The organism is Streptomyces sp. NBC_00448, assembly GCF_036014115.1.
GTDB lineage: Bacteria > Actinomycetota > Actinomycetes > Streptomycetales > Streptomycetaceae > Actinacidiphila.
The window spans coordinates 9,226,201-9,282,397 of the sequence record NZ_CP107913.1 but is presented as its reverse complement, the minus strand read 5'-3'; the positions used below and the strand labels follow the sequence as shown (position 1 = coordinate 9,282,397).

At 72.7% G+C, this 56,197-nt stretch carries 52 protein-coding genes, 2 pseudogenes and 1 riboswitch (2 of these 55 running past the window's edge); of the genes and pseudogenes, 21 read left to right on the top strand and 33 right to left on the bottom strand.

Annotation, left to right across the window (positions count from 1 at the left end):
- From OG370_RS39825 to OG370_RS39800, 6 genes are all read left to right on the top strand, one after another.
- Positions 1-620 carry the 3' portion of an endo alpha-1,4 polygalactosaminidase gene (locus OG370_RS39825; protein WP_443060932.1) on the top strand. The gene continues 199 nt to the left of window position 1, outside the view, so 620 of the gene's 819 nt are visible here — the last part of the coding sequence; its start codon lies off the left edge, out of view; it ends in the stop codon at positions 618-620.
- A 341-nt stretch (positions 621-961) separates the two neighbouring features.
- On the top strand, positions 962-2,299 hold the full coding sequence (locus tag OG370_RS39820; protein ID WP_328473160.1) for an ABC transporter substrate-binding protein: 1,338 nt from the start codon (positions 962-964) through the stop codon (positions 2,297-2,299).
- Between the two features lie 9 nt (positions 2,300-2,308).
- Entirely contained in the window at positions 2,309-3,271 is a 963-nt protein-coding gene (locus OG370_RS39815) for a carbohydrate ABC transporter permease (RefSeq protein ID WP_328473158.1), read from the top strand.
- Positions 3,268-4,164 (top strand): carbohydrate ABC transporter permease, encoded by an 897-nt coding sequence (locus tag OG370_RS39810; protein ID WP_328473156.1) that lies wholly within the window; start codon positions 3,268-3,270, stop codon positions 4,162-4,164. The genes OG370_RS39815 and OG370_RS39810 overlap by 4 nt, the downstream gene beginning before the upstream one ends.
- Positions 4,165-4,168: 4 nt before the next feature.
- Positions 4,169-5,161: a carbohydrate kinase family protein gene (locus OG370_RS39805; protein ID WP_328473154.1), complete on the top strand. Its 993-nt coding sequence runs from the start codon at positions 4,169-4,171 to the stop codon at positions 5,159-5,161.
- Positions 5,158-6,474 (top strand): alpha-glucosidase/alpha-galactosidase, encoded by a 1,317-nt coding sequence (locus OG370_RS39800; RefSeq protein WP_328473152.1) that lies wholly within the window; start codon positions 5,158-5,160, stop codon positions 6,472-6,474. The genes OG370_RS39805 and OG370_RS39800 overlap by 4 nt, the downstream gene beginning before the upstream one ends.
- Before the next feature lie 146 nt (positions 6,475-6,620).
- On the opposite strand, the gene OG370_RS39795 is transcribed toward OG370_RS39800, so the two are convergent.
- From OG370_RS39795 to OG370_RS39775, 5 genes are all read right to left on the bottom strand, one after another.
- Positions 6,621-7,553: a spherulation-specific family 4 protein gene (locus tag OG370_RS39795; RefSeq protein ID WP_328473150.1), complete on the bottom strand. Its 933-nt coding sequence runs from the start codon at positions 7,551-7,553 to the stop codon at positions 6,621-6,623.
- Between the two features lie 45 nt (positions 7,554-7,598).
- A complete protein-coding gene (locus OG370_RS39790; RefSeq protein WP_328473148.1) occupies positions 7,599-8,432 on the bottom strand; it encodes a carbohydrate ABC transporter permease in 834 nt (277 codons plus the stop codon).
- Positions 8,425-9,408, bottom strand: coding sequence for a carbohydrate ABC transporter permease (locus tag OG370_RS39785; protein ID WP_328473146.1), 984 nt, complete (start codon positions 9,406-9,408; stop codon positions 8,425-8,427). The genes OG370_RS39790 and OG370_RS39785 overlap by 8 nt, the downstream gene beginning before the upstream one ends.
- Before the next feature lies 1 nt (position 9,409).
- A complete protein-coding gene (locus OG370_RS39780) occupies positions 9,410-10,645 on the bottom strand; it encodes an ABC transporter substrate-binding protein (protein ID WP_328473144.1) in 1,236 nt (411 codons plus the stop codon).
- Between the two features lie 270 nt (positions 10,646-10,915).
- Positions 10,916-12,130, bottom strand: a complete 1,215-nt coding sequence (locus tag OG370_RS39775) for an ROK family transcriptional regulator (RefSeq protein ID WP_328473142.1) — start codon at positions 12,128-12,130, stop codon at positions 10,916-10,918.
- A 72-nt stretch (positions 12,131-12,202) separates the two neighbouring features.
- On the opposite strand from OG370_RS39775, the gene OG370_RS39770 reads away from it, so the two are divergent.
- Positions 12,203-13,456, top strand: coding sequence for a Gfo/Idh/MocA family protein (locus OG370_RS39770; protein WP_328473139.1), 1,254 nt, complete (start codon positions 12,203-12,205; stop codon positions 13,454-13,456).
- A 40-nt stretch (positions 13,457-13,496) separates the two neighbouring features.
- Here the strand turns inward: OG370_RS39770 and OG370_RS39765 are convergent.
- Both OG370_RS39765 and OG370_RS39760 read right to left on the bottom strand, forming a co-directional pair.
- Positions 13,497-14,244 (bottom strand): annotated as a pseudogene (locus tag OG370_RS39765) (carbohydrate ABC transporter permease); the annotation flags it as partial.
- 164 nt (positions 14,245-14,408) lie between these two features.
- Positions 14,409-15,257 carry a FadR/GntR family transcriptional regulator gene (locus OG370_RS39760; RefSeq protein ID WP_328473137.1) on the bottom strand — a complete coding sequence of 283 codons (849 nt, stop codon included), beginning with the start codon at positions 15,255-15,257 and terminating at the stop codon, positions 14,409-14,411.
- Positions 15,258-15,519: 262 nt separating this feature from the next.
- On the opposite strand from OG370_RS39760, the gene OG370_RS39755 reads away from it, so the two are divergent.
- Positions 15,520-15,843 (top strand): L-rhamnose mutarotase, encoded by a 324-nt coding sequence (locus OG370_RS39755; protein ID WP_328473135.1) that lies wholly within the window; start codon positions 15,520-15,522, stop codon positions 15,841-15,843.
- A gap of 95 nt (positions 15,844-15,938) precedes the next feature.
- Here OG370_RS39755 and ppk2 read toward each other — a convergent pair whose 3' ends face one another.
- The 14 genes and pseudogenes from ppk2 to OG370_RS39685 form a co-directional block, all read right to left on the bottom strand.
- Positions 15,939-16,817: a polyphosphate kinase 2 gene (gene ppk2, locus OG370_RS39750; protein ID WP_328474848.1), complete on the bottom strand. Its 879-nt coding sequence runs from the start codon at positions 16,815-16,817 to the stop codon at positions 15,939-15,941.
- A 172-nt stretch (positions 16,818-16,989) separates the two neighbouring features.
- The gene (locus OG370_RS39745) at positions 16,990-17,220 is read right to left on the bottom strand and encodes a hypothetical protein (protein WP_328473133.1); all 231 of its coding nucleotides are present in this window, start codon (positions 17,218-17,220) and stop codon (positions 16,990-16,992) included.
- A gap of 130 nt (positions 17,221-17,350) precedes the next feature.
- A complete protein-coding gene (locus OG370_RS39740; RefSeq protein ID WP_328473131.1) occupies positions 17,351-18,499 on the bottom strand; it encodes an inorganic phosphate transporter in 1,149 nt (382 codons plus the stop codon).
- A gap of 171 nt (positions 18,500-18,670) precedes the next feature.
- On the bottom strand, positions 18,671-19,684 hold the full coding sequence (locus OG370_RS39735) for a sugar kinase (protein WP_328473129.1): 1,014 nt from the start codon (positions 19,682-19,684) through the stop codon (positions 18,671-18,673).
- Positions 19,681-20,304: a bifunctional 4-hydroxy-2-oxoglutarate aldolase/2-dehydro-3-deoxy-phosphogluconate aldolase gene (locus tag OG370_RS39730; RefSeq protein WP_328473127.1), complete on the bottom strand. Its 624-nt coding sequence runs from the start codon at positions 20,302-20,304 to the stop codon at positions 19,681-19,683. Before OG370_RS39730 ends, OG370_RS39735 begins: the two co-directional genes overlap by 4 nt.
- 138 nt (positions 20,305-20,442) lie before the next feature.
- Positions 20,443-21,327, bottom strand: a complete 885-nt coding sequence (locus OG370_RS39725) for a hypothetical protein (protein WP_328473125.1) — start codon at positions 21,325-21,327, stop codon at positions 20,443-20,445.
- A 5-nt stretch (positions 21,328-21,332) separates the two neighbouring features.
- Positions 21,333-22,478: a galactonate dehydratase gene (gene dgoD / locus OG370_RS39720; protein WP_328473123.1), complete on the bottom strand. Its 1,146-nt coding sequence runs from the start codon at positions 22,476-22,478 to the stop codon at positions 21,333-21,335.
- 116 nt (positions 22,479-22,594) lie between these two features.
- Positions 22,595-23,335 (bottom strand): annotated as a pseudogene (locus tag OG370_RS39715) (FadR/GntR family transcriptional regulator); the annotation flags it as partial.
- A gap of 43 nt (positions 23,336-23,378) precedes the next feature.
- Positions 23,379-24,140, bottom strand: coding sequence for an SDR family NAD(P)-dependent oxidoreductase (locus tag OG370_RS39710; RefSeq protein WP_328473119.1), 762 nt, complete (start codon positions 24,138-24,140; stop codon positions 23,379-23,381).
- A gap of 155 nt (positions 24,141-24,295) precedes the next feature.
- Positions 24,296-26,521: an alpha-galactosidase gene (locus OG370_RS39705; protein ID WP_328473117.1), complete on the bottom strand. Its 2,226-nt coding sequence runs from the start codon at positions 26,519-26,521 to the stop codon at positions 24,296-24,298.
- Positions 26,518-27,333, bottom strand: coding sequence for a carbohydrate ABC transporter permease (locus OG370_RS39700; protein WP_402446477.1), 816 nt, complete (start codon positions 27,331-27,333; stop codon positions 26,518-26,520). Before OG370_RS39700 ends, OG370_RS39705 begins: the two co-directional genes overlap by 4 nt.
- 89 nt (positions 27,334-27,422) lie before the next feature.
- On the bottom strand, positions 27,423-28,379 hold the full coding sequence (locus tag OG370_RS39695; RefSeq protein WP_328473115.1) for a carbohydrate ABC transporter permease: 957 nt from the start codon (positions 28,377-28,379) through the stop codon (positions 27,423-27,425).
- Position 28,380: 1 nt separating this feature from the next.
- On the bottom strand, positions 28,381-29,676 hold the full coding sequence (locus tag OG370_RS39690; protein ID WP_328473113.1) for an ABC transporter substrate-binding protein: 1,296 nt from the start codon (positions 29,674-29,676) through the stop codon (positions 28,381-28,383).
- Between the two features lie 113 nt (positions 29,677-29,789).
- Positions 29,790-32,015, bottom strand: coding sequence for a glycoside hydrolase family 27 protein (locus tag OG370_RS39685; protein WP_443060826.1), 2,226 nt, complete (start codon positions 32,013-32,015; stop codon positions 29,790-29,792).
- 369 nt (positions 32,016-32,384) lie between these two features.
- Here OG370_RS39685 and OG370_RS39680 point away from each other — a divergent pair, with 369 nt between their 5' ends.
- On the top strand, positions 32,385-32,933 hold the full coding sequence (locus OG370_RS39680) for a zinc-binding dehydrogenase (RefSeq protein ID WP_328473111.1): 549 nt from the start codon (positions 32,385-32,387) through the stop codon (positions 32,931-32,933).
- A gap of 56 nt (positions 32,934-32,989) precedes the next feature.
- Here the strand turns inward: OG370_RS39680 and OG370_RS39675 are convergent, their stop codons facing one another.
- Positions 32,990-33,409 carry a PPOX class F420-dependent oxidoreductase gene (locus OG370_RS39675; protein WP_328473109.1) on the bottom strand — a complete coding sequence of 140 codons (420 nt, stop codon included), beginning with the start codon at positions 33,407-33,409 and terminating at the stop codon, positions 32,990-32,992.
- 316 nt (positions 33,410-33,725) lie between these two features.
- Positions 33,726-34,049, bottom strand: coding sequence for a hypothetical protein (locus OG370_RS39670; RefSeq protein WP_328473107.1), 324 nt, complete (start codon positions 34,047-34,049; stop codon positions 33,726-33,728).
- Here OG370_RS39670 and OG370_RS39665 point away from each other — a divergent pair.
- The gene (locus tag OG370_RS39665) at positions 34,027-36,678 is read left to right on the top strand and encodes a discoidin domain-containing protein (protein ID WP_328473105.1); all 2,652 of its coding nucleotides are present in this window, start codon (positions 34,027-34,029) and stop codon (positions 36,676-36,678) included. The two genes, OG370_RS39670 and OG370_RS39665, sit on opposite strands and share 23 nt — an antisense overlap.
- 127 nt (positions 36,679-36,805) lie before the next feature.
- Here OG370_RS39665 and OG370_RS39660 read toward each other — a convergent pair whose 3' ends face one another.
- Together OG370_RS39660 and OG370_RS39655 are read right to left on the bottom strand one after the other, a co-directional pair.
- Entirely contained in the window at positions 36,806-37,378 is a 573-nt protein-coding gene (locus OG370_RS39660) for a YbhB/YbcL family Raf kinase inhibitor-like protein (RefSeq protein ID WP_328473103.1), read from the bottom strand.
- Between the two features lie 130 nt (positions 37,379-37,508).
- Positions 37,509-37,949 carry a MarR family winged helix-turn-helix transcriptional regulator gene (locus tag OG370_RS39655; RefSeq protein ID WP_328473101.1) on the bottom strand — a complete coding sequence of 147 codons (441 nt, stop codon included), beginning with the start codon at positions 37,947-37,949 and terminating at the stop codon, positions 37,509-37,511.
- A gap of 216 nt (positions 37,950-38,165) precedes the next feature.
- Between OG370_RS39655 and OG370_RS39650 the strand changes: the two genes are divergently transcribed.
- The 3 genes from OG370_RS39650 (at position 38,166) to OG370_RS39640 (ending at position 41,101) form a co-directional block, all read left to right on the top strand.
- Positions 38,166-38,963, top strand: a complete 798-nt coding sequence (locus OG370_RS39650) for a thaumatin family protein (protein WP_328473099.1) — start codon at positions 38,166-38,168, stop codon at positions 38,961-38,963.
- Positions 38,964-38,975: 12 nt separating this feature from the next.
- On the top strand, positions 38,976-39,815 hold the full coding sequence (locus OG370_RS39645; protein ID WP_328473097.1) for a glycoside hydrolase family protein: 840 nt from the start codon (positions 38,976-38,978) through the stop codon (positions 39,813-39,815).
- A gap of 365 nt (positions 39,816-40,180) precedes the next feature.
- Positions 40,181-41,101 (top strand): LAETG motif-containing sortase-dependent surface protein, encoded by a 921-nt coding sequence (locus tag OG370_RS39640; RefSeq protein WP_328473095.1) that lies wholly within the window; start codon positions 40,181-40,183, stop codon positions 41,099-41,101.
- A 145-nt stretch (positions 41,102-41,246) separates the two neighbouring features.
- On the opposite strand, the gene OG370_RS39635 is transcribed toward OG370_RS39640, so the two are convergent.
- Complete coding sequence (locus OG370_RS39635) at positions 41,247-41,567, bottom strand: DMT family transporter (protein WP_328473093.1); 321 nt, start codon at positions 41,565-41,567, stop codon at positions 41,247-41,249.
- Positions 41,568-41,598: 31 nt separating this feature from the next.
- A riboswitch (guanidine-III (ykkC-III) riboswitch) is annotated at positions 41,599-41,662 on the bottom strand.
- A gap of 262 nt (positions 41,663-41,924) precedes the next feature.
- Here OG370_RS39635 and OG370_RS39630 point away from each other — a divergent pair.
- Complete coding sequence (locus tag OG370_RS39630; protein WP_328473091.1) at positions 41,925-43,643, top strand: GDSL-type esterase/lipase family protein; 1,719 nt, start codon at positions 41,925-41,927, stop codon at positions 43,641-43,643.
- A 28-nt stretch (positions 43,644-43,671) separates the two neighbouring features.
- Here OG370_RS39630 and OG370_RS39625 read toward each other — a convergent pair whose 3' ends face one another.
- A complete protein-coding gene (locus OG370_RS39625; protein WP_328473089.1) occupies positions 43,672-44,103 on the bottom strand; it encodes a winged helix-turn-helix transcriptional regulator in 432 nt (143 codons plus the stop codon).
- Positions 44,104-44,175: 72 nt separating this feature from the next.
- Positions 44,176-44,769 carry an NADPH-dependent FMN reductase gene (locus tag OG370_RS39620; RefSeq protein ID WP_328473086.1) on the bottom strand — a complete coding sequence of 198 codons (594 nt, stop codon included), beginning with the start codon at positions 44,767-44,769 and terminating at the stop codon, positions 44,176-44,178.
- Between the two features lie 188 nt (positions 44,770-44,957).
- On the opposite strand from OG370_RS39620, the gene OG370_RS39615 reads away from it, so the two are divergent.
- Positions 44,958-45,938, top strand: coding sequence for a ribonuclease BN (locus OG370_RS39615; protein ID WP_328473084.1), 981 nt, complete (start codon positions 44,958-44,960; stop codon positions 45,936-45,938).
- A gap of 73 nt (positions 45,939-46,011) precedes the next feature.
- A complete protein-coding gene (locus tag OG370_RS39610; protein ID WP_328473082.1) occupies positions 46,012-46,536 on the top strand; it encodes an AAA family ATPase in 525 nt (174 codons plus the stop codon).
- Positions 46,537-46,556: 20 nt separating this feature from the next.
- Here OG370_RS39610 and OG370_RS39605 read toward each other — a convergent pair whose 3' ends face one another.
- Positions 46,557-47,093: a CbrC family protein gene (locus tag OG370_RS39605; RefSeq protein ID WP_328473080.1), complete on the bottom strand. Its 537-nt coding sequence runs from the start codon at positions 47,091-47,093 to the stop codon at positions 46,557-46,559.
- 94 nt (positions 47,094-47,187) lie between these two features.
- On the opposite strand from OG370_RS39605, the gene OG370_RS39600 reads away from it, so the two are divergent.
- A complete protein-coding gene (locus tag OG370_RS39600) occupies positions 47,188-47,622 on the top strand; it encodes an NUDIX domain-containing protein (RefSeq protein WP_328473078.1) in 435 nt (144 codons plus the stop codon).
- A gap of 445 nt (positions 47,623-48,067) precedes the next feature.
- Complete coding sequence (locus tag OG370_RS39595; RefSeq protein WP_328473076.1) at positions 48,068-48,913, top strand: GH25 family lysozyme; 846 nt, start codon at positions 48,068-48,070, stop codon at positions 48,911-48,913.
- A gap of 143 nt (positions 48,914-49,056) precedes the next feature.
- Here the strand turns inward: OG370_RS39595 and OG370_RS39590 are convergent, their stop codons facing one another.
- Positions 49,057-50,142: a protein kinase family protein gene (locus OG370_RS39590; RefSeq protein WP_328474842.1), complete on the bottom strand. Its 1,086-nt coding sequence runs from the start codon at positions 50,140-50,142 to the stop codon at positions 49,057-49,059.
- Between the two features lie 71 nt (positions 50,143-50,213).
- On the bottom strand, positions 50,214-50,867 hold the full coding sequence (locus tag OG370_RS39585) for a uracil-DNA glycosylase (protein ID WP_328473074.1): 654 nt from the start codon (positions 50,865-50,867) through the stop codon (positions 50,214-50,216).
- Positions 50,868-51,127: 260 nt separating this feature from the next.
- On the opposite strand from OG370_RS39585, the gene OG370_RS39580 reads away from it, so the two are divergent.
- Positions 51,128-53,053 (top strand): GAF domain-containing SpoIIE family protein phosphatase, encoded by a 1,926-nt coding sequence (locus OG370_RS39580; protein WP_328473072.1) that lies wholly within the window; start codon positions 51,128-51,130, stop codon positions 53,051-53,053.
- Here the strand turns inward: OG370_RS39580 and OG370_RS39575 are convergent.
- The gene (locus OG370_RS39575; RefSeq protein ID WP_443060931.1) at positions 52,992-54,281 is read right to left on the bottom strand and encodes an MFS transporter; all 1,290 of its coding nucleotides are present in this window, start codon (positions 54,279-54,281) and stop codon (positions 52,992-52,994) included. The two genes, OG370_RS39580 and OG370_RS39575, sit on opposite strands and share 62 nt — an antisense overlap.
- A gap of 117 nt (positions 54,282-54,398) precedes the next feature.
- On the opposite strand from OG370_RS39575, the gene OG370_RS39570 reads away from it, so the two are divergent.
- Positions 54,399-54,845: a winged helix-turn-helix transcriptional regulator gene (locus OG370_RS39570; protein ID WP_328473068.1), complete on the top strand. Its 447-nt coding sequence runs from the start codon at positions 54,399-54,401 to the stop codon at positions 54,843-54,845.
- 115 nt (positions 54,846-54,960) lie between these two features.
- Here OG370_RS39570 and OG370_RS39565 read toward each other — a convergent pair whose 3' ends face one another.
- On the bottom strand, positions 54,961-55,539 hold the full coding sequence (locus OG370_RS39565) for a TetR/AcrR family transcriptional regulator (protein ID WP_328473066.1): 579 nt from the start codon (positions 55,537-55,539) through the stop codon (positions 54,961-54,963).
- An 88-nt stretch (positions 55,540-55,627) separates the two neighbouring features.
- On the opposite strand from OG370_RS39565, the gene OG370_RS39560 reads away from it, so the two are divergent.
- A protein-coding gene (locus tag OG370_RS39560) for an SDR family oxidoreductase (protein WP_328473064.1) crosses the window boundary here: on the top strand, positions 55,628-56,197 show its 5' portion. It continues 312 nt past the right edge of the window; only the first 570 of its 882 coding nucleotides appear in the window; the start codon lies at positions 55,628-55,630; its stop codon lies off the right edge, out of view.

The following is a 56,197-nucleotide window of genomic DNA, read 5'->3' as shown; positions in this document are numbered from 1 at the left end:
ACCACACCGACCCGCCCGCCGCCGGGCTGTACAACATCTGCTACGTCAACGCGTTCCAGGCACAGCCCGGCGCCGAGGGCGACTGGGACTCCGACCTCCTGCTCCACGACGCCAAGGGAAAGGTCGTCTACGACGAGGACTGGGGCGAGGCGCTGCTCGACACCAGCACCGCGAACAAGCGGCAGCGGATCGCCGAGAAGGTCGACGGCTGGATCGACGACTGCGCGGCCAAGGGCTACCAGGCGATCGAGCCCGACAACTACGACAGCTACAGCCGCTCCGGCAAGCTGCTGACCTCCGCCGAGGCGGAGGCGTACATCACCCTGCTGTCCGCGCACGCGCACGCCGACGGCCTGGCCATCGCGCAGAAGAACACCTCCGAGCTGGCGGGCGACCGGGCGAAGACCGGACTGGACTTCGCGGTCGCGGAGGAGTGCGGGACGTACGACGAGTGCGGCGACTACACCGCCGCGTTCGGCGACCACGTCATCGTCATCGAGTACACCGCGAAGGGGCTGCAGAAGGCGTGCTCCGGCTGGGGCGACGAGTTGAGCGTCGTCCGCCGTGACCTGGACGTCTCTCCGGCCGGCAGCAAGGGCTACGTCCGCCAGACCTGCTGACGTCCGCGGCGGGCGGCACGCGTGCCGATGCCCCGGCGCCCGCACGCGTGCCGCCCGCCCGTTCCTGCTCGTGCTCCTGCTCGACCCCGGCGCTCTCGCTGCCGCCCGCTGCTCTCGCGGCCCTCGCCCTGGCGTCCTCGTACGCCCTCGCGCCCGCTCATCCGCTCATCACGCCGCTCCCCCGGCCGTCCCCTCCCCCGATCCTTCCTCCACGCTTCCCCCCAGGCGGCGTTCCGCACGTCCGCCGGCCGTTCCCCTGTCCCCTCCGCTCCCCGTCCGCTCCGTTCCGCGATCCGGTGGTGTCCCATGCCCCTGCCTTGTCCGTCTCCCAGGAGGTCCCGATGACCGGGCCACAACCGCCGTCCGGGCGCGACCGGCCCTCGCGCCGCACCCTGCTGCGCGGCAGCGCCGCGGTGGCCGCCGCGGCCGGCGCGGGGCCACTGCTGTCCGCGTGCGGTGCGGGCGACGGTGACGGCGTCGGCAAGGACGGCCGGGTGACCGTCGAGCTGTGGCACGGTCAGACCGACGTCGGCAGAGCCGCGATCGAGGGGCTCGTCGCCGAGTTCAACCGGACCCACCCGACGATCAGGGTCGATCCGGGCGGCGGCGTGCTGTCCGACTCGATGCTCCAGAAGGTCACCGCGGCCCTGGCGTCCGGCTCGTATCCGGACATCGCCTACATCTTCGGCTCCGACCTGGCCAGCGTCGCGCGCAGCCCGAAGGTCGTGGACCTCACCGCGACCGTGCGGAACGGGCCGACACCGTGGAACCGGTTCTGGCCGGCGTCCCGCGACGCCGTCACCGTCAACGGCCGGGTCCGCGCCGCGCCCGCCGTGCTGGACTCGCTCGCCGTGATCTGCAACAAGAAACTGTTCGCGGCGAAGGGCCTGGCACTGCCGCGACCGGGCTGGACCTGGCAGGAGTTCACCGAGACCGCCAAGGCTCTCAGCGACACCGGCGCGGGCGTGTTCGGCACCGGCTGGCCGGGCGTGGGCGACGAGGACACGGTCTGGCGGCTGTGGCCGATGGTCTGGGACCTGGGCGGCGAGGTGGTCGCCTCGGACGGGCACAGCATCGGCTTCGCCGACAGCGGGGTCAAGGCCCTGGAGACCGTCGCCGCGCTCGCCAAGGACCGCAGTGTCTACGTCGACCCGAAGCCCGGCAGCGAGCAGATGTACCAGGTCTACAACTCCGGCCGGATGGGCATGGTCGTCGCCGGCCCCTGGGCGCTGCCCGACATCATCCAGGCGAAGATCGACTACCAGGTGGTGCCGCTGCCCAGCTACAGCCGCAAGCCCATCACCATCGCCGGACCCGACACCTGGACGCTGTTCGACAACGGCTCCGCCCGGGTGGCCGCCGCCCGTACCTTCGTGTCCTGGCTGATCCAGCCCGCACAGGACGTGCGCTGGGGCATCAAGACCGGCAGCCTGCCGCTGAGCCGGGCCACCGAGGCGACACCGCAGTGGATCGCGCAGTCCCACAGGATCGCGGCACTCACGGTGTTCACCAAGGCCCTGGAGACCGCCCGGGTCCGCCCCAACCACGCCGCCTACCCGCAGATCTCCGCAGCGCTCGGCCAGGCGATCGTCAGCGTGCTGCTCGGCCGCGCCACCCCGGCGAAGGCGATGCACGACTGTGCCCGCCAGTCCAACGCCGCTCTGCTCATCCCGCGCTGAGGAGGACCCATGCCTCGCCTTCCCACCCCGCTCACCCTGCCCGCCGGCGCCCCGACCGACGCCGAGCTGCGGCGGGCCCGACGCCGCCGGCGGCGCTCGGAGTCGACCGCCGCGTGGGCGTTCGTCATGCCCTCGGTGCTGGTCATCCTCGGCCTGAGCGTCCTGCCGGTGATCTGGTCGCTGCTGCTGTCCTTCCAGGCCGACGACCTGGTCACGCCCAGCCGCTGGGTCGGGCTGCAGAACTACCACGCGCTGAGTCAGGACCCGAACTTCCGCCAGGCGGTGCGCAACACGCTCATCTACACGGCGCTGTACGTGCCGCTGAGCATGGCCCTCGGGCTGGTGCTGGCGCTCGCGCTGAACCGCAGGATCAGGCTGGTCGGCCTGTACCGGACGCTGATCTTCGTGCCGTTCGTCATCTCGGCGACCGCGCAGGGCGTGCTGTTCTCCTTCATCCTCGACCCGGAGTTCGGCGCGGCCAACTCGGTGCTGCACGCGCTGCACATCCCCGCGCAGGGCTTCCTCACCGACCCCGGGCAGGCGCTGTACGTCCTGGTGGCGATCTCGCTGTGGAGCGGCACCGGATTCTGCCTGGTGGTCTACCTCGCCGCGCTGCAGGACGTGCCGCCGGAGCTGCTGGAGGCGGGCCGGCTGGACGGCGCCGGCCGCCGCCACCTGCTGCGGCACGTGGTGCTGCCGACGCTCACCCCGGTGAACGTCTTCCTGCTGGTGTGGCAGGTGATCGAGTCCCTGCAGGTCTTCGACCTGGTGTACGTCACCACCAAGGGCGGCCCGCTCGGCTCGACGACGGTGATCGTCTACTTCATCTGGGAGATGGCCTTCCAGAACTTCACCGCCGGATACGGGGCGGCGGCCGCGTACGTCCTGGCGGTGGCCCTGCTCGTGCTCGCGGCGGGAACCCGGTTGCTGCGCCGCCGCGGCACGGACCGCCTGGAAGGAGCCACCCGATGACCGCGACCTCGGCGCCCGCGCGTGCCGTCCCCGACTCGGACACGCCGTCCGCCGCCCCGGCCGGCGGCCGGGCCCGCCGGCTGCTGCCGTTCAGCGCCTGGCACCTGGCACTGGCCCCGCTGGCGTTGCTGTTCGCGATACCGCTGGTGTGGCTGCTGCTGAGTTCGGTGATGAGCGACGCGGAGATCAACCGCTTCCCGCCGGCGCTGTGGCCCTCGCACATCGACCTGAGCGGCTACCGCTACGTGCTGGGCAACGCGATGTTCCCGCGCTGGTTCGCCAACTCGCTGATCGTGTCGGTGTCCGCGGTCGCCTCGAACCTGGTCTTCGGCGCGCTGGGCGGGTACGCCTTCGCGCGGATGCGGTTCGCCGGGTCGCGGATTCTGCTGGTGACGATGCTGGCCACGATGGCCATCCCGTTCCAGCTGACGATGATCCCGACGTTCCTGGTGATGAAGCGGCTCGGGCTGATCGACTCGCTCGGCGCGCTGATCGTGCCGTCGCTGGTCACGCCGTTCGCGGTGTTCCTGCTGCGGCAGTTCTTCCTGTCGCTGCCCAGGGAGCTGGAGGAGGCGGCCTGGATCGACGGCTGCTCGCGGCTGCGGGTGCTGTGGTCGGTGGTGCTGCCGCTGTCCCGGCCGGCGCTGAGCACGGTCGCGGTGCTGACCTTCCTCAGCACCTGGAACGACCTGACCTGGCCGCTGATCGCGATCAACCACGACGTGCACTACACGCTCCAGTTGGGGCTGACCACCTTCCAGGGGCAGCACCACACCAAGTGGTCGGCGGTGATGGCGGGGAACGTCGTCACGGTGCTGCCGGTGCTGCTCGCCTTCCTGGGCGCGCAGAAGTCGTTCATCCAGTCCATCACTTCCAGCGGCCTGAAGGGCTGATCCGATGCCACCCACGTTCGACCTGCTGGTGGTCGGGGACGTCAACCCCGATGTCGTGGTCGGCCCGCTGACCGGGCCGCTCGCCTTCGGGCAGCGCGAGCAACTGGTCTCCACCGGGCTGCTCACGCTGGGCGGCTCGGCGGCCATCATGGCCTGCGGCGCGGCCCGGCTCGGCTTGAAGGTCGCCTTCGCCGGGCGGATCGGCGCCGACGACACCGGCGCGTACGTCCGCGCCGCGCTCGCCGCCCGGGGGGTGGACACCGACGCGCTGCGGGAAGACCCCGGCCTGCCGTCGCCGCTGACCGCGGTCCTCAACCGGGCCGCGGGGCCGGGCGAGCAGGGCGGCGACCGGGCCATCCTCACCGCGCCCGGCACGCTGGCCGCCACCACCGGCGACGACGTGCCGGCCGCGCTGCTCGCCGACTGCCGCCATGTGCACGCCGCTTCGTACTTCCTGATGCCGAAGCTCGCCGCGGCGCTGCCGGACCTGTTCCGTACCGCCCGCGGGCACGGCGCGACCACCTCGCTCGACACCAACGACGACCCGGAGGGGCGGTGGGACCCGGCGGGCCTCGCGGCCGCCTTGCCGGTCACCGACTACCTGCTGCCCAACGCCCAGGAGGCGCGGGCGCTTTCGGGCGCGGCCGAGCTGGAGCGGGCGGCCGCGGCGCTGGCCTGCCAGGGTCCGACCGTCGTCGTGAAGGACGGCGCCGACGGAGCGCTCGCGCACGACGGCACGGCCCTGCTGCGTACGCCCGCGGTGCCGGTGACGCCGCTGGACACCGTCGGCGCGGGCGACAGCTTCGACGCGGGGTTCGTCGCCGGGATGCTGGCCGGCCTGCCCCTCGAAGACGCGCTTGCCCTCGCCGCGGCCTGCGGCGCGCTGTCCACCCGCGCGCACGGCGGCACCGGCGCACAGCCCACCTGGGACGAGGCGCTGGCCGCGTCCCGCACCACCGCCCCGGACCCGGGGCAGAACCACGGAGAGAGCACGTGACCACCACCACTGCCAAGATCGCGTTCATCGGCGCCGGGAGCGTCGTGTTCACCCAGGGGCTGCTCGCCGACCTGTTCGCCTTCGAGGAGCTGAAGGGCGTGCACATCGCGCTCCACGACATCGACGCGGAGCGGCTGGCGACCGCGGAGGGCGCGGCCCGGCACATCGCCGCGCACCTGGGCGCCGGGCCGCGGATCACCGCGCACGCCGACCGCCGGGAGGCGCTCGCCGGCGCCGACTTCGTGGTGAACATCGTGCAGGTCGGGATGGGCGAGTCGACCCGCACCGACTTCGAGGTGCCGGCCCGCTACGGGGTGCGGCAGACCATCGGCGACACCCTGGGCGTCGGCGGCATCTTCCGCGCGCTGCGCACCTTCCCGCTGCTCAAGGCGCTCGGGCAGGACATCGCGGAGGTGTGCCCGGACGCGTGGCTGCTGAACTACACCAACCCGATGGCGATGAACGTCCAGTACCTCGCCGAGGCGACCGGGCTGACCCGGGTGGTCGGCCTGTGCCACTCGGTGTACTGGACGATGCACGACCTGTGCGAGCTGCTGGAGGTGCCGTTCGAGGAGGTCCGCTACCAGGCCGCCGGCGTCAACCACCAGGCGTGGGTGCTGCGTTTCGAGCACCAGGGCGAGAGCGTGTACCCGCGGCTGGACGCGCTGATCGAGCGGGACCCGCAACTGCGCCGCCGGGTGCGCGTGGACATGTACCGGCGGCTGGGCTACTACCCGACCGAGACCAGCGAGCACTCCTCGGAGTACGTGCCGTGGTATCTCGGCCACGCGAGCGAGGTGGAGCGGCTGCGGCTGCCGATCGGCACCTACCTCGACATCGTGGCCGACAACGTGGCGGAGTACGAGAAGACCCGCGACTCGCTCGCGGCCGGCACCCCGCTGCCGGTGGCCGGCACGATGGAGTACGCGCCGCAGATCGTGCACAGCATCGTGACGGGCACGCCCCGCACGGTCTACGGCAACGTGACCAACCGCGGCCTGATCGACAACCTGCCCGCCCACGGCACCGTCGAAGTGCCGTGCCTGGTCGACGCGTTGGGTGTGCAGCCGACCCGGGTCGGGGCGCTGCCGCCGCAGTGCGCGGCGCTGAACCGCTCCTACCTGAGCATGAACGACCTGGTGGTGCGGGCGGCGGTCGAGGACGATCCGCGGCACATCCGGCACGCGGCGATGGCCGACCCGGCGACGGCGGCGGCGCTGCCGGTGGAGAAGATCTGGCAGCTGTGCGACGACATGGTGCGCGCGCACGGGGAGCTGCTGCAGCCGGGCCTGCGGGCGGTGCTCGGCAGCTGATCCGCCCGGCCTGACGGGCCGCGCACCACCCGGGCCGCGCACCACCCGGGCCGCGCACCACCCGGGCCGCGCACCACCCGGGCCGCGCACCACCCGGGCCGCGCACCGCAGGGGAGTTGCCTCCCCTGCGGTGCGCGGCCTTTCGGTCAGCTGGCGCCGGCGGTCCCGCTCAGCTCCTCGGACCAGTAGCTGCCGGTGGGCAGCGTGTCCCAGGGGTTGGGCAGGTCGTCGGGGGTGGCGTAGAGGTAGCCGGCGTTGCGCTGCTTGCTCAGCGAGACGGTGGTGTCGAGGTCGGCCTGGGTGGGGGTGGCGTAGACCAGGTGCCAGAACTTGCCGGGGTCGGTGGCGTTCAGCTCCCAGGCGGGCGGGGTCCAGGAGGCGTAGGTGGCGTAGGTGCCCTCGAACATCACCAGGATGTCGGCGGCCGAGGAGTAGCACTGGTCGGCGGGTGCGCCGGGGTTGTCGACGGTGAGGGCGCCGGGGTGCGCCTGCTTGGTGGTGGTGTTGATCCCCGAGTAGAGGTTCACGTGCGCGTTGCCGGTGCCGCAGTCGTTCAGGGCGTCGTCGAAGAAGATCCCGGCCAGGCCCGAGGAGCCGTACCAGGAGTACCAGTTCGCGACGTCCGCCTGGATCTGCGCCGTCCAGGCGGCGACGGTGGTCTGCCCGTCGCGGGTGGTGCGGCCGGTGGTGCCGAAGTAGCCGGTGTCCACGTAGCCGATCACCTTGGTGCCGGAATTGGTGGCCGACCGTACGGCCTGGGCGTAGCCGCTGTCGGCGGCGGTGCCGGGGCCGTTGGAGGGGTTGGCGACGGCGATGCCGACGCCGGGTCCTGCCTGGTCGATCTGGTTCCAGTAGCCGGCGCCGGCCGCGTCCGAGGGGTTGAAGTAGGCGGGTACGGCGACGTGTTGGACGCCGGCGGCGGCGTTCGCCGGGGCGCCCGCCGTGCCCAGCGCGGTGAGCGCGAGCGCGGTGGCGACCGCGGTGAGCACGGCCGCCCGTGCCCGCCCGGCGGTCCGGCCGGAGCCGGCCGCCGGGCGGTGGGAGGTCGATCGGTGGGTCGATCGGTGGGAGGAGAACACGTGTGCCCCTTTCACGGTGGGGGGTGGGGTGGAGGAGCGGGCCGGTCAGCCCTTGACTCCGGTGTGCGCGATGCCCTGCACGAACTGCCGTTGCAGGAAGGCGAACACCACGATGACCGGCAGCGACGCGAGCAGCGAGCCGGCCATCAGCACGGGGTAGTCGGTCTGGAACTGGCCCTGGAGGGACGCGAGTCCGGCCGAGAGGGTCATCTTGTCGGGGTCGGTGTTCACCACCAGCGGCCAGAACAGGTCGTTCCAGCTCCACAGCAGGGCGAGGACGCCGAGCGCGACCAGACCGGGGCGCACCAGCGGCAGCATCACCGACCAGTAGATCCGAAACGGCCCGGCGCCGTCGATCCGCGCGGCCTCCTCCAACTCCCTGGGCAGCGCCAGGAACGACTGCCGCAGCAGGAAGACGCCGAACGCGCTGAACATGCCGGGCAGGATCAGCGCCTGGAGGCTGTTGAGCCAGCCGAGGTCGGACATGATCTGGTACTGCGGGATGATGAACAGCTGCGGCGGCACCATCAGCACCGACAGGAACAGCCCGAACAGCACGCCGCGGCCGGGGAAGCGCAGCCGCGCGAAGGCGTAGGCGGCCATCGGGCACAGCACGACCTGGCCGAGGGTGCGGCCCAGCGCCATCAGCAGCGTGTTGAGGAACTGGTGGCCGAACGGCAGCAGGTCGAAGACCTTGCGGTAGTTCGACCACTGGCTGCCGGGCAGCGGCGACGGCGGCACATGGGTGGCGTCGGTGAGCGACTTCAGCGAGGTGACGGCCTCCCACACGAACGGCCCGACCATCACCAGCGAGGCGGCGATCAGCACGGTGTGGACGCCGAAGTGCGAACCCGTGCGCCGGGAACGGGCCTCAGCCATAGTGCACCCACCTTTTCTGCATGCGGAACTGAAGGGCCGTCAGGGCGATGATGACCAGCAGCAGCACCATGACGATCGCGGCCGCGTAGCCGCGGTCGTTGGTGACGAACGCCCGGTCGTAGAAGAGCTGCACGACGGTCTCCAGGCGCGGGAAGGCGGGGTTGGCGCGGGCGGCGTCGCCGGAGCCGGCCATCACGTAGACCAGGTCGAACAGTTGCAGCGAGCCGATCACCGAGATCACCGACACGAAGAACGCGGTGGGCGACAGCAGCGGGATGGTGACCGAGAAGAACTGCCGTACGGGGCCCGCGCCGTCGATCTCGGCGGCCTCGTAGTACTCCTTCGGGATGGCCTGCATGCCGGCGAGGAAGATCACCAGGTTGTAGCCGATGCTGCTCCACACGCCGACCGCGACCAGCGCGTACAGCGCCACCCGCGGGTCGGCGATCCAGTTGGGGCCGTCGACGCCGACCAGCGAGAGCAGGTAGTTCACCAGCCCGTAGTCGCCGTTGTAGAGCCACCGCCAGACCATGGCGATGGCCACCGGCATGGTGACCACCGGCAGGAAGAACAGCGTGCGGTAGACGCCGATGCCGCGCAGGCCGGGCCGGTTGAGCAGGGCGGCGAAGACGATCGCCAGCGGGATGGAGACCAGTCCGAGCCCGGTGTACGCCAGGGTGTTGACCATCGCCTGGCCGAACTCGTGGTCGTGCAGCATCCGGTGGTAGTTGTCCAGGCCGCTCCAGGTGTGGCCGCCGAAGGCACCCCAGGCGGTGAAGGAGAAGTACGCGGTCTGCACGACCGGCCACAGGTAGAACACCGCGAGGCCGAGGCCGATCGGGGCGATGAACGCGTATCCCCACAGCGCCTCGACGACCCGGTCGCGGCGCGGGCGGCGGCGGGCCCGGCCTCGGCGGCCGCCGTCGGGCGGCGGCTGCTCGGTGCGGGCGGCGCCCGGGGTGGAGGTGATCGTCATGTCACTCCTTGGCGAGCGAGGCGTTCATCGCCGTGGCGAGTTCCTTGGCCGCCTTGTCGAGCGACTCGTCGCCGTTCCACACCTTGGTCAGGTAGGTCAGCTCCTCCTCGTTCCAGGCCGCGGTGTCCTTGGAGACGGGGAAGGGCACGGCGTACGGGAGTTCGTCCAGGAACGTCTGGAGCTTGAACTGCGGGTGCGCGGCGATCCAGGCGCCCTGGGTGCCGTTGTAGGCGGGCATGGTGCCCTTGGCGCCGAAGATGTCCGCGGCCTGCTTGGAGCCGAGGAACTTCACGAACTGCCATGCCTGGTCGGCGTGGTGGGTCCTGGCCGAGACCACGTTGGCGACGCCGTGGATGACGGTGGCCTGCTTGACGCCCTTGGGCAGCGGGGCGACGTCCACATGCGTCCTGGTGTAGCTGTTGCCGCCGAACTCCGTCGCGTCCCACGAACCGCCCCAGTACATGGCGATCTTGCCGGCCTCGAAGAGCTGGAGCGGCGCGGTGTCGGTCATCGTCTTGAGGTCGGGCGACTCCTTCTTCGCGATCAGGTCGGTCCAGAAGCGCAGGCCCTCGATCGTCTTCGGGTCGTCGTAGCCGGACTTCTTGCCGTCGGCGGAGATGACGTGGCCACCGGCCTGGGCGATGGTGTTGTACTGGTACTCCTGGAAGCTGGTCAGCTCCGCGTCGGTGCCGTACTGGCCCTTGCTGCTGTCGGTCAGCTTCGCGGCCGCCTGCTGGAAGTCGCTCCAGGTCCAACCGGCCTTGGGGTAGGGCACCTTGGCGGCGTCGAAGAGCGCCTTGTTGTACCAGACGCCGACGGTGTCCATGTCCTTCGGCAGGCCGTAGTGCTTGCCCTGGTAGGTGTAGAGGTCCACCAGCTGCTTCGGGTAGGCCGACAGCGGCACCTTGTCCTTGGCGATGTCGTCGTCCAGCGGGCGGATCACGCCGTTGGACGCGTACAGCTGGAAGTTGGGGCCGTTCATCCAGAACACGTCAGGAGCGGAACCGCCGGTCGCCGCGGCCTTCAGCTTGGTCCAGTAGTCGGCCCACGGGGTCAGCTCGACCTTGATCGAGATGTTCGGGTGGGTCTTGGTGAACGCCTTCCCGAGCTCCTCCATCGCCGACTTCTGGGTGGCGTCCCACACCCCGTAGGACAGCGTGACCTTGCCGTCGGAGGACGCCGAACCACTTCCGCCCGACGAGCAGGCAGAGGCGGCCAGGACCACCCCCAACGCCATCGCAGGCCACCGCACCGAGTTCCGCATCCCATGTCCTCCCGACAGTCGAGAAGCCCTCCGCGCCGACCGGCCAGCAAGGGCATCGAGTTCGCCTAATCATGGAGTCCAGGGAAATTAAGTCAATACCCGGGGCGGTTACGAAGTCGTTGCCGCCGCGTGCCGGCCCTCCTCGCACGCCGCGTTCCGGGCCTGCCGCGCGCCGCGCGGGCACGGCTACGGGCGGCGTCGCGGAAGCGTTTCCGCCACCCGGCGTCGCACCGTACCAGCAGGTCAGCGGCCCCCGTCGCCCCGGCCGCCGCCGCCCCGCCCCGCCCCGGCCGGCCCCCGCGCGAAGCGCTCGGGACCGCCGAGGTCGGCGCTCTCCCGGAGTTCGCGGTCCACGTGGTCGAGCGCGAGGCGCAGCGCGCCCAGGGCCACACCCTCGTCGCCGAACTCCGACACCCGCACCTCGGGCGTGCGGATGCACCAGCGGTCCAGCTCGCGCCGCAGCGGCTCGGCGATCAGGTCTGCGGATCGTGAGAACCCGCCCCCGATCACCACGAGTTCGGGGTCCAGGGTCAGCACCAGGGCGGCCGCGCCGACGGCGACGTCGCGGACGTAGCGGCGCACCACCGCCGCCGCCTTGCGGTCGCCGGCCCGCGCGGCCTCGAAGACCGCCTCCGCCGCCGCGTCCAGGTCGCCCTCGGGATCGGCGGCCGGCCAGGACTTCAGGTGCTCCTGGGCCCTGATCCACCCCGACGCGGGCAGCGCGCCGATCTCGCCCGCGGCGTTGCCGAAGCCGCGGTGCAGCTTGCCGTCGATGATCAGGCCCGCGCCGGTGCGCAGGCCCGCCAGGATGAGCACCACGTCCTTGGCGTAGCGGGCCGCGCCGCGCCAGGACTCGGCGAGCGCCGCGAGCTTGCTGTCGTTCTCCACCAGGACCGGGCCGCCCACCCGCCGGCCCAGGTGCCCGGCCACGTCCACCCCGGTCCACTCCGGCAGCGCCTCGGAGAGCATCACCCGGCCCGCGCCGTCCACCAGCCCGGTGGTGGCCGCGCCCACCGCCCAGATCCCGTCGGCGGCCACCCCCGCCCCGGCCAGCGCGTCGGCCACCGCGCGGTCCAGGGCCGCCAGCCGCTGCTTGCGGCCCATCGCGGGCGCGACGGCGATCCGGCCGCTGTGCAGCACCGTGCCGTCCAGGTCCGCGACCAGGGCGAGGATCTTGTGGCCGCCGATGTCCACGCCCAGCACGCGGCCGGCGTCGGCCCGGAACCGGTACCGGCGGGCCGGCCGGCCCACGGCGCCGGCCGCGGCCGGCACGTCGGCCAGCCAGCCGCGCTCCAGCAGCTCGCGGACCACGTCCTCGGTGGAGGCCCGGGACAGCCCGGTCCGGCGGGAGATTTCGGTCAGCGTCAGCCCCGGCTCCTCGCGCAACACGCCGATCAGCGCGAGCGAGTTGAGCCGCCGGAGCTGGGACAGGTCGCCGCCCGGCGCAGCGTCGGTCACCAGGCCCCCTTGAGATCGGTTGCCACAAACCTAATAATGAGGGACTCCTTCGTAAGTACGGGAAAGGACCCCATGTCTCGGGTGACTCTAGCTCTCGTCGGCGCCGGGCTGCGCGGCCTGTCGTACGCGCGCCGCGCCCATGACACCGGCGAGGGCCGGGTGGTGGCGGTGGCCGAGCCCGACCCCGGGCGACGCGCCGCCGCGGCGCGCGAGTTCGCGGTCCCGGCCGACCGCGTGTACACCGACTGGACCGAACTGGCCGCGGCCGGACCGCTCGCCGACGCCGCCATCGTGGCCACGCAGGACCGGCAGCACAGCGGGCCCACCGTGGCACTGGCCGACCAGGGCTACCACATCCTCCTGGAGAAGCCGATGGCCACCGAGGAGGCCGAGGCCGAGGTGATCACGGCGGCGGCCGAGCGCAACAAGATCATGCTGGCCGTCTGCCACGTGCTGCGCTACACCCCCTACACCCGTGCGCTCAAGGGGATGCTGGACGACGGGACGATCGGCCGGCTGGTGAGCGTGCAGCACCTGGAGCCGGTCGGCTGGTGGCACCAGGCGCACTCCTTCGTCCGCGGCAACTGGCGCAACTCGGGCACCTCCGCGCCGATGCTGCTCACCAAGTCCTGCCACGACATCGACTGGCTGCTGCACCTGTTCGGCCGGGCGCCGCGGCGGGTCGGCTCCTTCGGCAGCCTCTCCCACTTCCGTGCCGAGGACGCCCCGAAGGACGCCGCCGAGCGGTGCCTGGACTGCCCGCTGGAGTCCACCTGCCCGTACTCCGCGAAGCGGCTGTACCTGGACTGCCTCGCCGACGCGGACAGCCGGTTCTGGCCGCTGTCGGCGGTCACCGACGACCACACCGAGGCCGGGGTGCTGGCGGCGCTGCGCACCGGACCGTACGGCCGCTGCGTGTACGCCTGCGACAACGACGTGGTGGACCACCAGGTGGTGTCGATGGAGTTCGACGACGGCGCCACCTGCTCGTTCACGATGAGCGCGTTCACGCCGATGGAGCACCGCAGGACCCGGCTGATGGGCACCCGCGGCTTCCTCGACGGCGACGGCCGGACCATCCGCCGGGTGGACTTCCTCACCGGCGCGGACGAGACGGTCGAGGTCGGGGCCGAGGCGGGCGCGTCCGCCGCCGACGGGCACGGCGGCGGCGACGAGGCGCTGATGGACGCCTTCCTCGCGGCCGTCGCGACCGGCGACGCGGAGCTGCTGCGGTCCGACGCCGCCACCAGCCTGGCCGGCCACCGCGTGGTGTGGGCGGCGGAGCGGGCCCGGGTCAGCGGCACCGTGGTCGACGTGGCGCCGTAGTCCCCGCGGGCCCGTTCGCCCGGTCCGCCGCCCGCCGAGGTCACTCCTTGGTGGCGCCGGCCAGCATCCCCGAGACGAGGGTGCGCTGGGAGAACAGGAAGAGCACGAGCACCGGCAGGATGGCGACGATGATCGCCAGCGCCAGCTCCGGGATGGTGATGTTCGGCCCGGCACCGGCGACCGGGTTGAACGACGGTGTGGAGGTGAGCAGTTGGTTGAGCCCCACCTGGATCGGGAACTGGTCGCTGCTGGGCAGCACCAGGTACGGCAGGAAGAGGTTGTTCCAGTTGCCGACGAAGCTGAAGAACGCCACCAGGCCGACCACCGGCTTGGCCAGCGGCAGCGCGATCCGGGAGAACAGCTGCCACTCCGAGCAGCCGTCGATCCGCGCGGCGGACAGCAGGTCGCGCGGCAGGCTGGTGGCGAAGTAGATGTACACCAGGTACACGCCGAACGGGTAGAACGAGAACGGCAGGATCGCCGACCAGATGGTGCCGATCAGGTGGAAGCGGTTCAGCTCCAGGAAGATCGGCAGCACCAGCGTCGCCGACGGCATGATCATCGTCACCAGGATGGCGAGGAGCAGCGTCTGGCGGCCGTGGAACCGGGTCAGGGCCAGCGCGTAGCCGGCCGGCAGACTGGTGAGCAGGGTGAGCACCAGCGAACCGAGCGAGTAGACCGCGGAGTTGCGCAGCCACACCAGCAGCACGTTGGTCCTGGAAGTCGTACAGGTGCCGCCAGGCGGCGCCGACCTGGTGCAGCGAGCCGAACGAGAGCGGGTTGTCGTGGGCGCGCGGGTCGAGGCGGGGTCGGTACGGGGCGGGGCGGGGACGCGGGCGGAACGGGTTGGACAGGTGGCGGGGTGAACGGATGGCGCGGGGTGAACGGATGGCGCGGCCAGAACAGACGGTGCGGGGTGAACGGGTGGTGCGGTCGGTGCGGGTCGTACGGGCTAGGAGGCGGACGACCGAGGTGAGGGGGGCGCGGACTCGTCGCCCTGGGACCCGCCGCCGGCCGCGGTGGTGCCGCGGTTGCCGGCCAGATCGAAGACCCGGTCGCGGATCTTGCGCTCGAACTGGCGCTGGGTGGTGGCGATGTGCTCGGCCATCAGGTCGGCGGCGCCCTCGGGTTCGCCCGCGGCGATGGCCTCGGCGATGGCGACGTGCTGGTGGCCGGCGACCTCCAGCGAGCCGGGCACGTCGCCGTGGAAGAGCAGCACGTCCGACTGCGCGGCGAACCGCCGGACGCTTCCGACGCCGGCCCGCAGGAAGACGTTGTGCGCGGCGATCCCGATCGCGTCGTGGAAGTCCGCGTCCGCACGGGCGAAGGTGTCCGAGTCCGCCGCGCGACCGGCGACGAGCGAGCTCTCCGCTCCTTCCCGGATCGCCCGGACCTCGATGGGTGTGGCCTGGGCCGCGGCCCGCCGAGCGGTCTCCGACTCGATCAGCGTGCGGTAGTCCAGCAGCATCAGGACGTGTTCCATGCTGGTCGGCTGGAAGTGCGCGAGCTGGTCGTCGACCGGCCCGCCCGGCGACTCGGCCACGAAGATGCCGGCGCCGCGCCGTACGCTCAGCCGCCCGATCGCGGCCAGCACCTTGACCGCCTCCCGGGTCACGTTGCGGGTCGCGCCCAGGATCTCGGCGAGCCCCTGTTCCGTGGGCAGCCGGTCACCCGGCCGCAGTCCCTGGTCGGCGATGTAGCTCAGCACCTGGTCGGCGACGAGTTCATAGCCCGGCCGGTAACGGCCACCCGCCGCGCCACCGTCACCGGTCGGGGGCAAGGCACCACGTTCGCCAGACACCGGGCGACCTCCTCGTCGATTAATCACGTTCATTTGCGCCGTCACTATGGCATCCACGTTACGGGAAGGGAAGACCTCGGATCTCCCGTCAACTCCCGGACTAAAAGAGAGCAAATCGCATCACACTCTCCCAGCTGGTCCGGTCGGCTCCGGAGGATTGCCGGACCGAGACGGGATGCATAAGGTTCTTCCCGATCGATGAAGCAGATCTGCGCCGTCATCGCGCCACCGGGCGCGGCGGCCGGACGGGAGGACCGACACCATGCGGCGATTCGCCACCGTGATCAGGCTGCGGCCGGAGAAGGAGTCGGAGTACCGGAGCCTGCACGCCGACGTCTGGCCCGGCGTGCAGGCCGCCCTCAAGCGGGCCCACATCGCCAACTACTCGATCTTCCTGCGCGACGGCCTGCTCTTCAGCTACCTGGAGTACACCGGCACCGACTACGCCGCGGACACCGCGGCCATCGCCGCCGACCCCGTCACCCGCCGGTGGTGGGAGCTGACCGACCCGTGCCAGCGGCCCCTGGACAGCGCCGCCCCGGGCGAGTGGTGGGTGCCGGCGGAGGAGGTCTTCCACCTCGACTGATCCGGCTCCCCGACGATGGCCCGGGCCCCCGACGGCGACCATCCGCAGGGAGCCCGGGAAATGAATAGATCAATCCGTCCGCCCGGTGCGACCGTTCACGGCCTCAGCAGGGACCGGGCCGCGGCGTCCTCGCCCGCCTCCAGCAGGTTCGCGGCGGCGCCGACGACCAGCGGGTCCGGCTCGCCGACCACCTCGTCGTCGCGGTCGGTGTACGGGAAGCGGGCCAGCACGCTGCGCATCGCCTCGACCCGGGCCCGCTTCTTGTCGTTGCTCTTCACCACCGTCCAGGGCGCGTACGCGGTGTCCGTCTCGTGGAACATCGCGACCTTCGCGGCGGTGTACTGGTCCCAGCGGTCCAGCGAGGCCAGGTCCATCGGGCTGAGCTTCCACTGCCGCACCGGATCGACCTGGCGGATGGTGAAGCGGGTGCGCTGCTCGTTGCGGGAGACGGAGAACCAGAACTTCACCAGCTGGATGCCGTCGTCCACGAGCATCCGCTCGAACGCGGGCGCCTGCCGCATGAAGCGGTGGTACTCGTCGTCGGTGCAGAAGCCCATCACCCGCTCCACGCCCGCCCGGTTGTACCAGGACCGGTCGAACAGCACGATCTCGCCGGCGGTGGGCAGGTGCGCGACGTACCGCTGGAAGTACCACTGGCCGCTCTCGCGCTCGCTGGGCTTCTCCAGCGCGACCACCCGGGCGCCGCGCGGGTTGAGGTGCTCGATGAACCGCTTGATGGTGCCGCCCTTGCCGGCGGCGTCGCGCCCCTCGAAGAGGATGACGAGGCGCTGCCCGGTCTCCTTCACCCAGCGCTGGAGCTTCAGCAATTCGATCTGCTGGAGCCGCTTGTGCCGCTCGTACTCCGGCCGCTCCATCCGCTGACCGTACGGGTAGTTCTCCCGCCAGGTGTCGACGGTGCTGCCGTCCGCGCGGACCAGCACCGGGTCGTCCTGATCGGTGTAGTCGACCGTCATACCGGCGAGCAGTTCGCCGGTGCCGGAGCTGGTGTGCCGCACCGTCTCACCCGTCCTTCCGTCCACGTCCGCCGCCCGCGCGGGGCAGGCGGCACCATCCTCGGCCGTACGTCGTCGATCCGCCAGGGCCACCGGGTCGGGCGGTCGACGGGTCCACCGGTCCGATCGTCCGCTAGTGGAACTGCGGGATGATCAGGTACAGGCCGTAGAGGACCGCGCACGCGCAGACCACGAAGCAGGCGCCCGCGCTGATGGCCTGCGCGGTGCCGTCGCCGCCGGACGCGCGGTGTTGGTCGCGGGCGGCGAGCGCCCACACGCCGAGCGCGAAGAGCACCACGACGCCGACGGTGGCGCCGAGGCTCACCACGGCGACCTGCACCAGCGAACCCCATTTCACGTGCATGTCGCCGTCCTCTCGCCGTCGCTTCCCCGCTGCCGCCGCGGCTCCCGGGCCCGTCCCTGTCGTCCCTGTCCCCGCCACCGTCCGCGTTCCGGTCCCGGCGGCGGCACCCGCCCGGACCGCGCGCGGCCGTTCACACCCCGACCCGGGCACCCGCGGCGGGCGGGGCCGGGGTGGCGTGGCCGTCGTTGACGTTCTTCGCGTCGACCGGGCGGCGGCGGGACAGCACCACGATGACGCCCGCCACGGCGACGGCCGCCAGCGCGATCAGTACGGTGCCGAGGGTGCCGCCGTGCACCACCGCGCTCGCCGCCACCGCGCCGACGGCCGCGGCGGCCGGAAGCGTCACCAGCCAGGCCAGCGCCATCTGGCCCGCGGTGCCCCAGTGCACCTCGGCGAGCCGGCGGCCGACGCCCGCGCCGAGGATGCCGCCGGAGCAGACCTGGGTGGTGGACAGCGCGAAGCCGAGGTTGGCGGAGGTCAGGATCACCGCGGTCGACGCGGACTCCGCGGCGAAGCCCTGCGGCGACTCGATGTCCACCAGGCCCTTGCCCATGGTGCGGATGATCCGCCAGCCGCCGATGTACGTACCGGCCGCGATGGACACCCCCGCGGTGAGGATCACCCACACCGGCGGGCCCGAGCCCGCGCCGAGGGCTCCGCAGGAGATCAGCGCGAGCGTGATGACGCCCATGGTCTTCTGCGCGTCGTTGGTGCCGTGGGCCAGCGACACCAGCGAGGCGGAGGCGATCTGCCCGATCCGGAAGCCCTTGGAGACCCGGTCGGCCGAGGCGCGCCGGGTGATGCGGTAGGCGAAGTACGTCGCGGCCAGCGCCGCCAGCCCCGCCACGAGCGGCGAGGCGACCGCGGGTATCAGGATCTTCTCGACCACCTGGTCGAAGTTCACCCCGTTCCGTCCCGCGCCCACCCACACCGCTCCGATCAGCCCGCCGAACAGCGCGTGCGAGGAACTGGACGGCAGACCCAGCAGCCAGGTCACGAGGTTCCACACGATCGCCCCGACCAGCCCGGCGAAGATCATGCCCGGGGTGACGAGCTTGTCGTTCACGATGCCGCCGGAGATGGTCCGCGCCACCTCGGTCGACACGAACGCCCCGACGAGATTGAGGACCCCGCTGATCAGCACCGCGACCTTCGGGCGCAGCGCACCCGTGGCGATCGACGTCGCCATGGCGTTCGCGGTGTCGTGGAAGCCATTGGTGAAGTCGAAGGCCAGCGCCGTGACGATGACCATTGCCACAAGAAAGGTGATGTGGTCCACGTCACCAGGAGAGCATCACTTGGCGTACTCAGCGAGACATGGACGTGAAGGTACGGTACGCACCGGAAGCGCGTGTGGTTCGGCACCCGCGGGGCACCCGGCCAGGCACCACGTCTGCTCCCCCGCCCCTCCGTTCCCGCCGGCACCTGACGGCCGCCGTGCGGGCCGCGCTCATCCGGGGACTCGCGTACCGGGCGGCGCGCCTGGAGTGCGGTGGCGCCACACGTCGTCGGTCGCGGCCAGCAGTTCCGCGATCCGTTCGGGCGGCGGCAGCGGGCCGTGGTCGGCGGTCACCGCGAGCGCGGCACCGGCCGTGAGGTGGCCCAGGCGCAGCGCGCGGGTGAGCGGCTCGCCGCGGTGCAGGCCGGCGAGGAACCCGGCCGCGAAGGCGTCGCCCGCGCCGACCGGTTCCACCACGCGCACCGCGCGGGCGGGCACCGTGTACGCGGTCGCGCCGTCGAAGGCCGTCGCCGCGCGGGCACCGTCCTTGACGACGAGCAGCCGCGGGCCGGGCAGCAGCGCGCGGACGTCGGCGGGCGCGGCGATCCGCGGGCCCCACAGCGCCTGCGCCTCGTCCAGCCCGACCAGCACCAGGTCGGCGCGGTCGGCCAGGTCGCGCAGTACGTCCGGGGCCTGTCCCGGGCTCCACAGCGCGGGCCGGAAGTTGACGTCGAAGCTCACCGGGTGCGGGCCGTCCAGCGCGTGCCGGACCAGGTCGTGGCAGGACGCCGACAGGGCGGGCGTGATCCCGGTCAGGTGCAGCAGCGCCGCGTCCCGCACCGCCGGGTCGGCGAGCAGCCCGGGGCCGAGGGCCGAGGCCGCCGAACCGCGCCGGTAGTAGTGCACGCGGGTGCCGTCCGGGCCCGGGTCCTTGACCATCAGGCCGGTCGGCCGCGCCGGATCGCTGCGGACCCCCCGCACGTCCACCCCGCACGCCGCCACCTGGGCGCGGACCCGGGCGCCGAGCGGGTCGGCACCCACCGCGGACACCCACCGCGCCGGCACGCCGTGCTCGGCCAGGTACATCGCCGTGTTCGACTCCGCCCCGGCGACCGCCACGCGCACGGTCTCCGCCTCGGCGAGCCCCGCGCCCGGCTCCGGCACGAACGCGGCCATCGTCTCCCCGACACACACGATCGGGCCGCCCCCGTACGGAAAGGGCGCTGCGGGTGCGCCGCCGCTCATGCCGCGACCGCCGCGCGGAAGGCGCGGGCGCGCAGCCGCAGGTCGGCGACGGAGCCGCCGTGGGGTGCGTCGCCGAGCAGCGGGGTGCCGATGCCGACGGCGGTGGCACCGGCCGCGAGGTAGGCGCGAGCCGCTTCCTCGTCCACGCCGCCGACGGGCACGAAGGGGGTGGTGGGGAAGGGTCCGCGCAGCGCGCGCAGGTACCCGGGGCCGCCGGCCTGGGCGGCGGGGAAGATCTTGAGCGCCGTGGCGCCCATCGCCTGGGCGGTGATGACGTCGGTCGGCGTCATCACCCCGGCCAGTACCGGCATGCCCAGGTCGCGCGCGGTCACCGCGCCCGCCCCGAGCCCCGGCGTGACCGCGAAGTCCGCCCCGGCCAGGTGCGCGGCGCGGGCGTCGGCCGCGGTCAGTACGGTGCCCGCGCCCAGCGGCGCGTCCGGCCCGAGCGCGGTACGGGCCTGCGCGATCACGTCCAGGGCGCCTTCCCCGCTGAGGGAGATCTCGACCAGGGTGACGCCCTCCTCCACGAGGGCCAGTACGGAGCGCAGCGCGGCGCGCGGGTCGTCGCCGCGCACGATCGCGACGAGGCGGTGGGTGTGCAACGCGGTGAGCAGGTCCACCTGCGGTGTCCTTTCGGTGGTGGGTGGGGGTGCGAGGGCGACGGGTCGGAGGCGGGAGGTGCCGGTTCGCCCTGGGCCTGGTCGCGGTGGGCGCCGGCCGGGCCGGGGAGCGCCCCGCGCCGGATCGCGCGGGCCGGATCAGGCCGCGGTGACGGTGAGCCGCCAGCGCACCTCGCCCGAGGGCGGTACGACCGCCGCGTCGCCCTCCCCCGCCGCGGCGAGGTCGAAGACGCGGCCGAGCATCGGCTCCACCCCGATCGAGCGGTAGGGCGCGCCGGCGGGGAAGCCGCGCAGGTTCCGCCAGACGGCGACGGACACCGGTTGCCCGCCGTCCACTTCCAGGGCGAACCGCAGCGTGTCGGGGCCGTCGTGCACGGAAGCCCGCGCGGCGAGCGCGATCGCGCCGAACGCGGTGCCGTCGTCGGGGCCGAGCCGGTCGAAGGGGATGTCGCGGGCTGCGGGGATGTCGCGCGCGGTGGCGCCACCCGCGGCGGTCGTGGGCCCGGCGCTCTCCGCCGCCCCGGCGGCCGTGCTCCGCGCGTGCGGCCAGGTGAAGGGGGTCCACGCCGCGCCGCCGTCCTCGTAGAGCCGTGCCGGGGTGGCGGCGGGCAGGTCGAGGCGGGCGGCGGGCGAGACCGCGAGCAGCGCGTGGGCCGCCCACAGGAAGCGGTGGCCGGGGGCGGCGGTGAGCCGGTAGTCGGCGACGGCCCGGCCGGGAAGGTGCCGGATGCGCCTGCTCAGCCGGAAGTCGGGGCAGTGCACGGTGTGCGTGCCCTCGCCATCGCCGTCGCCGTCACCGTCGTCGGTCCACCGGCGGGTCCAGGCGTCGCCGTGGTCGGGGGTGCCCCGCACCGTCGGCACGCACTCCTCGACGCCGCCCGCGTCGGCGAACGGGTCGCCGGGCGCGGCGCCGGGGCGGCGCGGCTCGTCGCGGTGCCAGAGCCACTCCCGGTCACCGGTCCGCAGGGAGGTCCAACGGCCGCCGTGCGCGGGGTCGGTGACGACGACGACGTCGGACGGCACGCCGCTCACCACTCCGCGAACGAGCCGTCGGCGTGCCGCCACACCGGGTTGCGCCAGGCGTGGCCGGACCGGTCGGCGGCGCGGACCGCGGCCTCGTCGACGTCGACGCCGAGTCCGGGCAGCGTGGTGCGGTGCGCGTGGCCGTCGACGAACCGGAAGGGCTCGGTGTCGACCAGGTAGGACAGCAGGTCGGCCTCCTTGTTGTAGTGGATGCCGAGGCTCTGCTCCTGGATGAGGAAGTTCGGTGTGCAGAAGGCGACTTGGAGGCTGGCGGCGAGCGAGATCGGGCCGAGCGGGCAGTGCGGGGCGAGTTGCGCGCCGAACGTGTCGGCGAGCGCGGCGATCCGGGTGACCTCGGTGATGCCGCCGGCGTGCGACAGGTCGGGCTGGGCGACGGCGATCCCGGCGCTGAGCACGGGCAGGAACTCGGCCCGCCCGTAGAGGCGTTCGCCGGTGGCGAGCGGCACCGAGGTGCCGGCGGCGAGCGGCCCGAGCAGGTGGCCCAGCTCGGGCAGCAGCGGTTCCTCCACGAACAGTGGGTGCAGCGGGGCGAGTTCGTGCAGCACCCGGCGGGCGCCGGCCGGGGTGAAGCGGCCGTGGAAGTCGACGGCGACATCGCGGTCCGGGCCGAGCACCTCGCGTACGGCGGCCACCCGCGCGACGGCGGCGGCGGTGGCCGCCGCGCTGGGTATCGGGTCGGTGCGGCCGGCGCCGTTCATCTTGACCGCGGTGAAGCCCGCCTCGACCTGCGCGGTGACCTGCTCGGTGAGCCGGCTGGGCTCGTCCCCGCCGATCCAGGCGTAGACCCGTACCTTGTCGCGGACGGCGCCGCCGAGCAGGGCGTGCACGGGTGCGCCGTACACCTTCCCGGCGATGTCCCACAGCGCGTGGTCGAGCCCGGCCACCGCGCTGGACAGCACCGGGCCGCCCCGGTAGAAGCCGCCCTTGGTGAGCACCTGCCAGTGGTCCTGGATGCGCAGCGGGTCCTGCCCGATCAACTGCTCGGCGAGCACGTCCACCGCGGCCCGCACGACTTCCGCGCGGCCCTCCACGACGGGCTCGCCCCAGCCGACCACACCCTCGTCGGTCTCGATCCGGCAGAACAGCCAGCGTGGCGGTACGAGGAAGGTCTCGACGCGGACGATCTTCACTTCGTGTCCTCCGAAACGGACTGCGGTCCCGACGGCGTGTCCGCCGGGGTTCCCTGGGTGCCCTGCGTTCCCTGCGTTCCCTGCGTGCCCTGCGTGCCCTGCGATCCTTGGGTCCCCCGCGGCGACTTCCGCGCCTGCTGCTCCGCGCCCGAGCCGTGCACCAGGTCCAGGTCGCGGACGGCCTGCTCCAGCAGTGCCCGCATGGCGCGTTCCGCGGCGTCGGGGTCCTGGTCGCGAACGGCGTCCAGGACGGCGCGGTGGCTGGGCACGGGGTCCTCGCCGTGCGGCGAGGAGTGCACGATCTCGTCGCGGTGGGCGAGGCCGGACTCGATCACCATCTCCATGCGTTCGAGCAGTTCGTTGTGGGTGGCGGCGAGCAGGGCGCGGTGGAAGGCGAGGTCGGCCTCGACGGCGTGCGCGGGCCCCTCGCCCGCGTCGCCCATCGCGGTCAGTGCCGCGTCCAGGGCGGTGAGGTCGTCGTCGGTGCGGCGCAGCGCGGCGAGCCGGACCGCGGCGGGTTCGACGATGGCGCGGACCTCGCCGAGGTTGCGCAGCAGCCCGGTGTCGGTGCCGGCCGCGGTGCCCTCGGCGAACTGCCAGCGCAGCACGTCGGCGTCGAGCAGGTTCCAGTCGGCGCGGGCCCGGACGAACGTGCCGCGCTTCTGCCGCGCGTCGACCATGCCCTTGGCGGCGAGCACCTTCAGCGCCTCGCGCAGCGCGGTCAGGCTGACGTCCAACTCGCTCTGCAACGCGGGGAGGTCGAGCGTGGAGCCCTCCGGGATCTCGCCGCTGAGCACCCGGCGCGCGAGGGTCTCCACGGTCTGGCCGTGCACTCCGCGGCGCGCGTATGGCGTCATGAGTCTCTGCCTTTCTGCAAGGTCGGTTCGGGTCGCACTACGGTCACGCGGACGCCTTGACGACGCTCCAGCCGCCGTCGACGAGCAGGCTGGAGCCGGTGATGTACGACGCCTCCGCGGCGGCGAGGAACGCGATCGCGGCGGCGACCTCCTCGGGGCGGCCGAACCGGCCGGCGGCGGTCTCGGCGACGCTGCGTTCGCGGTCCGCCGGCGGCACGCGGTCCCAGGCGGCGGTGAGGATCGGCCCGGGCAGGACCGCGTTGACCCGCACCTCGGGCCCGTATTCCACGGCGAGTTGGCCGCACAGCGACAGCAGCGCGCCCTTGCCGGCCGCGTAGGCGGGGTGGCCGGGGATACCCCGGTGGGCGTGCACGGAGGAGGTGAGCACCACCGCGCCGTCCTGCTCGCGCAGGTCGGGCAGGAGAGCGCGGAAGCCCAGGAACCCGCCGGTGAGGTTGACCGCGAGCTGCCGTTCCCAGGACGCGAGGGTCATCTCGTGGGCGGGGGCGACGTCCACGATGTACGCGTTGGAGACGAGCACCCCGACCGGGCCGAAGGCGTGCGCCTGGTCGAGCACCCGCTGCCACGCCTCCGGGGAGGAGACGTCGGCGGCGGTGAACGCGGCTCTTCCGCCCTGCTCGCGGATGCCGGCCGCGACGGCCTCGCCGGCCTGCTCGGCGATGTCGGCGAGGACCACTGCGGCGCCCTCGGCGGCGAGCCGGCGCGCGGTGGCGGCGCCGATTCCTGAGGCGGCCCCGGTGACGACGGCCACGCGGCCGGCGAAGCGGGGGGTTGGTGCGTCCATGGGGTGGGTCGTCTCCTCGGGGTGCGGTTCCGGTCGGGCCTGGCGGTCCCGGCCGGCCGGGCGGACCTGACGGGTGGTCCGCCGCGGCCGTAACGGCTTCATTGACGGTGACGGTGACCTTGGCGACTTTAGTGACGCCGGGTCGGCGGGGGCGGTCATTGCCGGGCCAGCACGACCAGTTCGGCGTCGTGGTCGGCGCTCCAGCTCAACGGCAGCCCGGAGTGCAGCAGGTGGGCGCCGCTGTAGGTGGTGCCGGTGTCGTGGTCGACGTAGTGGGCGGCGGGGTCGAGGCCGCGCAGCCGGACCCGGGCCGGGCGGCCGGGCACCAGCGGGGCGCCGTCCAGCCGTCCGGTGCTCCAGGCGGCGACGACCACCCGGCCGCCGCCTTCCGCGTCGTACTGCACCGCGCAGGTCGCGTCGTCCGGTCCACCGATCAGCCGGGACCGGCCGTGGTGGACCACGTCCCGCACGTCCTTGTAGCGGGCCACCCAGCCGGCGGCCTCGGCGCGTTGTTCGGCGCTCCAGCCGCGGATGTCGGCGCCGATGCCGAGCACGCCCGCGGCGGCGAGCACGAAGCGGAAGGCGAGCGAGCGCGGCCGGGGGTCGAAGACGCCGGGCGCGTCGGTGACCCACGAGCTCATGGTGTGCGCGGCGTGCGCGTGCAGGTAGCCGTACTGGACGGCGAGCCGGTCCAGCGGCGCGGTGTTGTCGCTGGGCCACACGACGTCGGTACGGGCCAGGGTGGCGTGCTCGATCCGGCCGCCGCCGCCCGCGCAGCCCTCGACGGTGACGTGCGGGTGGCGGGCCCGCAGGTGGTCCAGGACCCGCAGGTAGCCGGCCACGTGGGCGGCGTCGAGGTCGAGTTCGCCGGGCGGGGTGGGGCCGGGGCGGCCGCGTTCGGTGGGCGGCCGGTTCATGTCCCACTTGAGGTAGGTGATGGCGTGGGCGGTGAGCAGCCGGTCGAGGGTGGCGATCACGAAGTCCTGCACGTCCGCGCGGCCGAGGTCGAGGAGGAGTTGCTCGCGGACCAGGGTGACCGGGCGGCCGTCGATCCGGTACACCCACTCGGGGTGCTCGGCGTAGAGCCGGGCGGCGGGGCTGATCGCCTCGGGTTCGACCCACAGGCCGAAGTCCATGCCGAGGGCGCGGACCCGGGCGATGAAGTCGTCCAGGCCCGCCGAGCCGTCGGTGGCGTCGGAGCCGGAGTCGGAACCCGGGCCCGAAGCCGTATCAGCGCCGACGCTCGTGCCCGTACCGGCGCCTGCGGGGAACGCCGCTGGGTCCGGCCACCAGTCCCCCAGCCCGCCCTTCTCGTCGTGCCGCCCGGTGAACCAGCCGTCGTCCACCACGAACAGTTCGACGCCCAACTGGGCCGCGATCGAGGCGAGTTCGAGTTGCGCGGGCGCCTCGACGTCGAAGCCGGTGGCCTCCCAGGAGTTGTAGAGCACCTTGCGGGTGCGGTGCAGCCGCTCCCCCGCGAGGAGCCGCTCGTACTGGTGCCAGACGGCGGCCAGGCCGTCGAGTCCCCCGGGGCTGAACGCGCAGGCGAGCACGGGGGTGGTCAGGGTGGCGCCGGGCGGCAGCGCGACGGCGCCCTCGTGGGGCACCCGCCCGGCCCGCACCCGGACCGCCCCGCCGGGTTCGGCGTCGGCGGTGATGTGCCAGTTGCCCGGCCACTGCAACGCGACCCCGTAGGTGGGGGTGTCCGCGCCGTCAGGGGTGCCGGCGTCCTGGACGGCGAGCCACGGCGCGTAGGCGTGGCCGGGCACCGCCTGGGTGGAGCCGATCCTGAACCGCCCGCGCACCAGGTCGAGTTGGTGCCGATTGAATTCCTGCGACCACTGGCCGGCGAGGTAGGTGAGCCGGGCGCCGCCCTGGACGGGCACGTTGACGGCCGCGGAGTCCAGGTCCTCCAGGTGCAGCACCTCGTCGCCGCCGTTGACGAGTTCGACCGACCGCAGGAGCACGTCGGCGCCGGGCACCGTCCCGTAGCGCAGCGTGGCGCGCAGTCCGGTCCGCTCGTCGGTGAACTCCAGGCGCAGCGACCGGTGTTCATCCTGCTCCGCGCCGGTGCAGGTCCACCAGGTGCCGCGCTCGCCGTCCGGCCGGCGCACCGTGAGGTCGGCGCCGGTGAACGGGCGCAGCCCGTACGGGATGTACTCGGCCGGGGCGGCGTCGGCGGGGGTGACGAAGTGGGTGCGGCGGGACCAGTCCAGCGCGGACGGCCCGGTCTCGCTGCCGTGCGGCCCCCACGCGGCCGACTCGGCCCACCGGCCGCCGGCTTCGAGCCGTACGGCGTACACGGTGTGCTCGGTCCGCAGCAGCCACTGGCTGCCGGGGGCCGGCCGGGATGCCGAGGGCTCGGCGGGGGGCGGGGTCACTTGACGGCTCCGAGGTTGAGTCCGGCGACGAAGTGCCGCTGGAAGCGGAGGAAGACGATCACGGTGGGGGCCGCGGCGATCACCGATCCGGCCGCGATGACGTTCCACTGCGAGACGTACTGCCCCTGAAGTCCCAGCAGGGACGCGGTGATCGGCATCTTGCTGCCGGTGCGCAGCACCGTGATCGCCCACAGCAGGTCGTTGAAGATCCAGGTGAACGACAGCGCGGTCAGCGCGGCCAGCGCGGGCCGGGCCAGCGGCAGGATGATCCGGGTGTAGATCTGCCAGGGCCCGGCGCCGTCGATGACGGCGGCCTGCTGGATCTCGGCCGGGATGGACCGCATGAAGCCGTGCAGCACGAACACGTAGAAGCCGACGCCGAAGCCGACCTGCACGCCGATCAGGGCGTACAGCGAGTCGTACAGGCCGAGTTTCTCGCTGAGCTTGGAGACCGGGATGAGCAGGATCTGCGGGGGCAGCAGGTTGCCGCTGAGCATGAGCAGCAGCAGCGCGCGGCGGAAGGGGACGTCGTAGCGGCTGAGCGCGAAGGCGGCCATGGAGGCGAGCAGCAGCGAGACCAGCACCGTGGGGATGGTGACCAGCAGGCTGTTGATCAGGGCCTGTTGCTGGCCGCCGTCGGTCCACGCCGAGCGGAAGCCGCCGAGGGTGAAGGAGTGCGGCATGCTGCCCAGGCCGTGGGAGGCGATGTCGTCGAAGGACCGGGTGGCGGTGATCAGGACGACGACGATCGGTATCAGCCACAGCACGGACAGCAGGGAGGCGCTGCCGTGGAAGGCGACGGTGCCCCACATCCTGCGGCGGCGGGCGTGCCGTGAGTCGGCCGGCACGGCAGCCCGGGTGGACGCGGCCGGCGCGGGGGTGGGCGCGGTGGACTGTGCCATCAGTCGGCCTCCTTGAACGCCCGGACCAGGTAGGTCGCGATGACCCCGAAGGCCAGCAGGAAGATCACCACGGCCAGTGCGGAGCCGTAGCCGAGCCGCAGGGACTGGAACGCGGTGGAGTACATGTAGGTGCTGAGCAGTTCGGAGGAGTGGTACGGGCCGCCGCGGGTCAGTGCCCACACCACGTCGAAGGAGCGCAGCGAGTCGATGATGATCACCGACAGCACGACCGCGTTGACGCTGCTGAGCTGCGGCAGCGTGATGTGCCGGAACTGCTGCCAGCGGGTCGCGCCGTCCATCTTCGCGGCCTCGTACAGCACCGGGTCGATGCCCTTGAGTCCGGCGAGGTAGAGCACCATGACGTAGCCGATCTGGCGCCACAGGGCGGGCACGATCACCGCGTACAGGGCGGTGTCCTGGTCGGCGAGCCAGGGGTGGGTGAGGGCGCCCAGGCCCAGGCCCGACATCGTCTTGTCGACCAGGCCGTCCGGCTGGTACATCGCCTGCCACACCAGCGCGGTGGCGGTGAGCGAGAAGACCACCGGCAGGAAGAGCGCGGCGCGGTAGAACCCGACCCCGCGGCGCTCCTGCTGGAGCAGCAGCGCCGCGCCGAGGCCGAGGATCGCCGACAGCCCGCCGAACAGCGCCAGCCACAGCACGGTGTCCAGCAGCGCGGTGTGGAAGACGGTGTCGTGCACCATCTCCCGGTAGTTGCCCAGGCCGATGAACTGCGGCGGGGAGACGCCGTCCCACTTGGTGAGCGAGAGCCAGAAACCCTGCAGGGCCGGCCAGAACACCCAGAAGCCCTCGGCGAGCAGCGGGACCAGCACGAAGGCGAGCACCACGGGGGGCACCCGGGTGGAGCCGCGGCGCCGGCCGCCGCGCAGGCCCTTGCGGAAGCGTGCGCCCGCCTCGACACCCCCGTTCCCGCCCCGGGCCGGGGTCAGTACCGCCATGTCACTGGCTCCAGATCTTCTGTGCGTCGCGCTGCCAGCCGGTGAGGATCGAGTTGATCTGCTTGGGCTTGGCGAGGAACTTCGTCAGCGCGGTGTCCGCGGTGGGCTGGAGCGCGTCGCTGGAGTCGCGGTTGAAGAACTGCGTGACGTCCGCCGCGCTCTCGATCATCGCCCGCCCCTTCTTCACCAGTGCGGTGCCGGAGTCCTTGGCGGTGGGGTTGGTCGGGATGGAGGTGCCGGACGAGCCCTTGAGGTAGATCTCCTGCGCCTCGGCGGTGGCCAGATAGCGCATCAACTCCTTGACCTCGGCCTGGTGGTGGGTGTGCGCGCTGGCGAAGTAGCCGTCGGTGGGGCCCTCTTCGACCAGTGGCATCTTCGGGTCGATGATCGGGAACCGGAAGAAGTCGATGTCGTCGAGCTGGTCCTTGGGGGCCGCGTCGGCGAAGAAGGTGCCGATCAGCATCATGCCGGTGCGGTTGTTGAGCATCGCGGTGGTGGCGTCCTGGAAGGACAGCGCGGTGCCGTTGGGGTCGAAGTAGGGCAGCGCCTGGGACCACGTGTCGAAGACCTTGTGGATCTGCGGGTCGTCGAACCGGTGCTTTCCGGCAAGGAGTTCGCGGTGGTAGGCGGCGCCGTTGATCCGGATGTTCAGGTAGTCGAACCACGCGGAGGCGACCCAGGCGGTGTCGGCGCCGGCGCCCAGCCCGATCGGGGCGACGCCCTTGGACTTCAACGTGTCGCACAGCGCCAGGAACTCGTCCCAGGTCTTCGGCTCGGTCACGCCCCACTTGCGGAAGTTGGACTTCTTGTAGAACACGCCCCACCAGTAGTAACTGGCCGGCACGAAGACCTTCTTGCCCTGCGAGTCGGTGCACAGCTTCTTCAGCGCGTCGGAGTAGCCGGACAGTTCGGACCCGGTCCAGATGTCGTCCACATCCAGCAGCAGGCCCTTCTCGGCGTACGCGTTCGCGACCGACCCGGGGTACCAGGTGAGCAGGTCCGGCGGGTTGCCGGAGGTGAGGTAGGTGGGGAGCTGGGTACGGAAGGTCTCCGAGGCGACGGTGTTCAGGCTCGCCTTGGCACCGCCGCGCTTGTTGAACGCCGCCACCAGGTCCTGCATCGCGGACTTGGCCTGCGGCGAGGAGAGGTTGGACTGGAAGCTGACGGTGCCGCCCTTGGCCTGGCTGCTGCTGCCACCCGAGGACCCGGAGGTGACGCAGCCGCTCAGCATCGATGCGGCACCGAGCGCGCCGGCTCCGGCGAGGAAGCTGCGGCGGGTGGTTGGTGAGGTGTTCATGGGACTCCTTTTGCGCCCACGCCGGACGGAGCCCCGCCCCCTGGCGGCGGAGCTCCCGTTCGGCTCGTACAGACTGTCGGGACGCCGCGACGGCGTCAAGATTAATTCGTAATTTATTGAGTAAGAGTGCTGAGCGAACTCTGCCACACCGCGCCGCCGACCCCGCGGAAGGCCGCGAGCACGCCGCCGTCCGGGCCCGCGACGGCGCCCGGCGCCCCGTCGAAGCTGCCGCTCGCGAAGACCGGCTGCGCGAACCAGCCGCCCCAGCTGCCGCCTTGCGCGTCGTACGTCCGCTGCCACAGCGTGTAGTCCGAGGCGCGGGCGAGGAGTTGGACGCTGCCGCCGGTGGCGACCAGGGTGGGGCTGCCGCTGACCGTGCCGCCCAGCGACGACCACGCCGACCAGGTGCCCGACGCCTCCCGCACCCGGGTCCATACCGCGTCGTCGGCCGTGCGCACCGCCACGTGGAGACGGCCCGCCGCGTCGGTCACCGCGGACGGGCGGCCGGTGAGCGCGAGGCCGCTCGGGGCGCCGATCGAGGTCCAACCGGCCGCCGCACCACGGCTGGTGACCGTGCCGTCGGTGCCGGTGGCGAAGAGCGTCCAGTCACCGGGGCCGCGATACGCCACGGTCGGCGCGTCGGCGAGGCCGCCGCCGAGGTCCTGCCAACTCCCCCACCGGCCATGGTCGTACGTCCGCAGGTACGCGCGGCCGTCGGTGCCGCGCACGAACACGTCGATCCGGCCGCCGGCCGAGCCGTACACCGCGGGCTGGCCGGTGAAGCGGCCGCCGGTCGGCCCGCCGAGCCCGGTGACCCGCCCGGACCAGCGGCCGTCCCGCCCGGTCCGCATCTCCAGCGCGCCGTCCCGCCCACGGGTGAACGCGGTGAGCGCGGAGCCGTCCCGCACCAGCGCCGGGTCGGCGCTCGACGCGGCGCCGCCGAGCCTCACGCCCGGCGCGCTGTCGGTGCCCGACAGCCCGAGGAAGGCGGTGCCGTGCGCGGGCACGGTGACGGTGTACGCGCCCTGGTGCGTGCCGCGGTCGGCCCGGGCCCGCAGGTCGCGGACGGCGACCTTCCCGGTCAGCCCGGCGCCGGCGAAGTCCACGGTGCGCCGCACGGGCTGGTCGGAGCGGTTGAGCAGCACCACCGCCCGGCGCCCTGACCCCTGGAGCACCTTGCTGTAGGTGTCGCCGGTGGCGTCACCGGCGATCCGCACGCCCTGGATGCCCAGCGGGTCCTGGTCCACCGCCAGGATCTCCGGGTTCTCCAGCGTGGCGAGCATCGACCTGGTCAGCGTGCGCGGGTCGGAGCCGATCACCAGCGGCGAGGCCATCTCGGCCCACATCACCAGCTGCGTGGTGGACTCCTCCTGGTTCATCTCGTACGACCCGTCCGCCAGCGGCCGCATCGGGATCAGGTAGTCCGGGTCGTTCCAGTGGCCGGGGCCCTGCGCCTCGGGGTGCGCGGCGTTGGCGTCCATGTTGCGCAGCACGTTCGGGAACTCGCCCGCGGTCGGCGTGCCCCACGCGATGTCGGTGCCGGTGCGCCAGGAGTCCGCGGTGGTCGGGCCGTAGACGTAGGTGTTGTGCGCGTCCTGGTCGGGGTCGTGCGGCACGCCCCAGTCGTCGGTGAGCGGGTTGCACAGGTTGAGCAGCATCGCGCGGCCGGACTTCGCCACCGCGTCGCTGAACTGCCGGAACGCCGGGCCGGGCGTCAGCTTCTCGCCGATCCCGCAGAGGAAGTCGACCTTGATCGCGTCGATCTTCCAGCTCGCGAAGAGGTCGGCGTCCTGCTGGTAGTGGCCCCGGCTGCCCAACCCGCAGCTGGCCGGGTCGTAGTCGCCGGCATCGGTGTAGATGCCGGCCCTCAGGCCGCGCGCGTGCAGGTAGTTCACCAGCGACGGGATGCCGTCGGGGAAGCGCTCGGGATTGGCCGTCAGGTTCCCTTGCGCGTCGCGGGGGTTGTCGGCCTGCCAGCCGCCGTCCAGCCACACGATGTCGTAGCCGCTGCGGCGCAGTCCGCTGCTGACCAGGTAGTCGGCCACGCTCTTGACCTGCGCCTCGGTCGGCGCGCCCAGGCCGTAGTAGGTGTTCCAGCCCATGTACGGCGTCGGCGCGAGGCCGCTGTCGTATCCGGCGGTGGGGGCGGCGCCCGGAGCCGCGCCGGGGGCGGAGCCGGCCTTCAGGCCGGCGGGGGTCGCGTGCGTGGCGCCGTTGGGCGTGGGGCCGTCGCCGCGGGCCTGCGCGACGCCGGGCAGCGCCACCGCCAGCAGCGTGGCGGCGCCCGCGGCCAGCGCCGCCCGCCGCACGCGTGTGAGCCCTGCGTGATGCGAAGTCACTTGATTCTCCGAGGAGTCGGGGATGTGCGAAGGTCGCGGGACCGCGTCACCCGAGCACTCGGGGACGCCCCGCCACGCGAAGACTGTGCGGGGGGCGCCGTAGCGTGTCAACGTTTATTACTAATAAACTAAAACTCTGGCCGGGGGAGCCGCCAACTCGGCGCCGAGGGCCGTCCACGCCGAAGAGGAGACCGGCGCGCGCGGTCGCGCGGCGCGGCGAGAAGGCCGTCGGCCCGCGCGGGGAGAAGGTCGTCCGCCCGGGCGCCCGGGCGGTCCGACCGCCGTACAAGCACGGCCCGCGCGGCCCGCCGACAGGTCGTCCGCCCAGGGCCAGGGGCCCGGTGCGCGAGGACGCTACGCGGCAGAGGCGTGCAGACCGGCCCGCTCCGGGGGCGCAGCATCCTGGCCACCGGCGTGGGGGGCGGGGTCGGCCAGGTCCTCATCCAGCTCGCCGTCGCGGAGGGAGCCGAGATCACCACCGTCGCCGCGCAGGGCCAGCCGACCGAGCACATGACGGCGCTGGGCGCCAAGGTCGCCCTCGACATCGACGCCGTCGAGAGCGGTGCGTTCGACATCGTGCTGGAGTCCGTGGGCGGCGAGCTGGGCTCGAAGACCACCCACAAGCTGCGCCCCGGCGGTCAGTTCCTCTGGTTCGGGCAGGCCGGCGGCGACCTCATCACGCTGGACTTCTTCCGCCAGCTCCAGGACGGCCCGGCCTTGACCCTGCGCCACTTCCTCCACAGCGACGGCGACGGCAGCCGTGACGCCGCGGACATGGCCGCGCTGCTGGACCTGGCGTCGCGGGGGAGGCTCCAGGTCGAGATCGGGCACCGCGGTGACTGGGCCGGCGCCGGCCCGCTGCTGAAGCGGATGTCCGCGGGCCGGCTGCGGGGAAAGGCGGTTCTGAACATCGGCTGACCGTCGCCCGGCCCGGCCGGATGCCCCTCCTCCCCCGCCGGCCCGGGGCGGATCGGTCAGCCGGGCTGGCTGCTGTCCTTCAACGAGCCCCAGCCGTGCCAGCGTTCGACCTCGATCCAGGCGCTCACCCGGGCGCGGTCGCGGCGCGCGTACGGCTTGCCGGTGTACTGCTGGGAGAGCCGGTCGATGTCGGCGAGCCCCTCGTCCGGGACGATTTCGCCGATCCGGCCGACCAGGCTGATGTGCGTGTACCAGCCGTCCTTGTCCAGCACGGTGAGCGTCACCCGGGGGTCGTTGCGCAGGTGCTCCACCCGCTTGCGCCCCTCGTCCATGTTGACCAGGACCCGGCCGTCCTCCCACAGGTACCAGGTGGCGGTGGAGACCGGCTGGCCGTCCGGGCGCAGCGTGGTGATCACGGCCGGGTTCGCCTTGCCCAGCATGGCGATGGCGTCCTCGGGCAGCGGCGGCTTGGACATGGGGGTCCTCCTCGGTGGTGCGGTGGTCGCGTTCCGGATCACCGTCATTCTGCATCGCCCGCGTCGCGCCGAACCCACCGAACCCGCCGAACACGCTGAACCCGCCGGTGCGCAGCAGGCACAAGGGCCCCTGAAGCGGGGGCGAACCGGGGGGCGGCGCCGGACCGGGAGGTTCCCGGCGGCGCCCCGCGATTGCGCGTCGGCGGGGATCTTCCACGCTCGTGCCGCGAATTTTCTTTTCCTGCGCGGAACCTTGCGGGCTATGGGGCGAATCTGTACGGTCGGGGCGCCGATTTCCCCTGGTACTGAAGGAGCTTCAGATGCGGGCGATCCCCAGACCTCCGCGTGGTGCCCACCACGCAGGGCGCACCTTGGCGGCGACTGCCCTCGCGGCGATCGGCGCGCTGTGCCTGTCGGCCGTGCCGGCAGCCGCCGCTTCCCCCTCCGCTTCGCACACCGCACGTGGTTCCGCTTCCCAGGCCGCGAGCCGGGCCCCGGCCTCGGCTTCGTCCTCGACCTCGGCTTCTGCTTCTGCTTCTGCTTCTGCTTCTGCTTCTGCTTCTGCTTCGTCCGCGGCGCGCAAGGCGGCCCGGCAGGCGCCGGCCGCCACCGCCGGGGTGGGCGCCACCACCTCGTTCACGACCTACGAGGCCGAGGCCGGCACCACCGGCGGCGGCGCCACCGTCACCTCGCTGACGTCGGCGCCGACCACGCAGTACTCCAGCGCCGCCCTCGAAGCGTCCGGCCACGCCTACGTACACCTCGGCGGCACCGGCAACTCCGTGCAGTGGACGAACAGCACCGGATCACCCATCAGCTTCCTCAACGTCCGTGCCAGCATCCCCGATTCGGCGTCCGGCGGCGGCCAGACCGCGACGCTCGACCTGTACGTCAACGGGGTGTTCCGGCAGGCGCTCAACCTCAACTCCAAGCAGAGCTGGGTGTACGAGGGCAACAACAACTACAACACCAGCGACAACCAGAACCCGGCCGACGGCGACCCCCGGGTCTTCTGGGACGAGTCGCACACCTTCGTCACCGGCACACCGATCCCGGCCGGCGCCACCTTCTCGCTCCAGAAGGACGCCGCCAACAGCGCGTCCTCCTACGACGTGGACTCCGTCGACGTGGAGGACCCGCCGGCGCCGCTCGCCCAGCCGGCGAACTCGATCTCGATCACCAGCTGCGGCGCGGTCTCCGACGACACCCCGACCAACGGCGCGGCCGACGGCCAGGCGGTGGACAGCCGGGCCGCGATCCAGAGCTGCATCGACCAGGCCCAGTCACAGGGCAAGATCCTCTGGATTCCGCAGGGCACCTTCTACGTCAAGGGCACCACCGGCCTGACCGCGCAGGGGATCACCATCGCGGGCGCGGGGCTGTGGTACAGCACGATCTACCGCGACGTGCCCGTGCCCAACAGCACGCCGCTGGCAGCGCTGTTCGACGTGACGTCCTGCACCGTGCAGAACTTCCACATCGACGCCAACGCGGTCAGCCGCGGCACCGTCGGCGGCGACGGCGGCGCGATGGACACCACCGGCACCAACTGGGTCGCCGACGGCATCTGGACCCAGCACACCATGTCCGGCTTCTGGGCCTCGGGTACCGGCGGCACCGTCCGCAACAGCCGGCTGACGTCGGTCTGGGCGGACGGCATCAACGTCAACAACGTCTCGCTCAACGCCGACACCGGCAACAACCTGACCGTCACCAACAACTTCGTCCGCGGCACCGGGGACGACGCCATCGCCATCAACTCGGTGCACTACAACACCAACAGCGACGGCTCCCAGACGTTCTACAACCCGATGACGAACATCACCGTCAGCAACAACACCTCGATCGCGCCCTGGGGCGGCAAGGGCATCGGGATCTACGGCGGCAGCGGCCACCACGTCACCGACAACTACATCAGCGACACCGCCCGCTACATCGGCCTGGGCGCCGGGCGGTTCGGCGTCAACGGCAGCGACCTGCTGTCCGCGACGATCTCCGGGAACACCGTCGTCCGCTCCGGCGGCAACGCCTACAGCCAGGGCCAGCCCGCCTTCCACATCGGCAACGGCGGCGACGGGCAGAACACCGGCGTCGTCGACTCGGTGACCGCCACCGGCAACACCGTCACGGACTCGCTCTACGACGGGATCGACTTCTCCACCTCGACCAACTCCCAGCTGCAGGACAACACCGTCACCGACCCGGGCCGCAACGGCGTGGTGATCGCGCCGCCGTTCTACCCCGCGCCCACCGGCTCGGCGACCATCACCGGCAACACCGTCAGCGGCCTGCACGCCGGGGCCACGGCGTACATCAACAACTCCAGCGGATTCACCGCCACCTTGAGCGGCAACAACTGGGAACCCTCCGCGCCCGAGGGCCCGTTCGGCGGCACCGCGGCAGCCGTCCCGGGCACGGTCCAGGCGGAGAACTACGACACCGGCGGCCAGGGAGTGGCGTACAACGTCACCAGCGTCAACGGCAACGCCGACAACTACCGTGCGGACGGGGTGAATCTGGAGACCACCTCGGACACCGGCGGTGGCTACGACCTCGGCTGGAGCGACAGCGGGCAGTGGTTCCGCTACACCGTGGACGTCGCCACGGCCGGGACGTACACCGTCGGCGTGCGGGTGGCCGATCCGGCGGCGGTGCCGGGGGCGCTGCACCTGTCCGACGCGGCGGGCGCCAACCTCAGCGGCGCCGTCGATCTGCCCGCCACCGGGGACTGGCAGGACTGGGCCACCGTGAACACCGAGGTCACGCTGCCCGCGGGCCGTCAGGTGCTCACCTTGAACCAGGACAGCGGCGGCTGGAACGTCAACTCCCTGACCTTCACCGCGGACAGCTCCGCCGCCGTCGACCTCGCCGCGAACCGTCCGACGAGCGAGTCGAGCCACACCGACGTCTACCCCTCGTCGAACGCGACCGACGGCTCCCGGAACACGTACTGGGAGAGCGCCGACAACGCGCTTCCGCAGTGGCTCCAGGCCGACCTCGGCGCGGCGCACAGCGCGTCGCGGATCGTGCTGCAACTGCCCGCCGGTTGGGGCGCGCGGACCGAGACCCTGTCCGTGCTGGGCAGCACCGACGGCACGACCTTCGGCACCGTGAAGTCCTCGGCCGCCTACACCTTCGATCCGGCGACCGGCAACACCGTCACGATCACCTTCCCGGCCACCACCCAGCGCTACTTCCGGCTGAACATCACCGCCAACACCGGCTGGCCCGCGGGGCAGATCGCGGAGTTCCAGATCTGGACCACCTGAGCGGACCGGGGCGCTACGCAAGGGCGCGCGCCGGATCGACGAAACGCCGTGCGGCGGGCGACAGTTGCCGCCCGCCGCACCGCGGCTCGCGCGAGGGCCCGCGGGTCCGGGGTCCCCGGACCGGGGGTCAGCGCTCGTAGACGCCGGTCAGCCGGCCGCGGCCGAGGACGGGCCCGGCGACGGTGGGCAGGAGGGTGCGGGGCCGGGCCCGCTCCGGTGACGTGCCGTCAGGGGTGGCGCCGACGGGAGCGGCGAGGGCGAACAGTTGGAAGACGTAACGGTGCGGCCCATGGCCCTTGATGGGCCCGGGGCCGCGGTACCCGCGCCCGACGGTGGCGCGCAACGCCTGTACCCCGGGGGCCGGTTGCCGTGCGCTGAGGGCGCCGGGGTCCAGGTGCCCTGCCGCCGGGTCGACGAGGGCGACGCAGTGCACGGCGGGCTTGGGCAGGGGGACGTCGATGTCCTCGACGACCAGGAGGAGTTGGGCGGTGCCGGCCGGCGGCGCGGTCCAGGCCAGGTGCGGGGACAGGTCGGTGCCGCCCACGCGCTTCTCGCAGTGCTCCAGCGCCATGGCGCCGCCCTCGTCGAAGTCCCGGCTGGTCAGGGCCAGTTCGTCGGGGCCTTGCAGGTTGGGCAGGTGCCACGCCAGGTGCGCGTCCCCCGCCCTGCGGTTCTTCAGCAGCCCGCCGAGCAGTGTCATCGTGCCGCCCCGATCATCCCGACCGCCACGACGGCGGCGGTGGCGCCGCCGCCGGGTGCGGACGTGCGGTGGTGCGTCGTCTGTGCCATGGCTGTCTCTCCTGGGGAGGTCGGCTGGTTTTCCGTCGGCGTCAGATGTTCCGGGCCAGTCGCTCCAGCAGCGCGGCGGCCGCTGCGAGCTGATCCAGCTCAGCGGGGGTGAACATACCGCTGGTCAGGGCCTGGGCGATGAGTTCGGTCCGCGCGCTGCGCTTGTCCCGCAGCGCCTGCCGGCCGGCGTCGGTGACCGTGAGCACGGCGCGCCTGCCGTCGTCCGGGTCCGGACGGCGTTCGACCAGGCCACGGGCGTGCAGGGCGCCGATCGTCGTCCCCATCGCCTGGGCGGTGATCTGCACCTCCCGGGCGAGCGCGGAGGAGGTGGTGGGGCCCGAGCGCTCCAGGTGCGACAGGGCGCTGCGCTCGGGCATGGTGAGTTCGCCCGAGGCGGGCACTTGTCGCACCCGTCGCAGCAGCACGCTGAAGCTCGCCAGCAGGACTGCGGCGACCTCGCCGGGGTCCGGTTCGTCGGCCATATACTCAACCTAACTTATCAACAGCCTTGAGCAAATTCGGCTCCCGGCTCCCGGCTCCCGGCTCCAAGGCATCCGCCCCCTCACCACCCCCGCACGCGCGGCGCACAGCGCCCGCGGCGGCAAGCGGGGCTTCATCCGGGAACCAGGCGGGCATGACCATGGCAACGATGTCCTCCCGACATCCTTGCCCACGTCCTTCCCCCCACGGAGGTCCGTATGAGGCTGCGTTCGGCCTTGTCCGCCCTGTTACTCCTCGTCAGCTGCGTGCTCGCGGCCACCGCCGCGGCCGGCGGCCCCGCCGCAGCCGCCACGGCGCCGCATCGCACGACCGCGCCCGCCGTCGCCGCACCGACCGTCACCGAGCACACGGTCACCCTGGTCAACGACACCGGGCAGACCATCTGGATCGGCAGCAACCTCAACGCCGACGGCTCCGCGCAGCTCACCGGACTGCCCACGCTCGACACCGGCCAGTCCGCCACCGTCGCCATCCCGGAGGACACCGGCGCCGGCCACTGGCGCGGCACGTTCTTCGCCCGCGAGGGGTGTTCGGGAGCCGACGGCAGCACGTTCCACTGCGTACTCGGTGACTGCGGCGCCTCGGTGGGCAGTTGCACCACCGGCGAACAGCCGGTCAGCCTCGCCGAGTTCAACTTCGACCCGTCCGACAGCCTGGCGCCCTGGTACAACGTCAGCTACGTCAACGCCTTCTCGGTGCCGGTCACCATCAGCCCCGACGGTGTCGCCCCGCCGCCGGACGGCGGGGCCTGCGCCCAGGAGGGCTGCCCGGACGACCTGCTGCCGTACTGCCCGCCCGACGACCTGACCACCGACGCGGGGACCGGCCTCGCGCTGTGCGTCAACCCCGACCGCGACGCGCAGACCCCGTACAGCGACGCGATCGGCGGGCACTGCCCCTGGGCCTACGCCTGGTCGAAGGCCGACACCGTCCCGGGCAACAAGGTGGTGCGCGACTGCACGTCATGCAGCGGCTTCACCGTCACCTTCCACTGAGAGGACGTCGCCGTGACCACTTCGCGAAGCCTCGGCCGCGTCCCCGCCCGCCTGCTGCCCGTGGTCGTCGCCCTGGCCGTACTGGCCGTGCTCACCGTGCTCGGCCGCACCCCCGCGGCCGGCGCCGACGCGCGCAAGGGCGTGAGCGTCACCCCGGTCGACGGCGCCTCGCAGGCGCTCGCCGACGTCGGGGCCGGCTGGTACTACGACTGGAGCACCACGCCCGGCGCCGTGACGGGGCCGGCCGGCACCGAGTTCGTGCCGATGATCTGGGGCGCTGCGAACGTCAACGCCACCGACCTCGCCCAGGCCACCCAGCAGGGCACCGAACTGCTCGGCTTCAACGAACCCGACCTGGCCGGCCAGTCGGCCATGTCCCCCGGCCAGGCGCTCGACCTGTGGCCGCAGTTGGAGGCGACCGGGCTGCGGCTCGGCGCCCCGGCGGTGGCGTACGGCGGCGACACCCCGGGCGGCTGGCTGGACCAGTTCATGTCGGGCGCGGCGGCCCGCGGCTACCGCGTCGACTTCATCCCGCTGCACTGGTACGGCGGCGACTTCTCGTCGGCGGCCGCGGACGAGCTGCGCGGATACCTCCAGGCGGTGTACGACCGCTACCACAAGCCGATCTGGCTCACCGAATACGCCCTCACCGACTTCTCCGGCAGCACGCCGAGCTACCCGACCGCACAGCAGCAGACCGACTTCGTCGCCTCCTCCACCGCCATGCTCGACAGCCTGCCGTTCGTCGAGCGCTACGCCTGGTTCACCCTGTCCACCGCGACCAGCCCCACCGGCCTGTACGACGGCACCGTGCCCAACTCATCGGGCGTGGCCTACCGCGCGGCGAGCTGACCACCGGCCACCGGTCCGCCGACCACCGGACCCTGGCCACCGGACCCCGACCGCCTCCCCGCCGGACGTACGACCTCCGCCGGGGAGGCGGCCGGGGAGCGCGGGGTGAGTGTGTCCGGTGGTGTCAGAGGTGGTCCGGGAACGGGCGAAACGCGGTGGGACGAGGGTGTGTTCGCCGTTATGACCTGGCTTGACATACCTCCGGTCACACCGACACGATGCGTCATGATCCCGGGTCCGGGGCTGCCCGGCGCATTCCGTTCCCCGGCGCACGACGCCCGCGCACATCGGTGCGGCGCACGCCGGAGCAGGTCTCCCTCGTGTGCGACCACGGGTCGCCGAGCACGAGGGAGGGGTGCTTTCTCATGTCAAGACGCACCAGAACATGGCAGATAGCCGTGGCCGCGACCGCGGTCGCGGCCGCCACGGCGGTGGGTGCCGGACCGGCGTCCGCACACGGCGGGCAGTCGACGTATCCGGCGCAGCACAAGGGACCGGGCGGCACGCCCACCCCCGACGGCAAGTGCGTGTTCACCGTCGAGGGCAAGACATGGACGCCCGGCAAGGGCCTGGCCTCGATCAAGCCGTCGAGCGACGGCAGGATCAGCATCGGTGTGACCGCCGACGGCGGCACCTGCACGGTCTCGCTCGCGGTCTACCTCGCGCAGGGCCCGGACTTCGCGTCCTCCGGCCAGCAGGTGCTCACCGACTTCTCCACGGTGACCGTGCAGCGCCACAAGAAGGGCACGCTCAGCGTGACCGCGCCCGCCACGGGCTGCTTCGCGCAGATCGACCTGTACAAGGGCAGCACCGAGTACGACGGCAAGACCGGCGCGGGCCACGGCCCGGCGCCGCACGGCCCGAACGGGTCGGTGATCGGCTCCAACCTGCTCGCCTCGTGGAACGGGCCGACCGGTGGCAAGGACTGCACCACCACCGAGCCCACCACTCCCCCGACATCGCCGTCCCCTTCGGACAGCACCACTCCGACGGACACGCCGACCGACACCCCCACGAACACCCCGACCGACACGCCGTCGGGCAGCCCGACGGACACCTCCTCCGCCACGCCGAGCGACACGGCGAGCGCCACCGCCACCGCCACGAGCAGCGCGCCGGCTGTCGGTGACACCGACTCCCCGTCGCCGTCCGCGACCGGTTCGCTGGCGCACACCGGCAGCAGCGGCAACACCGGGCTGTTCGCCACGCTCGCCGTGGTGCTGGTCGCCCTCGGTGGTGCGGTGACCTTCGTGGTACGCCGCCGCGGCACCGGTCGCGCGCACTGACACGGCGTCAGGCATAGCCGTCGCAGCTGACGGCGCCATAGCGCCACAGGGGCCCGGGTGCGGAAGTCCGCATCCGGGCCCCTGTCCGTGCCCGCGGGCGGCGTCGGAGGACGCGCCGGGCGGGCCGTGGGCGAGGCGACGCCGGTCAGTGGCCCGAGGTGGCCTTCAGCCCGACCACCGACGCGACCAGCAGGCAGACGAAGAAGATCCGCGCGGCCGAGATCGGCTCGCCGAGCAGCAGCATGCCGACCACCGCGGCGCCGGCCGCGCCGATGCCGACCCAGACGCCGTACGCGGTGCCGATCGGCAGGGTTTTCGCCGCCTGCGACAGCAGCAGCATGCTCGCCACGATGCCGGCCCCGGTGAGCAGGCTCGGCCCGAGCCGGGTGAAACCGTCGGTGTACTTCATGCCGATCGACCAGGCGACCTCGAGCAGACCGGCGACAATGATCAGGACCCATGCCATGACGGCACCTCCGCGGGTTGGTGACTACGGGGGTGCGCCGTCTTTGCAGGGTCCCGGTACGGCGCGCTCGTCGGGGCGAACACCTCAACCGTAGCAAATCGCGGCGCCGCGGCAGCCGTGCGGCCGAAGTGGTGACCGGAGTCACCACACCACCTCGGTGGCCGAGAGATCCGATGTCAGGGCGCCGGTCGGCCGAATTTCGCCACCACACGGGACATCCGTCCGCGAGTCATCCGAACTTTCGCCGCCCGCAAGGGGATTGGCGTGGACCAGGGCGCGGACTTACAGTCCAGGCGTCCGCCGTCGCACCTCCACGGAGCAGGCATCCCGCCCGCTCCTCCCCCCTCAGGAGTTCCCATGCAACGACGCGTACCGATCCGCCGGCGAGCGGCGGTCCTCACGGCCGTCCTGCTCGCCGCCGGGTTGTTCGTCCCGGCGCTGTCCTCCGGCGCGTCGGCAGCGACGCCGACCGCATCCGAGCCCGCATCCGAGCCTGCAGCCGCACCCGTATCCGGGTCCGCACCGCAGTCCGCACCCGCGCGCGCGTCCGCTCCGGCCGCCGACGCCGGAGGCTGGACCGGGAGCTGGTCGGTCTCCCCGCAGAGCGGCGGCCCGTCGTACGGCCAGCAGACCCTCCGGCAGATCGTGCACACCAGCATCGGCGGCAGCGCGGCCCGTATCCGGATCTCCAACGCCTTCGGGTCGGCGCCGCTGACCGTTTCCGACGTGCACGTGGCGCGGCGCACCTCGGGCTCGTCGGTGGACACCGGCACGGATCGGGTGGTGGACTTCGGCGGGCAGCCGTCGGTGACGATCCCGGCGGGCGCCACGGCGGTCAGCGACTCGGTGGCGTTCACGGTGTCCGCGCTGTCGGACGTGGCGGTCAGCTTCTACCTGCCGAACGCGACCGGCTCGGCGACCTACCACCAGCAGGGCACCCAGACCAACTACCTGGCGGGCGGCGACGTAAGCGCCGACGCGACGCTCAACGGAGCCTCGACAAGCGGCAGTTACGCGTTCCTGACCAATCTTGACGTGCAGAACACCGCGGCCGCGGGCGCGGTGGTCACGCTCGGCGCGTCGATCACCGACGGGGTGGCCTCAGCCCAGGACGACAACCGCCGCTGGCCCAACGACCTCGCGCAGCGGCTGTCGGACAGCGGCCGTACGGTCGGCGTGCTCAACCAGGGCATCAGCGGCAACAAGCTGCTCAGCGACGGCGCCGGGCAGAGCGCGCTCAACCGCTTCGACCGGGACGTGGTCGGCCAGCCCGGAGTGCGCTGGGTGATCTTCTCCGACGACCCGATCAACGATGTCGGGGTGGCGAACCCGCCCACCGGCGACCAGTTGATCGCCGCGCTCCAGCAGCTCATCTCGCGCGCGCACCAGGCCGGCATCTCCTTCCTGTGCTCGACGCTCACCCCGTTCCAGGGGTCGGGCGGCTGGTCGCAGGCCGGCGAGGACTCCCGCGACGCGGTCAACGCCTTCATCCGCGGCGCGGGCAGCGGGTGCGACGCCGTGGTCGACCAGGACGCCGCGACCCACGACCCGGCGAACCCGGAGCGCTACCTGCCGTCGTACGACGCGGGCGACCATCTCCACCCGAACGAGGCCGGGTTGCAGGCCATCGCCGACGCCGTCGACCTGTCGCTCTTCGACGGCTCCGGCAGCCAGCCGTCCGCAGACGTGGTGAGCCTGCGGTCGCACGCCGACGGCGAGTACGTCACGGCCGCCAACGCCGGTGCGGCACCGCTGATCGCGAGCGCCACGGCGATCGGGACGTGGGAGCAGTTCGACGAACTCGACCTGGGCGGCGGCGACATCGCGCTGCGCGCGCACGCGAACGGGCTGATCGTGACCGCGGACGACGCGGGCGCCGACCCGCTGATCGCCAACCGTACGGCGGTCGGCGGATGGGAGACCTTCCAGCTGGTGCACAACGGCGACGGCAGCGTCAGCCTGCTGGCGCAGGCCGACGGCGACTACGTGACCGCGGAGGACGCGGGCGCGGCGCCGCTGATCGCGAACCGCACGGCGATCGGGCCGTGGGAGGAGTTCGACCTGATCACGTCGTAGCCGGGCGAGGCCGGGGCGAGCGGCGGGGTCACCCCGCGGGCGAAGGGGCCTGCGCGGAAGGCGAGTCGGGCCCGGACGAAGGGGCCGGCGCGGGCGGCGAGTCGGGCGCGGTAGCCGGCGGGAGCGGAATCCAGCGGTGCGACCAGGCGATGACCGCCTCCAGCACCGGCTCCAACTCCCGCCCCTTGTCGGTGAGGTGGTACTCGACCGGGGCCGGGCCGCTCGCCCCGGCCCGGCGTTCGAGCACGCCGTGCTCCTCCAGGGTGCGCAGCCGCTGGGCGAGCATGGTGTCGCTCAGCCCCGGCACGGCCGCCCGGATGTGTGCGAAGCGGTGCTGGCCGGTGAACACGGCGCGCAGGATGGCGCCGGTCCACCGGCCCCCGATCAGCTCGATGGCGGCGTGGAACCGCTCGCACACCCGATGGATCTCGATCGCTGCCGCATGGTCCTGGGACGCCATCGGGGACCCCCGTCTCCGTAGTGCGCGCCGCGGGCGGGCGGGCGGCCCGCGCGCGGCGCTGTCGGTGCGGTGTTACGCGCCCTGCCGGGATTCTGCCAGAGCGGGCCGCAGCGGGCGCAGCGCCGCCTCGACCCTGACCAGCTCGTCCAGCATCGCCTTGGACGACGCGAGCATGGTCTCGTTCGGCTGCACCTGCTCCTCCTCGTCGATGAACTGGCGGACGAAGGGGATGCTGACGCCCTCGAAGACCGGCGTCATCTTCAGGGTGGTCACGACCTGCTTGATCATCTGGACCGCGCGGGTGCCCGCGGAGACCCCGCCGTAGCTGACGAAGCCGACCGGCTTGTAGAGCCACTCGTTGTGCAGGTAGTCGATGGCGTTCTTCAGCTCGGCGTTGTAGCCGTAGTTGTACTCCGGCATCACGAAGACCAGCGCGTCCACGCCGGCGACCCGGGCGCTCCAGTCGCGGGTGTGCTGGTGGGTGTACTGGCCGAGCCGCGGGTGGTTCGGCTCGTTCATGAAGGGCAGCGCGATCTCGGCGAGGTCGATCAGGTCGATCTCGTCGAAGCCGCCGTGCGTACGCGCCTCCCCCTCGAACCACTGGGCGATCGGCAGACCCAGCCGTCCCGGCCTGGTGCTCGCCACAATGATCCCGAGCTTCGACATCGCGTCTCCTTCTGCGTGCTGCGTTTCGGTGTTTCCGCGGTTCCAGCGGTACGCCGGGCCGATCCGCCCAGCGCACTAAGGATACCTTAGTGAATTCCTCGCGCTGCCCCGGCCTGCCCCGAACGGCGTGGATGCCGCATTCATCGCATAATTCCCTCAGTGCGTCCCCCCACGTGCCGGAGGTAGCCATGGCCACCACGGCCCCGCCTCCGGGCGAGCCGGACCGCAAGGGCGGCGGGTCCCGGCGGGCGCGGGCGCGCGAGGGCGGGCGCCGGCGCGGGCACTGGGCGGCGTTGCGGGTGCGGACGCTGGCCGCGCGCCGGGCGGCCGAGCAGCGCTTCCCCGTACTGACCGAGCTGACCGCGCGCCTGCTGTCGGTGAACCTGCTGGACGCGGCCACCCGCCTGGCGGCGCAGCTCTTCCTCACTGCCGTGCCGTTCATGTTCGTGGCGGCCGCCTTCACCCCGCAGTCCGTCCGCACCCACATCCTCGACTCCGCGCAGGACCTCTTCGGACTGAACGGAAGCGCCCAGCGGCAGCTCGAACAGCTCTACCGCCCGGGCAGCACCGACACCGACACCGAGCGGCAGACCACCGGGGCGATCGGTGCGCTGGTCGCGCTGCTGGCCGCGACCGCCAGCAGCCGGGCGATGGCCCGGGTCTGCGAGCGCGCCTGGCTGCTGCCGCGCTCGGCGGCGCGGGTGGTGGTGTGGCGCTGGTTCGCCTGGATCGTGGCCTGGGTGGCGGTGCTCGTCCTGCAGGGGCCGCTGCGCGACGGGCTCGGCGCCGGGCCGTGGCTCGGGGTGCCGCTGATCTTCCTCGCCGACCTCGCGGTCTGGTGGTGGACCCAGCACCTCCTGCTCGGCGCCCGCCTGCCCTGGCTGCCCCTGCTGCCGGGCGCGGTCCTCACCGCCGCCGCGATGACCGCGCTCTCGGTCACGGCCCGCGTCTACATGCCGATCGCGCTCAACCGCAGCCTCGCCACCTACGGCCCGCTCGGCTCGGTCTTCACCCTCCTGTCCTGGCTGATCGCGATCTGCGTCACCCTGACCTTCACCATCACCGCGGGCGCCGTCCTGGCCACCGAGCCCCCGCTCTCCCGTTTCCTCCCCGCCGTGCCGCGCCCGGCCTCGGCCCAGAGCCCGTCCGAGGCGCACCGGCGCACCTGAACCCGCACCCGAGTCCGTACCCGCCCGGAGAAAGCGGTTGTCCTCCGCCCCGGTCTCCCTGAACGATCCCGGTGTGACCCTGTTGTTCCTGACCGTCGGCCTGCCCGGAGCCGGCAAGACCACGCGGGCCCGGGAGCTGGCCGCACAGCACGGCGCGCTGCGGCTGACGCCCGACGAGTGGATGATCCCGCTCTTCGGCGATTCCGACGCGGGCGGCAAGCGCGACGTGCTGGAGGGACGGCTGCTCTCCCTCGCCCTGCAGGCGCTGCGGCTGGGCGCCCACGTGATCCTGGACTTCGGCTGCTGGTCGCGCGACGAGCGGTCCGCGATCCGCTGGCTGGCGAGGTCCGCGGGCGCCACCTGCCACCTCGTGTACGCGCCGGTGGACCTCGACACCCAACGCGCCCGGATCGCCCACCGCCAGGCGACCACCCCGGACGAAACCTTCCCCATGACCGAAGCGGACATCCTCCGCTGGCGAGCCGCCTTCCAAGAACCCACTCCCGCCGAACTCACCGGACACGACCTCGACGCTCCCCCCACCCCTTGGCCCACCTGGCACGCCTGGTCCACCGACCGTTGGCCCTCCTTCACCTGACGAAGACGCCGGCGCCCGCGCTACGTGAAATCGGAGTGGGCGAGGTGGGCGCCGCACACGCGGCAGCGGAAGAGGTACGCGGTCGGCTGTCCGTCGCGGTGCAGCGCGGCGAGGTATCTCGCGATGTCCGCGACGGCCCAGCCCCAGCTCGCGATCTCACCGCGCAGGAAGGCCAACGCGTCCGGGTACGCGGCGAGTTCGGCCGCGCCGACTGCGCCGAGGAACGCGGCACCGTCGCCGCAGTGGAAGTACCAGCGGGGGTCCTGCCACGCGCTGTACCCGGGCGTGTGGCGGTCCACCCTCAGCAGGACCTCCAGCGGCACCTCGTCGCCGATCGGGTCGCCGATGAAGTGGGCGTCGTACCGGCGCGCGGCGCTGCCGTCCGCCACGCACCAGGGGCAGATCCGGCCGGCCAGGTCGGCCTCGGCGTGGACCGGACCGCGGTAGAGGTACCCGCGGGCCCGCCCGCAGCAGACGCAGGTCCGCTCCGCGGCGGCGACCGAGCCGGTCGCCACGGGGTCGGGGTGGTAGGGGAAGTCGGGCAGCGGCTCCGTCACGGGCGTGACCGTACCGGCTCCCCCGCGCGGCGCGCACGCCGGCCGCATGATCGAATGGGGGTCCCGTCGTCCCGAGCCACCCTGGAGGGAAGCCGTGCCGGAGCAGCCCGTACGCACCCGCGTGTCGGCCTACGCGATCGCCCGCGCCGACGAGCAACTGCTGCTCACCCGGCTCTCCGACGCCTCACCGGTGTTCGAGCCCGGGTCGTGGCATCTGCCCGGCGGCGGCATCGACCCCGGCGAGCAGCCGGCCGAGGCGCTCGCCCGGGAGCTGCGGGAGGAGACCGGCCTCGAACTGCTCGACGCCCGCCTGCTGGAGGCCCGGACGTACGCCGCGCACCGGCTCGGCGTGAGCTGGCACCTGGTCGGGCTCTTCCACCTCGTCCGCCTGGCGCCGGGCCCGCTCACCGTCATCGAGCAGGACGGCTCCACCAGCGCGGCCCGCTGGATACCGCTGTCCGAGCTGGCCGCGCCGTCGGGTCCGCGGCTCTCCCCGGCCACCGCGGACGCTCTGCGCATGCTCGCCTGATCGGCGGCGCCGGGCGATCCGGGCGGCGGCGCCGGGCGCACGTCCGTTCGGCGCCCGCGGAGTTGCCGTCACATGAGCGCGCGGCAAACGCCTGTACGAGCGGACTTTCACGCCGCTGAAAGTTGCCGACGCCCGCGCCCCATCACCGCAGCTCCGCGACCGGCCAACTGGACTGGACCACAGAGGATTTCCCCAACCCCTTTACGCGACAGGGTCGTTCATGCGTCACTCGTGGCGCGTTCACCACGAGCACCTCACCCGCACCACACCACCCCGACCGGCGATCTCCCGCGGTCACCTGTGAGGCCAGGGCTACGCGAGTAGACCCGCTCCTCGGACGAGCACGAGCTCACCACGCACCCGCACGCTCCCCCCACCCCAACGTGCCTGGAGGAAAGCCTTGTTCTCCCGAAACCGCAACGCCCGGGCTGTGCCGCGGAGACTGATGACAGCCGCCGTCCTCACCGCCGGCCTGGCGCTGGCCGCGACGATGTCGACGACGGGCCCGGCCGCCGCCGCGCCCGCGCCGTCGGGCAGCACCATCCCGCTCGGCCACGGCTACATGGGCGTCGGCTACGTCCAGGACAGCAAGGACTTCAAGCCGGACCCGCAGCACCTCCAGCTCAACGCCCAGGGCATCATGTCCCCGGCCGCGGCGTACCCCGAGGGGATCGACGTCTCGCACTACCAGGGGTCGATCAACTGGTCCTCGGTGAAGGCCGCGGGCATCCAGTTCGCCTACATCAAGGCCACCGAGGGCACCACGTACACCGACCCCAACTTCAGCGCCAACTACCTCAACGCCTACAACGCCAAGGTGATCCGGGGTGCCTACCACTTCGCGCACCCGGACCTCTCCAGCGGCGCGGCGCAGGCCACCTACTTCGCCACCCACGGCGGCGCCTGGTCGGCGGACAACCTGACGCTGCCCGGGATGCTGGACCTGGAGGGCGGCTGCTACGGCCTGTCGGCGGCCTCGATGCAGTCGTGGATTCTCGACTTCTACAACACCTACAAGGCGAAGACGAGCCGCGACGTCGTCATCTACACCAGCGCGAGCTGGTGGAACAGCTGCACCGGCGGCTGGACCGGCATGTCCGCCAGGAGCCCGCTGAACGTGGCGTACTGGACGACCGGGTCGAGCCCCACCATCCCGAGCGGCTTCCCGTTCTGGACGTTCTGGCAGTACAGCGACTCCGGTTCGATCAGCGGCATCTCGGGCGCGGTGGACCGCGACCGGTTCAGCGCCGACAGCTCGCGGCTGCTGGCACTGGCCAACAACACGCCCTGACCGGGTAGTTCGGGGCCCCGCGCCCGGACGGCGAACCGCCCACGTCGGCGTCGCGGTCCGGGCGCGTCCTCATGTCGTCCGGGCGCGTTCGGGGCGCCACGCGAACAGGCCGCCCCGGCCTGCGCGTTGGCACGGGCCTGAACCTACGGGTGTCCCGCCCAGGCGAGCGGTCCCGTCCCGCCGAGGCGGCGGACGGCGTCCAGCGGGTAGGGGGTCTGCCTGCTGTCCTCCTGGAAGCGGATGTAGAAGTCGGACAGCACCGCGGCGATCGGGGCGTGCCGGGTCAGGAGCGCGGCGGCCCTCGGCGGGACGGCGGTGGGGCGCTTGCCCTCCGCGTAGGAGCGCACGAGTGCGTAGCGGCCCGTCCGGTCACCCCGCTGGAATCCGTACAGGGCGGTGACCAGCCAGTTCTCCATGTAGGTGGCGGCGTAGTCGCGGTCGTAGCTCTGGTGTCGGTCGAAGAAGTCGGCCTCGTCCGGGGACAGTTCGAAGCCGGAGGAGAGGGCGAGGCCGTAGTCCGCGAAGTAGAGGCGATGGCCGTCGGTGAGGATGTTCTCGAAGTGCACGTCGAAGTGCAGGAGTCCGCGGCTGTTCATGAACGAGATGCCGGCGGCCAGTTCGCGCTCCACCATGGCGCAGGCCCGGTCGGTGGCCTGCTCTCCCGCTTCGACCTGGCCGCCCATCCACTGGTGCAGGTTCTGCGGGATGTACTCCAGGAACAGCGCGACGCTCGCCGGGTGCCGCTGCCGGGCCTCGATCCGGTGGCGCACCTGCGGTCCGCCGCCCCAGTAGGCGACGGCCCGTTCGGCGTCGGCCAGGTCCTCGGGCGGGGGCGCGGAGTCGGGCAGCACCCGCCAGTGGTACATCAGCGGGAAGCCCTCGTACTCCGCCGCGAGCACCCAGTTGGTCGTCATGGTGTGCACGGCGAGTTCCCGCCAGGCCCCGAAGCCCGGGCTGCCGATGAGGCCGACGCCGTAGTGGCAGAAGTCGGGCAGCTCGAACATGTTCGCCGTGGACCGGACGTGCTCGGGTCGCAACTCCAGGTCGGTGAGGGGCACCCGCTTCACGAACACCGGGGTTCCGGCCACCTCCATCAGGGCCGATGTCCCGCCGATGCCGGAACCGATCGGCACGGCCGCGTCCACGAGGTCGAGCAGGGCGCGATCACTGCGCAGGGCCAGGGCCGTGGAAACGGCGCTGTACGCGGTCAGCCGCGCACCGCGCGCCATGTCGGGGTACTTCGCTGCGGTCTCCACCAGGACACCGACCTCACTTCCGCAATAGCTGCGCAGCTCACTGCTTACCGCGTCCGACCGGTCAACGAGGCGTTCAGCTCGGCGAGTTGGCGGGCGAAGATGCGGGCGCCGCCCTGGGCGGGGTGGCGTACGGCGACGGCGGGCACGCCGTTGCGGGCGAGCGCGGCCTCGGCCTTGCGGCCGACGGCGACGAACGTGGTGATCGCGAACGCCTCGGCGAGGGCGAGCGCGACCGGAGCGCCCGCGGCGACCTCGGCCGCGCGCGGGGTGCGGTTGCTCTCCGGGCGCCCCGGCTCGTGCGGGTGGTGCGGGTAGATCGGCCAGAACAGCGGCAGCGCTCCGCGCCACGAGGCCATCGCGCCCCACACCACCGCCGAGGACGCCTCCCAGCCGAACGCCGGGTCCCGCGGCACCCGGAAGCCGTCGCCGTCCGGGTCCCCCGTGATCGGCCCGGGCCGGGCGGTGAGCTGGCGGACGCTCGTGAACGAGATGCCGCTGATCGTGTGGCCGCGGTAGCCGGGCGCCTCGCCGATCAGCATGACGCCGGGCCGGCTCCGGGCGATCAACTCCAGGTAGCGGCGCAGGTTGTCCGTCCGCAGCCGGCCCGCCTCGTCCGCGCCGTAGAGGAACTCCGCGTCGTCGGGTGCGGGCAGTTGCCGCAGCAGCGACCAGAACCGCGCCGTGTCGACCCCGCTCACCGCGACCACCCCGTAGCCCTGTCCGTATCCGTACCCGTACCCGTACCGGTCCTGGCGCCCGAAGCCTGACCCCGACCGCCCGCCGCTCGGTACCCCGCGCGCTCCCCGCCTGCCACCCCCGCACCGTATCGCCTCCGCGGGCCCCGGGTACGGCGGGCTGGCAGGCGGGGAGCGCGCGGGCTGCTTAGGATGCTGATACGTTGCGCCGTCGGCCCGACGGCCGCTTCGGGCAGGACTCGGATGACGTGGGAGGGCCGGTTTTGGCTGCTGGTCCGGGTGGTGGGCGCGAGGCGCCGGAGCGCGAGCAGGCCCGGCTGCGCGGGCTGGCCGAGGCGGGACTGACCGCCCGGTCGGACCCGGACATGGACCGCTTCGCGCGGATGGTCGCGCGCCTGCTGGACGTGCCCGTCGCCCTGGTGTCCCTGCTGGAGCCCGAGCGGCAGGTCTTCCCCGGCATGGTGGGGCTCGGCGATCCGTGGGCGAGCCGCCGGGAGACACCGCTGACGCACTCGCTGTGCCAGTACGTGGTGGCGTCGCGGGAGCCACTGGTGCTGGCCGACGTGCGGGCGGACGACCTGACCCGCGACAGCCTGGCCATCCCCGACATGGGCGTGGTCGCCTACGCCGGCATGCCGCTCACCGACGCCAGGGGCACCGTCCTGGGGTCGCTGTGCGCGATCGACTCCGTGGTCCGCGAGTGGACCGGGCGGGAGGTCCAGGACCTCTCCGACCTGGCCGAGGCGTGCTCGGCGGAGCTGCGGCTGCGGATCGCCAACCGCCAGGGCGAGGAGGCCCGCGCGGCCGCGGACGAGGCCCGCCGGGCGGCCGAGCAGGTGCTGGCCGGCGCGGAACTGCAACTGCGCGCGGCCGAGGAGCTGACCGGCACCGTCAGCCTGCTCGACGTGCGCCGCAAGGTGCGCGAACTGGTCTCCGGGCTGCTCAAGCCCAGCTACGTGGGCCTGGTGCTCCTCGACGAGGGGGAGCTGCGCCGGGTCCCCGACCCCGACACCGCGCACGCCGTGGAGGCCCTGTTCGAACGGTACGGCCCGCAGGACGCGTTCCCCACCGCGCGGGCGTTGCGGGAGCGGCGCACCGTGACCGTGCCCGACCGCGCCCACCTCGTCGAGCGGTACAGCGCCGAGGCCGTCGCCGCCTACGACTCGCTGGGGCTCCAGTCCGCGGTGTGCGTGCCGCTGCCCGCCGTACGCGGGCCACTGGGCGTGCTGGTGACGGGCTGGGCCGAGCCGCACCGCACCGACCTGACCGAGTACGCGGCGCTGAGCGCGGTGGCCGGCTACACCGCCCAGGCGGTGGAACGCGCGGTGTTCCTGGACGAGCGGATCGATGTCGCCCACCAGCTCCAGCAGGCCATGCTCACCACCCTGCCCGAGGTGGACGGCCTGGACATGGCGGCGGTCTACCTGCCGGCGGTCTCCGGGGAGATGGTCGGCGGCGACTGGTACGACGCGATCCCCCTGAACGTGCCCCCGCAGGCGCTCGCGTCCCTGTCCGAGCCCCTTTCCTCCGCCGCGTCCGGGCCCGGTCCGGACGCGGCGGCCCTCGCGGTGGCCGCCGGCGGCACCCTCGCGATCACCGTCGGCGACATCACCGGCCACGACATCCACGCCGCCGCCATCATGGGCCAGGTCCGCAGCATGCTGCGCCAGGCCGCGCTCGACCACCCCGGGCAGGGCCCCGCCGCGGTCGTGGCGGCCCTGGAACGGGCGGTGGCGCACCTGCCGCTGGAGGCCGGCGGCACCCTGGTCCACGCGCACCTGCGCCGGCAGGGCCCGTCCTGGCATGTCAGCTGGACCAACGCGGGCCACCCGCCGCCGCTGCTGCTGCACGCGGACGGCCGGGTCGAGGAGCTGACCGTCCACGACGCGCTCTTCCACCACGCCCTCACCCCGCCCGACCGCGCCGACCAGCACGTACGCCTCGACCCCGGCTCGACCCTGCTGCTGTACACCGACGGTCTGGTCGAGCAGCGCCGGGCGAGCATCGACGACGGCATCGCCCGTGCGGCGGCCGCGCTGCTCGCCCACCGCGGGCTGCCGCTCCCGGAACTCCTCTCCCGCCTCACCCGCGAGGTCTCCGGTCCCCACAACAGCGACGACATCGTGCTCATGGCGCTGCGCCCGGCCGCTCAGGCAGCGCCGCCCACAGCAGGAACGCGAGCAGGCTGATCCCCGCGCCCAGCGCGCACACGGCCGTCCAGCCCGCCGCCGCGTAGAGCGTGGTCGCGGCGACGGCGCCCGAGGCGCTGCCGATCGAGTAGAAGACCATGTAGCCGCCGATCAGCCGGCTCCCCGCCTCCGGGTGCAGCGCGTAGATCAGCGTCTGGTTGGTGACGTGCACCGCCTGGACGGCGAGGTCGAGGACGATCACGCCGACGGCCAGCGCCCACAGCGAGTGCCGGGTGAAGGCCAGGGGCAGCCAGGAGACGGTGAGCAGGGCCAGCCCGATGCCGGTGGTGCGCCGGGAGTGGCCGCGGTCGTTGAGCCGGCCGGCGCCGGTGGCGGCGAGGGCGCCCGCGGCCCCGGCCAGCCCGAACGCCCCGATCGCGGTGTGGGACAAGGAGAGCGGGGGTGCGCTGAGTGGCAGCGCGACGCTGCTCCACAGCGTGCTGAAGGCGGCGAAGATCAGCAGGGCGAGCAGGGCCCGTACCCGTAGAAGGCGCTCGCGCGCGAACAACTGAACGGTGGAGCGCAGCAGTTGACCGTACCCGACGGCACTCGACACAACCTTGTTCCGGGACGGCAGCAGGCGGTGGAGGGTCAGGGCGAGCAGGCCGGTGAGGGCCGCCGAGCAGAGGTACACCGAGCGCCAGCCGGCGAGGTCGGCCAGCAGGCCGGAGACGGAGCGGGCGAACAGGATGCCGGTGACCACGCCGCTGGTCACCAGGCCGACGACCTTGCCGCGCTCCTCAGGCGCGGCCAGCGACGTGGCGAAGGCCACCAGCGTCTGGGTGACCACCGCGAGCAGCCCCACGGAGGTGAGGCCCACCAGCAGCAGCGCCGCGTTCCCGGCGGTGCCGACAGCGGTCAACGCCGCTGCCAGCAGCAGGAGTTGGGCCACGACGAGGCGTCTGCGGTCGAGCAGGTCACCCAGCGGCACCAGGAAGAACAGCCCGAGCCCGTAGCCGACTTGGGTCAGCGTCACGATCGCGCCGACCGTCGCCGTGCCGATCGAGAATTCGCGGCCGAGCGTCACCAGGAGCGGCTGGGCGAAGTAGACGTTGGCCACCGCGGTGCCGCAGGCCACGGCGAAGAGCAGGGTGAGCCCTCTGGAGAGCCTGAACCCGGACGTCTCCGTGCTCGGTGCCGCGCGCGTTTCCGTGCCTGCGCCTGTACCCCCAGCCGAGACCTCGGCTTCGATCTCGGTATCGATCGCGGTTTCGGCCTCGCCCGCCATGGCCCTGTGATCGCGTCCCACGCGCAGCCCCTCACATCCGGTTTCATCTTGCTACCAGACGGACGGTAGCCGTAGCTGGTAGCATGTTGCAACCGGACATGAGGAGGAGGGCTCGCCATGGTGGAGCGGACCCGCTTCGACGACAGCGACTGCCCCGTCGCGCGGTCGGTGGACGCCATCGGCGACTGGTGGTCGCTGCTGATCGTGCGGGACGCCTTCGACGGCAGCCGCCGCTTCGGGGAGTTCCAGCGCAGCCTCGGCGTGGCGAAGAACATCCTCACCGCGCGCCTGCGCGCCCTGGTCGCCGCCGGCGTCCTCGACACCGCCCCCGCGTCGGACGGCAGCGCCTACCACGAGTACGTACTGACCCCGAAGGGCCGGGGCCTCTTCCCCGTCGTCGTCGCCCTGCGGCAGTGGGGCGAGCAGAACCTCTTCGCCCCGGGCGAGCCCCACTCCGAGCTTCTCGACCGCCGGCAGGGCCGCCCCTTGCGCGCCCTGGAGGTCCACGCCGCGGACGGACGGCGCCTCACCCCCGACGACACCACGGTCCGCAAACTCGACTGACCGCCCCACCCGGCGACCCCGGCGGCCGAAGGGTGCTCAACGGACGGACGCCTGCGGGGCGCACGCAAGGACGCCCGCGAACGGCGCGCACGTCACGGCAGCCGAGCGGCATCGATCAGCCCAGCGACGTGGCTGCCGCACGCAGGTCCTCCAAGGCCGCCAGCGCATGCGGCGCGAGCCCTTCCGTGTCGTCACGCTCACCTTCGGACCACTGGGCGTATCCCCGCTTGAACGCGAGGACTCCCAGCTCGGCCGCGAGGTGCGCGGTCGGCTCGGGGACGCCGCGGGCGACGAGCGCGGCCGTCATGGCGGCCGCGAGACCGACGCTCTTGAGGGCGTCGCGCTCCTGCAGTTCGGTGCTGGCCGCCACGGCCGCTTTGAGGCGGGGGCCGAGTTCGCGGTTCGCCGGACCCATGGCGCCCGATGCGCGCTCGAGACCGGCCGCCACCGCCTGGAGCGGGCCGGCGCTCACGGGGGCCTCGGTGATGCCGTCGGCGAGCAGCCTGCCGAGCGTCTCCTGGCCGGCGACCAGCAGCTCGCGTTTGTCGGAGAAGTACCGGAAGAAGGTGCTCTTGGTGACGCCGGCGCGCTCGGCGATCTGCGCCACCGTGGTGGCGTCGTACCCCTGCTCGGTGAACAGGTCGACCGCCGCGACGACGAGTCGTTGGTCCGCTCCCGGTTGCCATCTGGCCATGAGACCAGGATAGGTGATGAGACACCTGTCCTATCACCATGTAGGGTCAGTGATGGGACAATTGTCCCATCACTTCCAGGGAGAGCTCATGCATGTCTTCGTCACCGGCGGTACCGGCACCATCGGCTCCGCCGTCGTCGCCGAACTGCTCGGCAACGGCCACACCGTCCTCGCACTGGCCCGCTCGGACAGTTCCGCGCAGGCCCTTGAGCGCGCCGGCGCCAAGGCGCTGCGCGGCGACCTGGCCGACCTCGACACCCTGCGGTCCGGCGCGGCGCAATGCGACGGCGTGATCAGCCTGGCGTTCGGACGTGACTACGGCAGTCCGGACGCGCTCACCCGGGCCATCGCCGAGGAGAGCGCCGCTCTCGCCACGCTGGGGCAGGAACTCGTCGGGAGCGACCGCCCGATCGTCACGGTCTCCGGCACGCCCTGGGTGCCGGGACGCGCCTCCGTCGAGGCCGATCCGCTGCCGACCGACGGCCCGGTGGGCGGTCGAGGCCGTTCGGTCAACGCACTGCTGGACCTCGCCTCGCGCGGTGTGCGCGGCACGGCCGTCCGCATGCCCCGCACGGTCCACAACGAGGGCAAGGGCGGATTCGCCGGCCTGCTGGCCGATCAGGCGCGCCGCACCGGGGTGGCCGGCTACCCGGGCGAC

Bases quoted from the DNA above. Each gene is read 5' to 3' on its own strand.
- OG370_RS39745 (WP_328473133.1), bottom strand. From the start codon at position 17,220: ATGCACGTGAAATGGGGTTCGCTGGTGCAGGTCGCCGTGGTGAGCCTC.
- OG370_RS39690 (WP_328473113.1), bottom strand. From the start codon at position 29,676: ATGAACACCTCACCAACCACCCGCCGCAGCTTCCTCGCCGGAGCCGGC.
- OG370_RS39695 (WP_328473115.1), bottom strand. From the start codon at position 28,379: ATGGCGGTACTGACCCCGGCCCGGGGCGGGAACGGGGGTGTCGAGGCG.
- OG370_RS39620 (WP_328473086.1), bottom strand. From the start codon at position 44,769: ATGTCGAAGCTCGGGATCATTGTGGCGAGCACCAGGCCGGGACGGCTG.
- OG370_RS39660 (WP_328473103.1), bottom strand. From the start codon at position 37,378: ATGACACTGCTCGGCGGGCTGCTGAAGAACCGCAGGGCGGGGGACGCG.
- OG370_RS39785 (WP_328473146.1), bottom strand. From the start codon at position 9,408: ATGACGATCACCTCCACCCCGGGCGCCGCCCGCACCGAGCAGCCGCCG.
- OG370_RS39565 (WP_328473066.1), bottom strand. From the start codon at position 55,539: ATGGCCAGATGGCAACCGGGAGCGGACCAACGACTCGTCGTCGCGGCG.
- OG370_RS39615 (WP_328473084.1), top strand. From the start codon at position 44,958: ATGGCCACCACGGCCCCGCCTCCGGGCGAGCCGGACCGCAAGGGCGGC.
- OG370_RS39770 (WP_328473139.1), top strand. From the start codon at position 12,203: ATGTCTCGGGTGACTCTAGCTCTCGTCGGCGCCGGGCTGCGCGGCCTG.
- OG370_RS39805 (WP_328473154.1), top strand. From the start codon at position 4,169: ATGCCACCCACGTTCGACCTGCTGGTGGTCGGGGACGTCAACCCCGAT.
- OG370_RS39590 (WP_328474842.1), bottom strand. From the start codon at position 50,142: ATGGCGCGCGGTGCGCGGCTGACCGCGTACAGCGCCGTTTCCACGGCC.
- ppk2 (WP_328474848.1), bottom strand. From the start codon at position 16,817: ATGACGGTCGACTACACCGATCAGGACGACCCGGTGCTGGTCCGCGCG.
- OG370_RS39700 (WP_402446477.1), bottom strand. From the start codon at position 27,333: ATGTGGGGCACCGTCGCCTTCCACGGCAGCGCCTCCCTGCTGTCCGTG.
- OG370_RS39595 (WP_328473076.1), top strand. From the start codon at position 48,068: ATGACAGCCGCCGTCCTCACCGCCGGCCTGGCGCTGGCCGCGACGATG.
- OG370_RS39790 (WP_328473148.1), bottom strand. From the start codon at position 8,432: ATGGCTGAGGCCCGTTCCCGGCGCACGGGTTCGCACTTCGGCGTCCAC.
- OG370_RS39655 (WP_328473101.1), bottom strand. From the start codon at position 37,949: ATGGCCGACGAACCGGACCCCGGCGAGGTCGCCGCAGTCCTGCTGGCG.
- OG370_RS39780 (WP_328473144.1), bottom strand. From the start codon at position 10,645: ATGGCGTTGGGGGTGGTCCTGGCCGCCTCTGCCTGCTCGTCGGGCGGA.
- OG370_RS39625 (WP_328473089.1), bottom strand. From the start codon at position 44,103: ATGGCGTCCCAGGACCATGCGGCAGCGATCGAGATCCATCGGGTGTGC.
- OG370_RS39820 (WP_328473160.1), top strand. From the start codon at position 962: ATGACCGGGCCACAACCGCCGTCCGGGCGCGACCGGCCCTCGCGCCGC.
- OG370_RS39635 (WP_328473093.1), bottom strand. From the start codon at position 41,567: ATGGCATGGGTCCTGATCATTGTCGCCGGTCTGCTCGAGGTCGCCTGG.
- OG370_RS39630 (WP_328473091.1), top strand. From the start codon at position 41,925: ATGCAACGACGCGTACCGATCCGCCGGCGAGCGGCGGTCCTCACGGCC.
- OG370_RS39810 (WP_328473156.1), top strand. From the start codon at position 3,268: ATGACCGCGACCTCGGCGCCCGCGCGTGCCGTCCCCGACTCGGACACG.
- OG370_RS39650 (WP_328473099.1), top strand. From the start codon at position 38,166: ATGAGGCTGCGTTCGGCCTTGTCCGCCCTGTTACTCCTCGTCAGCTGC.
- OG370_RS39570 (WP_328473068.1), top strand. From the start codon at position 54,399: ATGGTGGAGCGGACCCGCTTCGACGACAGCGACTGCCCCGTCGCGCGG.
- OG370_RS39575 (WP_443060931.1), bottom strand. From the start codon at position 54,281: ATGGCGGGCGAGGCCGAAACCGCGATCGATACCGAGATCGAAGCCGAG.
- OG370_RS39675 (WP_328473109.1), bottom strand. From the start codon at position 33,409: ATGTCCAAGCCGCCGCTGCCCGAGGACGCCATCGCCATGCTGGGCAAG.
- OG370_RS39755 (WP_328473135.1), top strand. From the start codon at position 15,520: ATGCGGCGATTCGCCACCGTGATCAGGCTGCGGCCGGAGAAGGAGTCG.
- OG370_RS39815 (WP_328473158.1), top strand. From the start codon at position 2,309: ATGCCTCGCCTTCCCACCCCGCTCACCCTGCCCGCCGGCGCCCCGACC.
- OG370_RS39640 (WP_328473095.1), top strand. From the start codon at position 40,181: ATGTCAAGACGCACCAGAACATGGCAGATAGCCGTGGCCGCGACCGCG.
- OG370_RS39735 (WP_328473129.1), bottom strand. From the start codon at position 19,684: ATGAGCGGCGGCGCACCCGCAGCGCCCTTTCCGTACGGGGGCGGCCCG.
- OG370_RS39710 (WP_328473119.1), bottom strand. From the start codon at position 24,140: ATGGACGCACCAACCCCCCGCTTCGCCGGCCGCGTGGCCGTCGTCACC.